The sequence below is a fragment of the Halomonas sp. 11-S5 genome, from assembly GCF_029889825.1.
Taxonomy (GTDB): domain Bacteria; phylum Pseudomonadota; class Gammaproteobacteria; order Pseudomonadales; family Halomonadaceae; genus Halomonas.
In genome coordinates this window covers 1-56,540 of the sequence record NZ_JARANW010000016.1, presented here as the reverse complement: position 1 = coordinate 56,540, position 56,540 = coordinate 1, and the positions used below count along the sequence as shown (strand labels likewise).

General features: G+C 66.0%; 53 protein-coding genes (1 of these 53 running past the window's edge). 39 read left to right on the top strand and 14 right to left on the bottom strand.

What is annotated here, in order from left to right:
• The 3 genes from mpl to OP497_RS11870 all read left to right on the top strand — a co-directional run.
• Positions 1–59, top strand: partial view of a UDP-N-acetylmuramate:L-alanyl-gamma-D-glutamyl-meso-diaminopimelate ligase gene (gene mpl, locus OP497_RS11880; protein WP_280548630.1) — the final stretch only. It extends 1,336 nt beyond the left edge of the window; 59 of the gene's 1,395 nt are visible here — the last part of the coding sequence; its start codon lies off the left edge, out of view; its stop codon occupies positions 57–59.
• Positions 49–681: a flavin prenyltransferase UbiX gene (locus OP497_RS11875; protein ID WP_280548628.1), complete on the top strand. Its 633-nt coding sequence runs from the start codon at positions 49–51 to the stop codon at positions 679–681. Before mpl ends, OP497_RS11875 begins: the two co-directional genes overlap by 11 nt.
• 93 nt (positions 682–774) lie before the next feature.
• Positions 775–1,395 (top strand): LysE family translocator, encoded by a 621-nt coding sequence (locus OP497_RS11870; protein ID WP_280548626.1) that lies wholly within the window; start codon positions 775–777, stop codon positions 1,393–1,395.
• A gap of 129 nt (positions 1,396–1,524) precedes the next feature.
• Here OP497_RS11870 and OP497_RS11865 read toward each other — a convergent pair whose 3' ends face one another.
• The 3 genes from OP497_RS11865 to OP497_RS11855 are packed head-to-tail and all read right to left on the bottom strand — an operon-like array spanning position 1,525 to position 4,757.
• Positions 1,525–2,928, bottom strand: a complete 1,404-nt coding sequence (locus OP497_RS11865) for a bifunctional DedA family/phosphatase PAP2 family protein (protein WP_280548624.1) — start codon at positions 2,926–2,928, stop codon at positions 1,525–1,527.
• 31 nt (positions 2,929–2,959) lie between these two features.
• Complete coding sequence (locus OP497_RS11860) at positions 2,960–3,895, bottom strand: diguanylate cyclase (RefSeq protein WP_280548622.1); 936 nt, start codon at positions 3,893–3,895, stop codon at positions 2,960–2,962.
• Entirely contained in the window at positions 3,888–4,757 is an 870-nt protein-coding gene (locus tag OP497_RS11855) for a hypothetical protein (RefSeq protein ID WP_280548620.1), read from the bottom strand. The genes OP497_RS11860 and OP497_RS11855 overlap by 8 nt, the downstream gene beginning before the upstream one ends.
• Before the next feature lie 97 nt (positions 4,758–4,854).
• Here OP497_RS11855 and OP497_RS11850 point away from each other — a divergent pair, with 97 nt between their 5' ends.
• The 11 genes from OP497_RS11850 to lipB all read left to right on the top strand — a co-directional run bounded on the left by OP497_RS11850 (position 4,855) and on the right by lipB (position 15,334).
• The gene (locus OP497_RS11850; RefSeq protein WP_280548618.1) at positions 4,855–6,162 is read left to right on the top strand and encodes a glutamate-5-semialdehyde dehydrogenase; all 1,308 of its coding nucleotides are present in this window, start codon (positions 4,855–4,857) and stop codon (positions 6,160–6,162) included.
• Positions 6,163–6,221: 59 nt separating this feature from the next.
• Positions 6,222–6,851 carry a nicotinate-nucleotide adenylyltransferase gene (gene nadD, locus OP497_RS11845; RefSeq protein WP_280548666.1) on the top strand — a complete coding sequence of 210 codons (630 nt, stop codon included), beginning with the start codon at positions 6,222–6,224 and terminating at the stop codon, positions 6,849–6,851.
• Positions 6,852–6,941: 90 nt separating this feature from the next.
• Positions 6,942–7,310: a ribosome silencing factor gene (rsfS, locus tag OP497_RS11840; protein ID WP_280548616.1), complete on the top strand. Its 369-nt coding sequence runs from the start codon at positions 6,942–6,944 to the stop codon at positions 7,308–7,310.
• Positions 7,307–7,774: a 23S rRNA (pseudouridine(1915)-N(3))-methyltransferase RlmH gene (rlmH, locus tag OP497_RS11835; protein ID WP_280548614.1), complete on the top strand. Its 468-nt coding sequence runs from the start codon at positions 7,307–7,309 to the stop codon at positions 7,772–7,774. Before rsfS ends, rlmH begins: the two co-directional genes overlap by 4 nt.
• 142 nt (positions 7,775–7,916) lie before the next feature.
• The gene (gene mrdA, locus OP497_RS11830) at positions 7,917–9,824 is read left to right on the top strand and encodes a penicillin-binding protein 2 (protein ID WP_280548612.1); all 1,908 of its coding nucleotides are present in this window, start codon (positions 7,917–7,919) and stop codon (positions 9,822–9,824) included.
• Positions 9,825–9,826: 2 nt separating this feature from the next.
• A complete protein-coding gene (gene rodA / locus OP497_RS11825) occupies positions 9,827–10,987 on the top strand; it encodes a rod shape-determining protein RodA (RefSeq protein WP_280548611.1) in 1,161 nt (386 codons plus the stop codon).
• Between the two features lie 62 nt (positions 10,988–11,049).
• On the top strand, positions 11,050–12,084 hold the full coding sequence (gene mltB, locus OP497_RS11820) for a lytic murein transglycosylase B (protein ID WP_280548610.1): 1,035 nt from the start codon (positions 11,050–11,052) through the stop codon (positions 12,082–12,084).
• Complete coding sequence (locus tag OP497_RS11815) at positions 12,081–13,016, top strand: septal ring lytic transglycosylase RlpA family protein (RefSeq protein ID WP_280548608.1); 936 nt, start codon at positions 12,081–12,083, stop codon at positions 13,014–13,016. Before mltB ends, OP497_RS11815 begins: the two co-directional genes overlap by 4 nt.
• Before the next feature lie 53 nt (positions 13,017–13,069).
• Positions 13,070–14,272 (top strand): D-alanyl-D-alanine carboxypeptidase family protein, encoded by a 1,203-nt coding sequence (locus tag OP497_RS11810; protein WP_280548606.1) that lies wholly within the window; start codon positions 13,070–13,072, stop codon positions 14,270–14,272.
• A 70-nt stretch (positions 14,273–14,342) separates the two neighbouring features.
• Positions 14,343–14,654: a DUF493 domain-containing protein gene (locus OP497_RS11805; protein WP_280548604.1), complete on the top strand. Its 312-nt coding sequence runs from the start codon at positions 14,343–14,345 to the stop codon at positions 14,652–14,654.
• Complete coding sequence (lipB, locus tag OP497_RS11800; RefSeq protein ID WP_280548602.1) at positions 14,654–15,334, top strand: lipoyl(octanoyl) transferase LipB; 681 nt, start codon at positions 14,654–14,656, stop codon at positions 15,332–15,334. Before OP497_RS11805 ends, lipB begins: the two co-directional genes overlap by 1 nt.
• Before the next feature lie 192 nt (positions 15,335–15,526).
• Here lipB and lipA read toward each other — a convergent pair whose 3' ends face one another.
• Positions 15,527–16,579 carry a lipoyl synthase gene (gene lipA, locus OP497_RS11795; RefSeq protein ID WP_280548600.1) on the bottom strand — a complete coding sequence of 351 codons (1,053 nt, stop codon included), beginning with the start codon at positions 16,577–16,579 and terminating at the stop codon, positions 15,527–15,529.
• A gap of 318 nt (positions 16,580–16,897) precedes the next feature.
• Here lipA and OP497_RS11790 point away from each other — a divergent pair, with 318 nt between their 5' ends.
• The 16 genes from OP497_RS11790 (at position 16,898) to OP497_RS11715 (ending at position 33,563) form a co-directional block, all read left to right on the top strand.
• Positions 16,898–19,378: a DUF3141 domain-containing protein gene (locus OP497_RS11790; RefSeq protein ID WP_280548598.1), complete on the top strand. Its 2,481-nt coding sequence runs from the start codon at positions 16,898–16,900 to the stop codon at positions 19,376–19,378.
• Positions 19,379–19,661: 283 nt separating this feature from the next.
• Positions 19,662–22,310: a type I DNA topoisomerase gene (gene topA, locus OP497_RS11785; RefSeq protein ID WP_280548596.1), complete on the top strand. Its 2,649-nt coding sequence runs from the start codon at positions 19,662–19,664 to the stop codon at positions 22,308–22,310.
• A complete protein-coding gene (locus tag OP497_RS11780) occupies positions 22,307–22,771 on the top strand; it encodes a DUF6586 family protein (RefSeq protein WP_280548594.1) in 465 nt (154 codons plus the stop codon). Before topA ends, OP497_RS11780 begins: the two co-directional genes overlap by 4 nt.
• Positions 22,765–23,265 carry an NYN domain-containing protein gene (locus tag OP497_RS11775; protein ID WP_280548592.1) on the top strand — a complete coding sequence of 167 codons (501 nt, stop codon included), beginning with the start codon at positions 22,765–22,767 and terminating at the stop codon, positions 23,263–23,265. Before OP497_RS11780 ends, OP497_RS11775 begins: the two co-directional genes overlap by 7 nt.
• Positions 23,266–23,493: 228 nt before the next feature.
• Positions 23,494–25,086, top strand: a complete 1,593-nt coding sequence (locus OP497_RS11770) for an ABC-F family ATPase (RefSeq protein WP_280548590.1) — start codon at positions 23,494–23,496, stop codon at positions 25,084–25,086.
• Positions 25,087–25,260: 174 nt separating this feature from the next.
• The gene (locus OP497_RS11765; protein ID WP_280548588.1) at positions 25,261–26,067 is read left to right on the top strand and encodes a dienelactone hydrolase family protein; all 807 of its coding nucleotides are present in this window, start codon (positions 25,261–25,263) and stop codon (positions 26,065–26,067) included.
• A 442-nt stretch (positions 26,068–26,509) separates the two neighbouring features.
• Positions 26,510–27,130 carry a glutathione S-transferase gene (locus OP497_RS11760; RefSeq protein WP_280548586.1) on the top strand — a complete coding sequence of 207 codons (621 nt, stop codon included), beginning with the start codon at positions 26,510–26,512 and terminating at the stop codon, positions 27,128–27,130.
• Positions 27,131–27,188: 58 nt separating this feature from the next.
• Positions 27,189–27,857, top strand: coding sequence for a cupin domain-containing protein (locus tag OP497_RS11755; protein ID WP_280548584.1), 669 nt, complete (start codon positions 27,189–27,191; stop codon positions 27,855–27,857).
• Between the two features lie 57 nt (positions 27,858–27,914).
• Positions 27,915–28,493 (top strand): TetR/AcrR family transcriptional regulator, encoded by a 579-nt coding sequence (locus OP497_RS11750; RefSeq protein WP_280548582.1) that lies wholly within the window; start codon positions 27,915–27,917, stop codon positions 28,491–28,493.
• A gap of 82 nt (positions 28,494–28,575) precedes the next feature.
• Positions 28,576–29,001 carry an organic hydroperoxide resistance protein gene (locus OP497_RS11745; protein ID WP_280548580.1) on the top strand — a complete coding sequence of 142 codons (426 nt, stop codon included), beginning with the start codon at positions 28,576–28,578 and terminating at the stop codon, positions 28,999–29,001.
• Positions 29,001–29,462 carry a MarR family transcriptional regulator gene (locus OP497_RS11740; protein ID WP_280548578.1) on the top strand — a complete coding sequence of 154 codons (462 nt, stop codon included), beginning with the start codon at positions 29,001–29,003 and terminating at the stop codon, positions 29,460–29,462. The genes OP497_RS11745 and OP497_RS11740 overlap by 1 nt, the downstream gene beginning before the upstream one ends.
• 52 nt (positions 29,463–29,514) lie before the next feature.
• Positions 29,515–30,603 (top strand): aldo/keto reductase, encoded by a 1,089-nt coding sequence (locus OP497_RS11735; protein ID WP_280548576.1) that lies wholly within the window; start codon positions 29,515–29,517, stop codon positions 30,601–30,603.
• A 121-nt stretch (positions 30,604–30,724) separates the two neighbouring features.
• Positions 30,725–31,630 (top strand): SDR family oxidoreductase, encoded by a 906-nt coding sequence (locus OP497_RS11730; protein ID WP_280548574.1) that lies wholly within the window; start codon positions 30,725–30,727, stop codon positions 31,628–31,630.
• A 251-nt stretch (positions 31,631–31,881) separates the two neighbouring features.
• A complete protein-coding gene (locus OP497_RS11725) occupies positions 31,882–32,346 on the top strand; it encodes a 2-hydroxyacyl-CoA dehydratase (protein ID WP_280548572.1) in 465 nt (154 codons plus the stop codon).
• 164 nt (positions 32,347–32,510) lie between these two features.
• Positions 32,511–33,122: a L,D-transpeptidase gene (locus OP497_RS11720; RefSeq protein WP_280548570.1), complete on the top strand. Its 612-nt coding sequence runs from the start codon at positions 32,511–32,513 to the stop codon at positions 33,120–33,122.
• A 177-nt stretch (positions 33,123–33,299) separates the two neighbouring features.
• Entirely contained in the window at positions 33,300–33,563 is a 264-nt protein-coding gene (locus OP497_RS11715) for an Lpp/OprI family alanine-zipper lipoprotein (RefSeq protein ID WP_280548568.1), read from the top strand.
• 116 nt (positions 33,564–33,679) lie between these two features.
• Here the strand turns inward: OP497_RS11715 and OP497_RS11710 are convergent, their stop codons facing one another.
• Positions 33,680–34,780 (bottom strand): L,D-transpeptidase family protein, encoded by a 1,101-nt coding sequence (locus OP497_RS11710; protein ID WP_280548566.1) that lies wholly within the window; start codon positions 34,778–34,780, stop codon positions 33,680–33,682.
• Positions 34,781–34,846: 66 nt separating this feature from the next.
• Positions 34,847–38,296, bottom strand: a complete 3,450-nt coding sequence (gene mfd / locus OP497_RS11705; protein ID WP_280548564.1) for a transcription-repair coupling factor — start codon at positions 38,294–38,296, stop codon at positions 34,847–34,849.
• A 203-nt stretch (positions 38,297–38,499) separates the two neighbouring features.
• On the opposite strand from mfd, the gene OP497_RS11700 reads away from it, so the two are divergent.
• The 8 genes from OP497_RS11700 (at position 38,500) to nqrM (ending at position 46,753) form a co-directional block, all read left to right on the top strand.
• Positions 38,500–39,960, top strand: coding sequence for a glyceraldehyde-3-phosphate dehydrogenase (locus tag OP497_RS11700; RefSeq protein ID WP_280548562.1), 1,461 nt, complete (start codon positions 38,500–38,502; stop codon positions 39,958–39,960).
• Between the two features lie 347 nt (positions 39,961–40,307).
• Positions 40,308–41,657: a Na(+)-translocating NADH-quinone reductase subunit A gene (locus OP497_RS11695; RefSeq protein WP_280548559.1), complete on the top strand. Its 1,350-nt coding sequence runs from the start codon at positions 40,308–40,310 to the stop codon at positions 41,655–41,657.
• Positions 41,657–42,883 (top strand): NADH:ubiquinone reductase (Na(+)-transporting) subunit B, encoded by a 1,227-nt coding sequence (locus tag OP497_RS11690; protein ID WP_280548557.1) that lies wholly within the window; start codon positions 41,657–41,659, stop codon positions 42,881–42,883. Before OP497_RS11695 ends, OP497_RS11690 begins: the two co-directional genes overlap by 1 nt.
• Complete coding sequence (locus tag OP497_RS11685; RefSeq protein ID WP_280548556.1) at positions 42,883–43,701, top strand: Na(+)-translocating NADH-quinone reductase subunit C; 819 nt, start codon at positions 42,883–42,885, stop codon at positions 43,699–43,701. Before OP497_RS11690 ends, OP497_RS11685 begins: the two co-directional genes overlap by 1 nt.
• 2 nt (positions 43,702–43,703) lie before the next feature.
• Positions 43,704–44,372 carry an NADH:ubiquinone reductase (Na(+)-transporting) subunit D gene (locus OP497_RS11680; RefSeq protein WP_280548554.1) on the top strand — a complete coding sequence of 223 codons (669 nt, stop codon included), beginning with the start codon at positions 43,704–43,706 and terminating at the stop codon, positions 44,370–44,372.
• A gap of 1 nt (position 44,373) precedes the next feature.
• Complete coding sequence (nqrE, locus tag OP497_RS11675) at positions 44,374–44,991, top strand: NADH:ubiquinone reductase (Na(+)-transporting) subunit E (protein WP_280548552.1); 618 nt, start codon at positions 44,374–44,376, stop codon at positions 44,989–44,991.
• A gap of 72 nt (positions 44,992–45,063) precedes the next feature.
• On the top strand, positions 45,064–46,296 hold the full coding sequence (gene nqrF / locus OP497_RS11670; RefSeq protein WP_280548550.1) for an NADH:ubiquinone reductase (Na(+)-transporting) subunit F: 1,233 nt from the start codon (positions 45,064–45,066) through the stop codon (positions 46,294–46,296).
• A gap of 202 nt (positions 46,297–46,498) precedes the next feature.
• A complete protein-coding gene (nqrM, locus tag OP497_RS11665) occupies positions 46,499–46,753 on the top strand; it encodes a (Na+)-NQR maturation NqrM (RefSeq protein WP_280548548.1) in 255 nt (84 codons plus the stop codon).
• A 152-nt stretch (positions 46,754–46,905) separates the two neighbouring features.
• Here nqrM and OP497_RS11660 read toward each other — a convergent pair whose 3' ends face one another.
• From OP497_RS11660 to leuS, 6 genes are all read right to left on the bottom strand, one after another.
• Positions 46,906–47,346 carry a DUF488 family protein gene (locus tag OP497_RS11660; RefSeq protein ID WP_280548545.1) on the bottom strand — a complete coding sequence of 147 codons (441 nt, stop codon included), beginning with the start codon at positions 47,344–47,346 and terminating at the stop codon, positions 46,906–46,908.
• A 2-nt stretch (positions 47,347–47,348) separates the two neighbouring features.
• Positions 47,349–48,320 carry a PA2778 family cysteine peptidase gene (locus OP497_RS11655; RefSeq protein WP_280548543.1) on the bottom strand — a complete coding sequence of 324 codons (972 nt, stop codon included), beginning with the start codon at positions 48,318–48,320 and terminating at the stop codon, positions 47,349–47,351.
• An 11-nt stretch (positions 48,321–48,331) separates the two neighbouring features.
• Positions 48,332–48,727: a PA2779 family protein gene (locus OP497_RS11650; protein ID WP_280548664.1), complete on the bottom strand. Its 396-nt coding sequence runs from the start codon at positions 48,725–48,727 to the stop codon at positions 48,332–48,334.
• A gap of 247 nt (positions 48,728–48,974) precedes the next feature.
• Positions 48,975–50,033, bottom strand: a complete 1,059-nt coding sequence (gene holA / locus OP497_RS11645; protein ID WP_280548541.1) for a DNA polymerase III subunit delta — start codon at positions 50,031–50,033, stop codon at positions 48,975–48,977.
• Positions 50,030–50,512 carry an LPS assembly lipoprotein LptE gene (gene lptE, locus OP497_RS11640; RefSeq protein ID WP_280548539.1) on the bottom strand — a complete coding sequence of 161 codons (483 nt, stop codon included), beginning with the start codon at positions 50,510–50,512 and terminating at the stop codon, positions 50,030–50,032. The genes holA and lptE overlap by 4 nt, the downstream gene beginning before the upstream one ends.
• A 27-nt stretch (positions 50,513–50,539) precedes the next feature.
• Positions 50,540–53,134 (bottom strand): leucine--tRNA ligase, encoded by a 2,595-nt coding sequence (gene leuS / locus OP497_RS11635; protein WP_280548537.1) that lies wholly within the window; start codon positions 53,132–53,134, stop codon positions 50,540–50,542.
• 237 nt (positions 53,135–53,371) lie between these two features.
• Between leuS and OP497_RS11630 the strand changes: the two genes are divergently transcribed.
• Positions 53,372–53,887 carry a zinc ribbon-containing protein gene (locus OP497_RS11630; RefSeq protein ID WP_280548535.1) on the top strand — a complete coding sequence of 172 codons (516 nt, stop codon included), beginning with the start codon at positions 53,372–53,374 and terminating at the stop codon, positions 53,885–53,887.
• A 75-nt stretch (positions 53,888–53,962) separates the two neighbouring features.
• On the opposite strand, the gene OP497_RS11625 is transcribed toward OP497_RS11630, so the two are convergent.
• Entirely contained in the window at positions 53,963–55,291 is a 1,329-nt protein-coding gene (locus OP497_RS11625) for a hypothetical protein (RefSeq protein ID WP_280548533.1), read from the bottom strand.
• 149 nt (positions 55,292–55,440) lie between these two features.
• Entirely contained in the window at positions 55,441–56,334 is an 894-nt protein-coding gene (locus OP497_RS11620) for a LysR family transcriptional regulator (RefSeq protein WP_280548531.1), read from the bottom strand.
• Positions 56,335–56,540: the final 206 nt, after the last annotated feature.

Sequence of the window (56,540 nt, the reverse complement as noted above, 5' to 3'; positions counted from 1 at the left end):
GCTTCGGCGGCATCCACGAGAAGCTGCTGGCCGCCCTGGAGGTGGCCCATGCCGACTGAGCTGCGTGACCCGGTCACGGTGGCCCTGACCGGCGCCTCGGGGGCTCAGTACGGGCTGCGGCTGATCGAGGCGCTGGTGGCAGCCGACCACCAGGTCTGGGTGATGATCTCCAAGGCCGCCCACCTGGTGATCGCCACCGAGACCGACCGCGAGCTGCCGGCGCGTCCCGCCCGGCTGACGGAGGTGCTTACCGAGCGCAGCGGGGCGGCGCCCGGCCAAGTCCGCTGCTTCGCCCGCGAGGACTGGATGGCCCCGGTCGCCTCGGGGTCCGGGGCGCCCTCGGCCATGGTGATCTGCCCCTGCAGCACCGGGACTCTCTCGGCGGTGGCCACCGGGGCTAGCAACAACCTCATCGAGCGCGCCGCCGACGTGGCGCTCAAGGAGCGGCGCAAGCTGATCCTGGTGCCCCGCGAGACCCCGTTCTCGGCGATTCACCTGGAGCACATGCTCGCCCTGACTCGCATGGGGGCGGTGATCCTGCCCGCTGCCCCGGGGTTCTATCATCGGCCGGCGTCGATAGACGACCTGGTCGACTTCATCGTGGCGCGGATCCTCAACCAGCTGGGGATCGCGCATCGCCTGATGCCCCGCTGGGGGGACCCGGCTTCGCCGGGAGCTTGAAGCCATAAGCTTGAAGCGGGAAGAAAAAACCGACCCGGGCGGCGACCAGCAGTAGGGGGCGCTGCACAGCCAATTGACATGGAGGTTTCTCGAATGGTCAGCCTGGCCCTGCTGTCGGTGTTCGTGCCGACCTTCCTGCTGGTCTCGCTCACCCCCGGCATGTGCATGACCCTGGCCATGGTGCTGGGCATGACCCAGGGCGTGAGGCGCACCCTGTGGATGATGGTCGGTGAGCTGGTGGGCGTGGGCCTGGTGGCCTTCGCCGCCGGCGCCGGAGTGGCGGCCCTGATGCTGCGTCAGCCCGAGCTGTTCGCACTGCTCAAGTGGCTGGGCGGCGCCTATCTCGGTTATCTGGGTGTAATGATGTGGCGCTCCCGGGGGCGCATGGCCATTTCCCTGGAACGGGCGGGGCCGCCCGCCGCCCGTGGCCAGCTGGCCCTGCAGGGGCTGGTCACCGCGGTGGCCAATCCCAAGGGCTGGGCCTTCTTCATGGCCCTGCTGCCGCCCTTCCTGGATGCCTCACGCCCGTTGGTCATCCAGCTGGTGGCGCTGATCGCGGTGATCCTCGCCATCGAATTCGTCTGCCTGCTGCTCTATGCCACCGGCGGACGCACCCTGCGGCGGCTGCTCGGCGAGAGCGGCAAGGTGCGGCTGCTCAATCGTGTCGCCGGGACCCTGATGGTCGGCGTGGGACTGTGGCTGGCCCTGGGTTGACCCGGCTGAGCCGGGCTTCGCCCGGAGCTGGAAGAGCGTCGCTGCGCTCCTGGAAGCTTGAAGCTGTAAGCAAAACCCCTTGACCCCAGATAGCGAGCTCATGCTGGCTTCCAGCTTCCAGCTTACGGCTTACGCCGGCGGCAGCCAGGCGATGCGGGCCGCGACCAGCACCAGCGAGGCGACACCCAGCAGGTGCCAGGGACAGGGGCCGAGGCGCGGGCGGGGATGTCGCTGCCAGGCCAGCTGCACCAGGGCGCAGACCACCAGGCCGAGCAGGGCGCCGCCGATCAGGTCGCTGAGCCAATGCACCCCGATCACCAGGCGTGACAGGGCCATCGGCAGGATCACGGCAATGGCGGCCCAGTAGGCTAGGAAGCGCCTGCCGTGGGGCAGCTCCCGGGTGGCGAAGGCCGCGGCCATGCCGAACAGCACCACGGCGGTCGAGGTGTGGGCGCTGGGGTAGGAAAGCGAGTCGGCCAGGTGGGCCGGCGTGTGCGGCCGCGCCCGCCCGATGGCCGCCTTGAGCAGGGTGTTGAGCAGCGCGATGCCGGCGAGCCCGCCGGCGATGTGCCAGAAGGCCGGCAGGTGTCGTCGCCAGAGCAGCCAGGCCGCCCAGGGCAGGGTCAGGGCGAGCACGCCCAGCAGGTCGCCGGCCTCGGCCATCACTGAGCCGAAGGCGGCCAGGCCCGGCAGCGCGAGTCTCTCCAGCAGCCCCGCGAGACGCAGGTCCATGGCCAGCGGGCCATCATGATGGATCACCACCAGGGTCCAGGCTGACAGGGCCGCCAGCGAGAGGATCAGTAGCAGCCAGGAGGCCAGGGGAGGCTCCTCCTCATGGGACGGGGAGAGCAGCCGCCAGAAGCGCCGGCCCAGGGGCGTTCGCCGCGACAGCCAGGCGAGGCCGCGGTAGACGAGCCCATCGTGGGTCACCAGGTGGCGGCACCAGGAGAATGCCACGGCGAGGAGGACCACCAGCAGGCCCAGAGCGACCAGCCAGGGCTTGAGCCCCTCGGGCAGGTCCAGCAGCTGCTGCCAGGTCCGTCCCAGCAGGTAGCCCGGCAGCACATAGGCCGGTGCCCAGAGAAGTGCCGAGCCCAGGTTGGCCCAGGTGAAGGTGCGGGGTGACATCCTCAGCATGCCGGCGATCAGCGGCACCACGGGCCTCACCGGGCCCACGAAGCGTCCCAGGAACACCGACAGCGGGCCGTGGCGCTGGAAGAAGCGGGCGCCCCGCGCCAGCCACTCGGGATGTCGTGACAGCGGCCACAGGGCGGTCACTCGCTCGCGCTGAGTGTAGCCGAGCAGGAAGCTCAGGCCGTCGCCAGCCACCGCGCCGAGGAAGGCCGCGCCGAGTACCGGGCCCACGGTCAGGCTCTGGTGTCCGGCAAGTGACGCGGCGGCGGTCATCAGCACTACGCCCGGCACCAGCAGCCCGACCAGCGCCAGGGATTCCACCAGGGCGATGGCAGCGATGATCAGCAGCAGCAGCCCCGGCGGGGGTGCCAGCTGGAAGAGGGTATCGGTAATGCTCAAGGGACGCTCCGTTGCCGTGTCGTGCGTTGGCTCAGCCATCGGCCAGCGACTGGCTGACGGCCTGCAGGCGCTGCTCGAGCCGTTGCCAGGACTCCCCCGGGCGCGGCCGACAGAGGCGCACTCGCGCCTCCATCGGGCCGGTCTCCATCAGGGTGGCCTGCTCGAAGGCCTGGCCGAGTCGTTGCTGCACCAGTAGGGCGCCGCTCTCGGAGGTGTCCGGCAGCACCAGCCAGAAATCCGCCGGGCCCTCCCGGCCCAGGATGTCATGGTCGCGGCAGCGGCTGGCGACGGCCTGGCAGAGACAGTCCAGCAGGGCCTGTCGCGCCCGCGGGCCGAACTGCTCGCCCGCCATCTCCAGCTGGGGCAGGTGAATCAGCACCACGGCCAGCGGCTGCCCGAGCAGTGAGGCGCGTTCGGCCTCGCTGGCCAGTCGCTCATGCAGCGTCTGGCGTTCTACCGCCGAGCATTCGGGGTCGCGCGGGTCGGTGGCCCTCAGCAGGGCGTGCTGGCGGACCTGCTCCCAGGGCACCAGGGCCGCCACGACCACCAGCGTCAGGTAGCCCAGCAGCATGTCCCGATCGAGCTCGCCACTACCAAGCAAGGCCAGCCAGACCGGCGTCAGCGCCACGTTGAGCAGCATGGCTGGGCCCAACGGCAGCAACAGCAGGGTGAGGACCGGCGGCAACCCCACCCAGAGCGACGGCAGTCCCGACTGTCGAGGCAGTTCGACGGCGATCAGCAGGTAACCGCAGATCAGCACCAGGTAGGCGGCCAGGCGCGAGTGATCCTCGCGCGTCACGCTCAGCAGGGTGGCCACCAGCATCAGCAGGAAGAGGGCGGCGGGGAGCGGGAGGCGCGCGTACTCGCCCATCAGGTAGAGCCACAGGGCCATGCCCAGCAGCAGCAGCGCGCCGCTGGCGTACCAGGCCGCGAACAGCCGCAGGAACCAGACTCGACGTTCAGGCATCGGCCGGTTCCTCGCTGATCTGGAGCCCAGGTGCCTGTCGGGCCAGGGCCTGTCGCTCGTCTTCCAGCGATGCCAGGCCGGGCAGGGCGATCGCCCTGCCCGGACCCCTGGCCTCGAGGTGACGCCACAGTGTCTCGCGACGCTCCTCGGCCTCGCGACGGTTGCGGCTGGTCAGGATCACGGCCAGGGTCCGCGGGTCGAGGCGGTAACAGGGCTCGTAGCTGTGGGTCAGTCGGCACAGCCGGTGGGCCAGTGACCAGCAGCGGTGTCGCGGGGTGTGCAGCAGCAGCAGCTCGGCATGCACCCCCTCGCGAAGGCTGCGGACCCGCTCGAGGGCGAGGTCCTGGGCCAGCCTGGCACCGGGCCAGAGCGGCAGGCCGGGGACCAGGCGGGCCCGGCGCAGGGAGCTCTGGCGCAGCGCGCGAAGGTCAAGGGCCCTGGACAGCCCCAGCAGCATCAGGGCCGCGAGCAGCAGGCCGGCCAAGGCCCACTGCTCGAGCCCCAGCAGTTCGCGCAGTGGCCACCAGGTGGCGAGCGCCAGCAGGGTCTCGAGCAGCAGGATCCAGCGGGGTTGGGGAAGCATCAGCAGCACCGCCCAGGCCCACAGCCAGGTGATGTGCCGCTCGGGGTCCACCCACAGCAGGGCGGCCAGCAGCAGGCCGGGCAGCAGCTGCCAAGGCACCGTGGCGGGGCGGCGATGGTTGAAGGCGAGCGACAGCGCGGTGACGGCCAGCCAGGTCGCGGCCAGCCACAGCAGCAGGGCCTCGGTCAGGGTGGTCGTGGCGATGGCCATCAGGGCCAGCAGCAATGCCGCGACCAGCAGGTTGCCGCGCAGCAGTCCGACTTTGTACTTGGTCTGCATGGTGGCTTAGTATGATTCTCTTCCCGGTTTACGGCACTGTATAACGCCGGCACTGCCCTTGTCGCGGCGTTGCCGGCCCCAGGAGACACGCAACGGCATGACAGCTCAAGCCTCCCACTCGGACCATGACCCCGCGACCCCCGATATCGGCGATGTCGACGCCTACATGCAGCGCCTGGGGCAGGGCGCCCGCGAGGCGGCCACCCGGATGCGCCGCGTCGACACCGCGGCCAAGAACGCCGCCCTGCTGGCCATGGCCGAGTATCTCGAGAAGGCCCGCGGCGAGGTGCTGGCCGCCAACGCCCGCGACCTGGCCCGGGGGCGCGAGAACGGCCTGGAGGCGGCCCTGCTCGATCGGTTGGCGCTGGACGACACGCGCCTCGATGCCATGATCGACGGGCTCGCCCAGGTCGCTGCCCTGCCGGACCCGGTAGGCGAGATCGACGGCCTGCGCTCGCGGCCCAGCGGCATTCAGGTGGGCCAGATGCGCGTGCCGCTCGGGGTGATCGGCATCATCTACGAGTCGCGCCCCAACGTCACCCTGGAGGCGGCGAGCCTGTGTCTCAAGTCCGGTAACGCGGCCATACTGCGCGGCGGGTCCGAGGCCCGCGACTCCAATGCCGCCATCGCCGCCTGCATCCGCGCCGGGCTCGCCCGGGCCGGCCTTCCCGAAGGGGCCGTGCAGGTGGTGGCGACCACCGACCGGGCCGCCGTGGGCCGTCTGATCAGTATGCCGGACTACGTCGACGTGATCATCCCACGTGGCGGCAAGTCATTGATCGAGCGCATCACCCGGGAGGCGCGGGTGCCGGTGATCAAGCACCTCGACGGCGTCTGCCACGTCTACATCGATGCCAGCGCCGACCTCGACAAGGCGCTGGCTATCGCGGTCAATGCCAAGACCCACCGCTATGGCACTTGCAACACCATGGAGACCCTGCTGGTCGATGCGCCAGTGGCCGAGACCCTCCTGCCGCGGCTCGCCGCCGCCTACGCCGAGCATGGCGTCGAGCTGCGCGGCTGCGAGCGGACCCGGGCGATACTGGGCGGCATCGCCGAGGCCAGCGAGGCAGATTGGCAGGCGGAGTACCTGGCCCCGGTGTTGGCCATCCGCGTGGTCGACGGCATCGATGCCGCGATGGCCCATATCGAGCGCTATGGATCACGGCACACCGACGCCATCGTCACCGAGCATTATGGCCTGGCGCGACGCTTCCTCGCCGAGGTGGACTCCAGCTCGGTGATGGTCAACGCCTCGACCCGCTTCGCCGACGGCTTCGAGTACGGGCTGGGCGCCGAGATCGGCATCTCCACCGATCGCCTGCATGCCCGTGGGCCCGTGGGGCTCGAGGGGCTGACCACCCGCAAGTACGTGGTGCTGGGCGACGGCCAGGTGCGCCGGTGAGCCAACCGGGCCTGCCCGTCAGGGCCGACCGCGACCCGCCATCACCGCCCCGGCTCGCCATGCTCGGTGGCACCTTCGATCCGGTGCACCTGGGGCACCTGCGCAGCGCCGTGGAGCTTCGCGAGGCGCTGGCGCTGGACCGCGTGCACCTGGTGCCCGCCGCCATGCCGCCGCTGCGCGGCGAGCCCCGAGTCTCGCCTGCCGACCGTCTCGCCCTGTTGCGTCTGGGGATCGGCGACACGCCGGGCCTGGTCGCCGACTCCCGGGAGCTCGAGCGTGACGGGCCCTCCTACAGTGCCGACACCCTCGCCTCACTGCGCCGGGAACTGGGCGCTGATGCGCGACTGGTGATGGCGCTGGGTCACGATGCCTTCCTGCGGCTGGCCGACTGGCACGAGCCAGAGCGACTCTTCGAGCTGGCCCATGTGGTGGTGATCGATCGACCGGACCACCAGGCGGCGCTGCCCAAGGCGCTGGTCGAGCTGCTGGCGGGGCGCGAGGTCGAGGAGGGCGAGGCGCTGATGGCCCGGCCCGCCGGGCGGCTGTTGCGCCTGAGGCTGCCCTCGCGCATGGCGATCTCGGCCACCGAGGTGCGTCGGCGCCTGACGGCGGGCCGTAGCGTGCGCTACCTGCTGCCGGAGGCGGTGGAAGCACATATCCTGTCGCGGGGACTCTATCGGCATGGCTGAGTGCTGCCCAGGCGGGCGTCAAGTCGGTACAATGGGAGTTAGGGTTTCCTGCTGACGAAGGTCTGACACGAAGGGCTGACACGAAGGACTATGCATATCGACGCACTCAAGACTCTGGTAATCGACGCACTGGAGGATCTCAAGGCCCAGGACATCGCCGTCCTGGATGTCTCACGACTGACCAGCGTCACCGACCTGATGGTGGTAGCCAGCGGCACTTCCAGCCGCCATGTGGCGGCGCTGGCCGACAACGTCGTCCAAGCCGCCAAGGAGCAGGGCATTCCGCCGCTGGGTGTCGAGGGCGATAACGGCGCCGACTGGGTGTTGGTCGACCTGGGTAACCTGGTGGTGCATGTGATGCTCCCCGAGACACGGCAGCTCTATGACCTGGAACGACTCTGGGCCGACCTGCCCAGCGAGTCGGAATCCCGGCTCGAGGAAGGGGTATACAGTTCATGAGGGTCCGCCTGCTGGCGGTGGGCACGCGCATGCCCGATTGGGTGTCGCGCGGTGTCGAGGAGTATCGCAAGCGCCTGCCCAGGGACTTCGCCCTGGAGGTGGAAGAGATCGCGCCGGGGCAGCGCGGCAAGCATGCCGATGTGGCGCGAGCCATGGCCCGGGAGGCCGAGCGCATCCGGGGTCGCCTCAAGGGCGGGGAACATCTCGTCGCCCTGGAGGTAGGGGGCAAGGCCTGGAGCACCGAACAACTGGCCCGCGAGGCCGACAGCTGGCGCCTCGAGGGGCGTGACGTGGCGCTGCTGGTGGGTGGTCCCGATGGCCTGGAGCCGTCGCTCTCGGCGAGTGCCGATCAGCGCTGGTCGCTGTCGCCGTTGACGCTGCCTCATCCGCTGGTGCGCATCCTCCTCGCCGAGCAGCTGTATCGTGCCTGGACCCTGCTGGTCGGCCATCCCTATCATCGCTGAAGCCTGCATTCTGCGCTGTTACCGCTGAAGGCTGTTCCGATCCATGACCGCTGAAGGCTGCTTTTCTCCATGACCGCTGAAGGCTGCTTTTCTCCATGACCGCTGAAGGCTCTTCTCCACCACTCCGAGGTCATCACTGAGCATGCGTCGGCGCCGCGATACCCTGAAGAACCCGGAACAGGAGCTGCGTGTCTTCCGCATGCGCTCGCTGCTGGCCGTGCTGCTGGTGGTGTGCTTGACCGGGCTGCTGGGCGGGCGGCTGTTCTATCTGCAGGTGGTGCAGCATGAGGTCTACAGCACGCGCTCCGAGAAGAACCGCGTCCGGGTGGAGCCGCTGCCGCCCACCCGCGGGCTTATCTACGATCGCAACGGCGTGCTGCTGGCCGAGAACCGTCCCACCTACAACCTCACCCTGGTGCGAGAACGGGTCGAAGACCTCGATGCCACCCTGTCGCTACTGGTCGACTTGCTGGGGATCCCCGAGGAAGAGGTTGAGGCCTTCCGGGTGCGTTCCCGCCAGCGCCAGCGTCCCTTCCAGCCGGCGTTGCTGATGAGCGACCTCGACGAGGACCAGATCGCCCGGCTGGCGGTCAACCGTCATCGCCTGCCCGGTGTCGAGGTGGAGGCCCAGCTGTTGCGCTACTACCCCGATGCCGAGACCATGGTGCATGCGCTGGGCTATGTGGGGCGGATCAACGCCGAAGAACTCGCGGGCCTGGATACGGGCAACTATGCCGGCACCCATTTCATCGGCAAGACGGGGGTGGAACGCTTCTACGAGGACGAACTGCATGGCCAGGCGGGGCTGCGCAAGGTGGAGACCAATGCCCGCGGCCGGGTGCTGCGCGAGCTCGGTCACACCGACCCGGTGCCGGGCAAGGACCTGACCCTGACGCTGGACAGCGAGCTGCAGAAGCTTGCCGTGGAGCTGCTCGACGGCCGTCGCGGTGCCATTGTGGCGATCGCCCCGGCTACCGGCGAGATTCTCGCCCTGGCATCGGTGCCGGGGTTCGACAGCAACCAGTTCGTCACTGGCATCGATGTCGCCTCCTATCGAGCCCTCCGGGAGAACCTCGACTTGCCGCTCTACAACCGGGCCATCCGCGGTCACTATCCGCCAGGCTCGACGATCAAGCCGTTCATGGCCATCAGCGCCCTCAAGGAAGGAACCATCACGCCGGGCAAGGTGATCTACGATCCGGGCTACTACCAGTTGCCCAATGATTCGCGGCGCTACCGCAACTGGTTGCGCTGGGGGCATGGTCGAGTCGATCTCGAACGGGCCCTCGCGGTTTCCAACAACACCTACTTCTATTCCCTGGCCCATGACCTGGGCATCGACCGCATACACGAGAACATGACGGCCTTCGGCTTCGGCGAGCGGGTCGCTCACGACATCTACGGCGAGAGCGACGCCCTGATGCCCTCCCGGGACTGGAAGCGAGGGCGTTTCAATCAGCCCTGGTACCCCGGCGAGACGCTCTCCGTGGGCATTGGCCAGGGGTACTTGCAGGTGACGCCGCTGCAGTTGGCGACTGCCACAGCGGTGCTGGCCAACCGTGGCCAGTGGGTCAAGCCACGCCTGGCCCAGCGGATCGGCGAGGAACAGGTGCCCGTCGCACTGCCGGACACCCCGCCCGATATCATGCTCAGCACCGAGGGGTGGTGGGATCGGGTGTTCTCCGGCATGGAGAAGGTGGTATCCGGACGCGAGGGCACCGCGCGGCGGATCGGCCGGGATCTCGACTATCGGATGGCCGGCAAGTCCGGCACCGCCCAGGTGTTTTCCCTGGGCCAGAACGAAAAATACAATGCCGACGAACTCAAGGAGCGGCTGCGCGACCATGCCCTGTTCACGGCCTTCGCGCCGGTGGAGGACCCCCGGATCGCCGTGGCGGTGATCGTCGAGAATGCCGGTGGGGGCAGCACCCACGCCGCCCACCTGGCCAAGGCGATGACCGATGCCTGGTTGCTCGAGGACGAGGCCCCGGATACCGAGGAGGTGCGCGAGGTGCTCGAGCGTGAGGACGGCCGGGTGACGGGGAACTGACGATGAGCTGGAGTGAGCTGACCCGTGGCCTGCGGGCCCATCCCGTGAAACCCTCCCTGAGCGGCATCGCCCGGCGGCGCAGCCTCTGGCAACGGATTCACCTGGATCCCTGGCTGATGGGCATGCTGCTGGTGCTGATGCTGGCCGGGCTGGTGGTGCTCTACAGCGCCAGTGGCCAGCGCCTGCCGATGGTGACCGCCCAGGCCATCCGCTTCGGCGTGGCCCTGGGGGTGATGGCAGGGCTTGCCCAGCTCTCACCGACGACCCTGCTGCGCTGGACGCCGCTGGTCTATCTCGCCGGTGTGCTGATGCTGGTGGCCGTGGAACTGATCGGTGACATGGGCATGGGCGCCCGGCGCTGGCTGGTGATTCCCGGGGTGATCCGCTTCCAGCCCTCGGAGCTGATGAAGCTGGCCATGCCGATGATGGTCGCCGCCTGGCTGAGCCGCCAGCCCCTTCCGCCGCGTTGGCGCGACCTGCTGGTCTGTGTGGCGATCATCGGCCTGCCGGTGGTGCTGATCGCCAAGCAGCCTGACCTGGGCACCTCGCTGCTGGTCACTTGTTCGGGGGTATTCGTGATCCTGCTGGCAGGCCTTTCCTGGCACTTCATCCTGTTCTGCGGCGTGCTGGCGGCATCCGCGCTGCCGCTGCTGTGGATGAACCTGCACAACTACCAGCGCCAGCGGGTGTTGACCTTCCTCGACCCCGAGAGCGACCCGCTGGGGGCGGGCTGGAACATTATCCAGTCGACCACCGCCATCGGCAGTGGCGGCTTCTGGGGCAAGGGCTGGCTGCAGGGCACCCAGTCGCAGCTGGAGTTCCTGCCCGAGCGTCATACCGACTTCATCGTCGCGGTGCTCGGCGAGGAGTTCGGGCTCGTGGGCATGCTGGCCTTCTTGCTGCTCTACCTGCTGATCGTGGGGCGCGGGCTATGGCTCGCCGGCGCCGCCCAGGAAACCTTCGGGCGCCTGGTGGCGGGCAGCATCATCCTGACCTTCTTCATCTATGTCTTCGTCAACGTAGGCATGGTCAGCGGCATCCTGCCGGTGGTCGGGGTGCCGCTCCCGCTGGTTAGCTACGGGGGGACCTCCAGCGTGACCTTGATGGCGGGTTTCGGTATTCTCATGGCCATTCACGCCCACCGCCGCCTGCTGCCGCGCTAGGCAACCGACACGACTCAGGGAGAGCCGAAATGACGCTGTCGTCACCACGGAGAGAACGCTGGATGGCCTGGCTCGCGGGTGGCCTGCTGGCATGGGGGGCGACGACGGGTCTGGCGGCGGACTTCGATCCGCAGCGCCATCCCGAGGCGCGACGCCTGGTGGAGGAGCTGGTCGAGAAAGGCATCGGTCGCGACTGGCTCCAGGCCGCCCTGGCAGACGCCGAATTCCGCCAGCCGGTGCTGGATGCCATGGCCGGCGCCGCCGAACGGCGCCTGACCTGGCACGAGTATCGCGCCATCTTCCTGGATGCCCCGCGCATCGCTAACGGGGTGGCCTTCATCGAGGCCCACCCGGCGGCCTTCGCGAGGGCGGAGGCCGAGTACGGCGTGCCACCGGAGGTCATCGCCGCCATCATCGGTGTGGAGAGCCGCTACGGTGAGGTCACCGGTCGCCACCGGGTCCTCGACTCCCTGGCGACCCTGGCCTTCCATCACCCCCGCCGGGGCCGCTTCTTTCGCGGTGAGCTGGCCGCCTTTCTGGAGATCGCCTTCGCTCAGCAGCGCTCACCCGGCAGCCTGACCGGCTCCTATGCGGGGGCCATGGGCTATCCGCAGTTCATTCCCACCAGCTACCAGGCCTACGCGGTGGATTTCGACGGCGATGGCCTGCGCGATCTCTGGACCAATCCGGTGGACGCCATCGGCAGCGTGGCCAACTACTTCGCCGAGCATGGCTGGCGGCCCGGCGAGCCCCTCTATCACGAGGCCGAAGGCCCCGCCACGCCTCCCGAGGACGTCGACTTCAATCGCGCCGCACGGCCCCCCGCGGTGCCGGCAGCGGAGCTTGCCGCGGCGGGCCTCGAGGTCCCGGACGCGCTGGCCGACGATCATCGACTGCTGCCGGTGGCGCTGGAGGTTGGCGATGACGCCTGGCGTTACGTACTCGGCGAGCACAATTTCTACGTGATCACCCGCTATAACCACAGTCACCTCTATGCCATGGCGGTGACCGAGCTGGCCGAGGCGATGGCCGATGCACGGGGTCGGGAGGCCCACTGGCTCGACGCCACCGACACCACCCCGGAGGAGGCTTCATGAGACGCACCTGTGCCGCCCTGAGCGTGTTGCTGCTGCTGGCCGGCTGTGCCGGGGGCGGTGGCGGGTCGCGTCCTACCTCCGGTGAGGCATCCAGCAAGGCACCGGTCGCCTCGGGAGGTGGCGAGCGCTATGCCCTGACCGGTGACGCCTATCCCGAGGATCCGCCCGATGTCGCCGAGGTGCCCGACGCGGTGCCGCGTCACGAGTCGCGCTCCCGGGGAGGCAATGCCTCGCCCTATGAGGTATGGGGCAAGCGCTATGAGGTGCTGGAGGATGCACGTGGCTACAGTCGCCAGGGCAGGGCCTCCTGGTACGGCGAGAAGTTCCACGGCTATGCGACCTCCAACGGCGAGATCTATGACATGTACAAGATGAGCGCCGCCCACCGTTCCTTGCCCCTGCCCAGCTTCGTCCGTGTCACCAGCCTGAACAACGCCCGTTCGGTGATCGTGCGGGTCAACGACCGCGGGCCCTTCCACAGCGATCGCGAGATCGACCTCTCCTATGCGGCGGCGGCGCGCCTGGGCATCCTCGAACAGGGCACCGGCCGGGTTAAGGTCGAGGCCATCGACGTGGAGCGCTGGATCGCCGAGCATGGCGGTGCCCCCCGCCCCGCGGAGCGGGCTCCTCCCCGCGGGGAGGGGCCACCCCGCCAGACGGCCGCCGCCGTGCCAGAGGCCGGGCGAGAGCAGCGGACGACAGGGGGCGGTGTCTTCCTGCAGGTGGCGGCCCTGGGCTCTGCCGACAGTGCCCGTCAGCTGAAGTCGCGCCTGGAGGGCGAGATCGATCGGCCCGTGCGCGTCGCCAGTGCCACCGGCCTTCATCGTGTCCAGGTCGGTCCCCTGGAGCATGCCGGCCAGGTCGATCCGGTCCGCGAGCAGCTGCGCCGGGCCGGCTTTGCCCAGGCCTTTGTCGTCAACGATGCCGACTGAGTCGGCGCCTCTTACCGAACCACCCTGCGATGCCCTTGATGAGAGTCCTTGCCATGAGATTCACGCTTTTCTTCCGCCGCCGCCGGTTGTTGCCGCTGCTGCTGGTCAGCCTGCTGTTGGTCGTGTCACAGGCCGCGGCCCAGGTGATCCCGACGCCGCAGACCATGATTCCCTCGCCGCCGCAGCTGGCCGCGAGTTCCTGGATCCTGATGGATGCCGGCAGCGGCCGAGTGCTGGTCGAACACAACGCCGACGAACGCCTGCCGCCGGCCAGCCTGACCAAGCTGATGACGGCCTACCTGGTGGAGCGCGAGCTCAACCAGGGCAACATCGCCCCGGATGACCTGGTGCCCGTGAGCGAGAAGGCCTGGCGCACCGGCGGCTCCAAGATGTTCATCGAGGTCGACACCCAGGTGCCGGTTTCCGAATTGCTGCAAGGGATCATCATCGTCTCGGGCAACGATGCCAGCGTGGCGATGGCCGAGCATCTGGCCGGTGGCGAGCGGCCCTTCGCCGACCTGATGAACCAGCACGCCACCCGGCTGGGCATGCATAACACCAACTTCGTCAATGCCACCGGCCTGCCCGACGACAACCACTACTCCTCGGCCCGCGACCTGGCGCTGCTCTCCCAGCACATCATCAACGACTACCCGGACCACTACGCGACCTACGCCCGCAAGCAGTTCAGCTATGGCGGCATCGAGCAGCCCAACCGCAACCGCCTGCTGTGGCGCGACAGCAGCGTCGACGGCCTGAAGACCGGCTGGACCGAGTCCGCGGGCTACTGCCTGGTGGCCTCCGCCAAGCGTGACGACATGCGCTTGATCTCGGTGGTCATGGGCACCGCATCCGATGAGGCCCGCGCCCAGGAGACCCAGAAGCTGCTCAGCTACGGCTTCCGCTACTACGAGAGCCTCAAGCTCTATGATGCCGGTGCCGTGCTCAATACGCCGCGGGTGTGGGGCGGCGACAAGAACGAGCTGCGCGTCGGCGTCGACCACGACGTGGTCATGACCGTGCCGCGCGCCCGCAGCGCGGAGCTAACCGCCAAGCTCGACATCCGGGCCGATCTCACCGCGCCCATCGCCGCCGGGGATCGGGTAGGGACCATGGAGGTGCGCCAGGGCGATGAGATGGTCGGCGAGCGCCCGCTGGTCGCCCTCGAGAGCATCGAGGAGGGCGGGTGGTTCAAGCGCCTCTTCGACCAGGTGCAGCGTTTCTTCACCAACCTGATCGGCGGCTGGTTCGACTAGGGTCGGCGTTGGTCTCCCCGCGCCGGGTTGGGTAAAATAGGGAGATATCCCCGACCCGCCGGAAGGCTTCATGAACGACAACTCCCTGCGTGATCTTCGCAAGCCCCGTCGCCAGGCGGGTGGCAAGCCGCCGAAGATCACCTTTCCCTGCGACTACCCGATCAAGGTCGTCGGTGATGCCGCCGAGGACCTCGCCGCCACGGTCTGCCAGATCGTCATCCGGCATGATCCGGCCTTCGACGCGAGCGCCATCCAGGTGGTCCCCAGCCGCCAAGGCCGCTTCCAGTCGGTGCGCCTGACGATCCGCGCCACCGGCGAGGTGCAGCTGAAAGCGCTTTTCGACGAGCTCAAGGCTACCGGCCGCGTGCACATGGTCATCTGATGGCAAGCGAGAGCGCTGTGGCGCCGATCCGCTTGCATCGCCTGGGTCGTCGGCCCTATACGCCCGTCTGGCAGGCCATGCGCGACCTCACCGACGGCCGCGATGCGCAGACTCCCGATCAGTTCTGGCTGGTCGAGCACGACCCGGTGTTCACCCAGGGGCAGGCCGGCAAGCCCGAACACCTGTTGATGCCCGGCAACATCCCGGTCGTGGCCACCGACCGCGGCGGGCAGGTGACCTACCATGGCCCCGGCCAGGTCGTGCTCTATCCGCTGCTCGACGTGCGGCGCTCACGGCTGGGCGTGCGCGACCTGGTCACTGCCCTGGAGAATGCGGTAATTGCCGTACTGGCCGAGCATGGCGTGGTGGCCCACGCCCGCCCCGATGCGCCCGGCGTCTATGTGGGCGAGGCCAAGATCGCCTCGCTGGGGCTGAGGATCCGCCGCGGCGCCAGCTTCCATGGGGTGGCCCTCAACGTGAACGGCGACCTCTCGCCGTTCATGCGGATCAACCCCTGCGGCTATGCCGGCATGGCCATGACGCGGCTGGCCGACCTGAGCGATGACTGCCCTGGCGTCGAGACGGTGGGGGAGCGCCTGGCCGAGTGCCTGGCGCGGGAGTTGGGGCGTGAGTTAAACGCGCCAAGCAGCCATGCGCCGAGCCGCCAAGCTGACCTGTGATGGGCTGCCGGTGCTGAGGTAGAAGAAGCCCTCGCTGGACCAAGCATCCAGAGGGGGCTTTGCGTTGACACCAGAGGTGGCAGAGACATCATGCTGTTCGCTCGGCGCTCGGCGCTCGGCGCTCGGCGCTCGGCGCTCGGCGCTCGGCGCTCGGCGCTCGGCGCTCGGCGCTCGGCGCTCGGCGCTCGGCGCTTAGCCCACGTTGACCGCATCGATGCGGTTCGGGTCGGCCGACTGGCCGGGTACCTCGGCGGGGGCCGCCAGGCCCAGGTTATTCTTCTCGAACACCCGGTCGGCCCGGTAGCTGGAGCGCACCAGGGGGCCGGACGGTACCTCCATGAAGCCCTTCTCCAGGCCCAGCACGCGATAGCGCTCGAACTCCTCCGGGGTGACCCAACGCTCCACCGGGAGGTGGTTGCGCGTGGGGCGCAGGTACTGGCCCAGGGTCACGATGTCGACGCCGATGGCCCGCAGGTCGTCGAAGGTCGCGAGGATCTCCTCCTTGGTCTCGCCGAGACCCAGCATCAGGCTGGTCTTGGTGATCACCCCGGGTCTGTGGCGCTTGGCGTGGGCCAGCACGTCCAGGGTCTTGCGGTAGCCGGCCCGGGGGTCGCGGACCCGCCCGGTGAGCCGTTCGACGGTCTCGACGTTCTGGGCAAAGACCTCGAGGCCCGAGTCGACCACCCGCTCGATCGCCGAAGGCTCGGCATCGAAGTCCGGGGTCAACGCCTCGACGACCACCTCGGGCGTGCGGGCCTTGATGGCACGAATGCAGTCGGCGTAGTGGGTGGCGCCACCATCGGGGAGATCATCGCGGTCCACGGAGGTCAGTACGATGTAGCGCAGGCCCATCAGTTCGACCGAGCGGGCGGTATTTTCCGGTTCTTCCGTGTCCAGCCAGCCCCGGGGATTGCCGGTATCCACCGCGCAGAAGCGGCAGGCCCGGGTGCAGACCGAGCCCATCAGCATGATGGTCGCGGTGCCGTTGCTCCAGCACTCGCCCTGGTTGGGACAGTGCGATTCGGCACAGACGGTGCTGAGACGATGGGTGGCCACGTTCTTCTTGACCGCCTCGAAGCGTTCGCCGCCGGGAATCTGGGCGCGCAGCCACTTCGGCTTGCGGCCATCGGTACCGCCGTCCTCGACCTGGCGACGCGCCTTCATGCCGTCCTTGATGGCGGCCGTGCCATGATCGTTGCGGTACTTCTCGCCGCTGGAGACGCGTGGGGAGGGGGTGTCGCTCATACATTGAGCCTCTCTGCTCGCCGGCTGTCGACGCCATGCGGGCGCTGCCACGGGGTTTCCGGGAGTGCGCCGGTCGGCGGTTCCAAGCAGCCTGGCACGTCGAATGAGTCGTGGGTCGCGAACTGATAAAATATCACAAGATTCGTTGTCCTGGACAGCCGGCCCCGGGCCGCGGCTGCCCTGAATGCAGCTTAGGACTCCGGCATCCGGTGCTCGCAGCAGTACCGTTCATGCGCTATATTGCACTGCAACAAAGGCCGATTTCATGCATCGGCGTCGGGGACACCCCGGCACCGAGCAACCCTGGAGCTCAACAAGATGAATCCCCTGATACCGACTCCTCCAGCCAGCGTGCTGCCCTTCGTGGATCCGTTCGGTTTCGGACGCGCCGCCCATGACTACTGGCGCGATACCCTGGAGCGCAGCGTGCTCTTCATGGATGTCATGCGCCAGCGTGGCAACCAGTATCTCGAGCATATCGAGCAGACCAAGCCCAATGTGCTGGGCTTTGATACCGAGGTGCTGGTGGACGGGCGTGAATTGGCCCGCCCGGTCAACTACGAGCTGATGCGCATCCTCCCCCCCGAGGGCGTGGAAACCGATCTGCAGATGCGCCCCTTCGTGGTGGTGGACCCACGTGCCGGCCACGGCCCGGGCATCGGCGGCTTCAAGCCCGATAGCGAGCTCGGCGTGGCCCTGAGGGCGGGACATCCCTGCTACTTCATTGGTTTCCTGCCCTATCCGGTGCAGGGGCAGACCGTCGAGGACGTGGTCGAGGCCGAGGTCGCCTTCTTGCGTCACGTCATCGAGCGTCATCCAGAGACCTCCGAGAAGCCCATGGTGGTCGGCAACTGCCAGGCCGGCTGGCAGATCATGATGGCCGCTGCCCTCGAGCCCGAACTCTTCGGTCCGATTCTTATCGCCGGCTCGCCGCTCTCCTACTGGGCCGGTGAGCGAGGCAAGGCGCCGATGCGCTATACCGGGGGCCTGAGTGGCGGCAGCTGGATGACCTCGCTGTTGAGTGACATGGGCGCCGGGCTCTTCGATGGTGCCTGGCTGGTGCAGAACTTCGAGCGCCTCAACCCGGCCAATACCTGGTGGAGCAAGCAGTACCGACTCTACGCCGAGGTCGACACCGAGGCGGAGCGTTACCTGGAGTTCGAGCGCTGGTGGGGTGGTCACGTCGTGCTGGGCGGCGACGAAATCCAGTACATCGTCGATAACCTCTTCGTCGGCAACCGCCTCTCCACCGCCCAGCTGGTGACCTCCGATGGGCGTCGCATCGATCTGCGCAACGTGCGCTCGCCGGTGGTGGTGTTCTGTTCGAAGGGCGACGACATCACGCCGCCGCCTCAGGCTCTGGGCTGGGTGCGTGACCTCTACGATGGCGCGGAGGACATCATCGCCAACGAGCAGACCATCGTTTATTGCGTCCACGACACCACCGGACACCTGGGCATCTTCGTGTCCGGCAGCGTCTCCCGCAAGGAGCATACCGAGTTCACCGCCAACATGGACTACATCGACGTCTTGCCGCCGGGGCTCTATGAAACCACGGTCTCCAGTGCCGCCGAGCGCGAGGATGCCGAACTGATCGAGCGCGACTACCTGCTGGAGTTCACGCCGCGGACCATCGAGGAGCTCGATCAGGAGATCCAGCACCGCCCCGAAGACGACACCCACTTCGCCACGGTGGCACGAATCTCCGAGATCAACCTGGGCCTTTACCGGCTCTTCGTGCAGCCTTGGGTCCAGGCCCTGGCAACGCCCGAGTCGGCGAAGTGGATGCGGCGCATGCATCCCAACCGTCTGGGCTACCGCCTACTGTCCGATCGCAACCCGCTGATGACCGCGGTGCCAGTGCTGGCCGAGAAGGTGCGCGCCGACCGCCACCCGGTACACGAGGACAACGTCTTTCGTGCCGTGGAGGGCATCCAGTCCGACCAGGTCACCCGCAGCCTGAACGCCTGGCGTGACTTCCGCGACAGCAGCAGCGAGCGTCTCTTCCTCGACTTCTACGGCCAGCCGATGTTGCAGGCCATGGTCGGCCTGGGGGGCGACGCCCATGTGCATCGCCGTCGCCCGGGGGCCGAACCCGAGCATCGCCGCTTCATCGAGCGTCGCCGTGACGAGGTCCATCACTCGATCACCGAGGGAGGCAGCCATGAGGCGGTCATGCGTTCGGTGATCCATGTGCTGGGCGGTGCCCCGACCACCGACGAGCGCAACTTCAAGCGGCTGCGCGCCTCGCGGGCCGAGCTTGAACCGGGCATCCAGCTGGCCGACTTCAAGCATATGGTGCGTGAGCAGTTCTTCACCCTCCAGCAGGACCATGAGGCAGCACTGGAGGCTATCCCGACCCTGCTCAAGGGGCAGACGGCCAGCCAGATCGATGCCCACCTGGCGCATATCGAGCATGTCCTGGCGGCCAGCGGTGAACTGAGCGAACATGCGGCGGAGCGCTTCGAGCGCATCGAGGAGCTGTTTCGCCAGGCCATCCAGCATGCCCCCCAGGCCGAGCAGGACGCTCGTCGGGAGGCTCAGGCCAGGGTGGCCAGCCCGGCGGCCCCGGCGCAAGAGCCGGCCAGTGAGGCCGTCTCCGAGGCCCCGGTGGAAAACATCTCCGGCGAGGCGCCCACCGAGGGCAGCGAGGCCTCGTCTGCCACCGAGACTGACGCCAGCAGCACCTCGCCGGCTGATCAGGGCACGGCCTCGAGCACCGGGTCGGCGGTCAAGCGCAAGTCTGCCAGCCGCGCCACGCCGCGGCGGCGGACGCCGCGCAAGCCCGGCAAGAGCTGATCTCACACAGTGTGGCATCTGCGCCCCCGCCCTTGTCCGGCGGGGGCGCTGTCGTTGAGGAGGACGCCTCTTCCGGCTTGGCGTGATGTTGCCCGGGCGGCTAGGTTCAAGAGGCCGCCACTCCAAGGCGATCGTGGCTGCCTTGTCGGGGCCTGCGGGCGTCGACTGGCGTGAAAGCCAGCGCTGGGGTAGGGTAAGCGCATTTTTCACCCGCCACAGAAGGGCGGGCCGAAACCGTCTGGCGCAGGCCGTCGAGCTGGCGCCATCAGCACAGTGGAGCACTATGGGCAAGTCACTGGTCATCGTCGAGTCGCCGGCCAAGGCCAAGACGATCAACAAGTATCTCGGCAACGACTTCATCGTGAAGTCGAGCGTGGGGCACATCCGTGACCTGCCGACCAGCGGCTCCGGCAAGGCAGCCTCGGATCCCAAGGAGCGTGCCCGTCAGGCCGCGGCGACCCGCAAGATGTCCCCGGAGGAGAAGGCCGAGCACCGCAAGCACAAGGCCCATGACCAGTTGATCCGGCGCATGGGCATCGACCCTGAGCATGGCTGGGAGGCGCATTACGAGATCCTCCCGGGCAAAGAGAAGGTGGTAGCCGAGCTCAAGAAGCTCGCCGAGAAGGCCGATGCCGTCTATCTTGCTACCGACCTTGACCGCGAGGGGGAGGCCATCGCCTGGCACCTGCGCGAGACCATCGGTGGCGACGAGACCCGCTACCGGCGGGTGGTGTTCAACGAGATCACCAAGAACGCCATTCAGGAGGCCTTTCAGGATCCCGGCAGCCTGAACATCCCCCGCGTCGAGGCGCAGCAGGCGCGTCGCTTCCTCGATCGGGTGGTGGGCTTCATGCTCTCGCCGCTGCTGTGGGCCAAGATCGCCCGTGGCCTCTCCGCCGGCCGGGTGCAGTCGGTGGCCACTCGCCTGATCGTCGAACGCGAGCGCGAGATCCACGCCTTCATCCCCGAGGAGTTCTGGGACGTCCATGCCGACCTGGTCCCGCAAGGCGAGGGGGCCGGCGATGACCCGACAACGGTGCGCTTCGAGCTGGTACGCCAGGACGGCAAGGCGTTCCGGCCCACCTCCGAGGCCGAGACGCTGGAGCGCATTGCGGCGCTCAAGCAGGCGAGCCTGGCGATCACCGCGCGGGAAGACAAGCCCACGCGATCCAAGCCCAATGCCCCCCTCATCACCTCGACGCTTCAGCAGGCGGCCAGTGGTCGGCTGGGCTTCTCGGTAAAGAAGACCATGACCCTGGCCCAGCGCCTCTACGAAGCCGGCTACATCACCTACATGCGGACCGATTCCACCAACCTCTCGAAGGATGCGGTGGAGAATGTGCGCGAGTTCATCGGCACGGAATTCGGCCCGCGCTACCTGCCCGAGGCGCCCAATCGCTACTCCAGCAAGGCGGGGGCCCAGGAAGCTCACGAGGCGATCCGCCCCTCCGACGTCGCTCGCCGGGCCACCGACCTGGCCGGCATGGAGCGTGACGCCGAGCGCCTCTATGAGCTGATCTGGCGACAGTTCGTGGCCTGTCAGATGACGCCTGCCGAGTACCTCTCCAGCACCCTGACCGTGGAGGTCGACGGCTTCGAGCTGCGTGCCAAGGGGCGGGTACTGAAGTTCGACGGCTACACCCGGGTGATGAAGCCGATGGGGCGCAAGGAGGAGGACCAGTCGTTGCCGGACCTCGCCGAGGGCACGTCCATGACCCTGGAGCGGCTCGATCCGCAGCAGCACTTCACCAAGCCGGCGGCCCGCTACACCGAAGCGAGCCTGGTCAAGGAACTGGAGAAGCGCGGCATCGGCCGCCCCTCCACCTATGCCTCGATCATCTCCACCATCCAGGACCGCGGCTACGTCAAGCTGGAGAACCGGCGCTTCTATGCCGAGAAGCTCGGCGATATCGTCACCGAGCGGCTCAAGGAGTCGTTCCCCGACCTGATGGACTACTCCTTCACCGCCCGCATGGAGGATAGCCTCGATGATGTGGCCGAGGGCGAGCGCAACTGGCAGGCACTGCTCGATGCCTTCTACGCCGAGTTCAAGAAGGAACTCGCCGTCGCCGAGAGCGAGGAGGGCATGCGGCCCAACCAGCCGGTGCCCACCGACATCGATTGCCCGACCTGCGGGCGCAAGATGCAGATCCGCACCGCCTCCACCGGGGTCTTCCTGGGTTGCTCCGGCTACAACCTGCCGCCCAAGGAGCGCTGCAAGACCACCATCGACCTGCTGCCCGGCGACGAGGCGGTGGCCGCGGATGCCGGCGAGGACGCCGAAACCGATGCGCTGCGGGCCAAGCACCGCTGCCCCAAGTGCGGCACCGCCATGGACAGCTACCTGATCGACGAGACCCGCAAGCTGCACATCTGCGGCAACAGCCCGGATTGTGATGGCCACGAGATCGAGAAGGGCAAGTTCCGCATCAAGGGCTATGACGGTCCGACCATCGAGTGCGACAAGTGCGGCAGCGAGATGCAGCTCAAGACCGGGCGTTTCGGCAAGTACTTCGGCTGCACCAACAGCGAGTGCAAGAACACCCGCAAGCTGTTGCGCAGCGGCGAGGCGGCGCCGCCCAAGATGGACCCGATTCCCATGCCGGAGCTCGAGTGCCAGAAGGTCGATGACCATTATGTGCTGCGCGACGGCGCCAGCGGCCTGTTCCTGGCGGCGAGCAAGTTTCCCAAGAATCGCGAGACCCGCCCGCCGCTGGTCAAGGAGCTCAAGGCGCATGCCGAAGCGCTGCCCGACAAGTACCGCTACCTACTCGATGCCCCCAGCGAGGATCCGGACGGTCGCCCGGCGCAGATCCGCTTCTCGCGCAAGGCGCGTGAGCAGTTCGTGATGACCGACGAGGGCGGCAAGGCCACCGGCTGGCGAGCGAGCTTCGATGGCAGCAAATGGCAGGTGGAGGACAAGCGTAAGTGACCCCGAGATCCCGCACCAACCAGCTGCTCTACCAGGCGGAGCTGCTGCTCGCGCTGCCGGCCGGCGACGACGAGCACGGCGAGGCGCGGCGCATGGCCGCGGAGGAGGGCAGCCTGGCGCTGGCCGAGCTGGCGCTGCAGTCTCTGCTGCGCGAGGTCACCGAGCATGCCCACCTGGAGCGTCATGACTGGCGCGAACTGCTGGGCCCCGAGGGCGCCGGCATTGCCGAGCTGCACCGGCTGCGCGAGCTGGTCGCGCGTCCCGACAGCTGGCTGGCCTGGCTGATCGGCAAGCTCGAGGCCCTGCACTCAAGCGACGGTGTGGCCCGTCGCGCTACGGGCGCTGCCCGGGGGTTGATCGCCGTGGGCAGCGGTGCGGCACTAGGGGAGGAGCTGCGCGCCTGCCTCGCCGAGGCCAAGACCGAGATCGCCGCCCTGCGCGAGACCAGCGAGGAATGGTAGCGAACGCGCGTCAGGCGGCCAGGGAGCGCGTCGCCATCTTCGTCGACGTCCAGAATGTCTACTACACCACCCGCGAGGCCTTTGGCCGGCACTTCGACTACAACGCCTTCTGGGCGCGCTTCGCGGCCGGTCGGGAGGTGGTGGTGGCCAACGCCTACGCGGTGGAGCGCGGCGACCCCCGTCAGCAGCAGTTCCAGGCCATCCTGCGCGGCATCGGCTTCACCGTGAAGCTCAAGCCTTATATCCAGCGCCGTGATGGCTCGGCCAAGGGCGACTGGGACGTGGGCATCGCTCTGGACGCCATGGAGGCCGCGCCGCGGGTCGATCGGGTGGTGTTGGTCTCCGGCGACGGCGACTTCGACCTGCTGGTGGAGCGGATGCGCGAGCGCCATGGGGTGGAGGTGGAGGTGGTCGGCGTGGCGCGGCTCACCGCCGATTCGCTGATCCGCGCGGCCAGCCGCTTCGTGCCCATCGAGGGGGAGTTGTTGCTTTAGGCAAAGCCTATCTCAGTGAGTGGTTCTACTCGGAGCTGATCCGGCGGCAGGCCTTCGAGGAGGCGCTGTGAATACATCCTTGTACGCTACCGACGCCATCCCTGGCGTAGGACCTCCTCTCCGGCCTGACCCCCGGCGCTCCTCGCTTCTGTCAGCCATGATGGGTGTGAGTGTTGGCGATAACCGGTACAATCCCGCCCCCGTTTCATGCACTGACTGGACCCCTCATTGATCTCCACCGCCAACATCACCATGCAGTTCGGCGCCAAGCCGCTGTTCGAGAATGTCTCCGTCAAGTTCGGCAATGGCAACCGTTACGGCCTGATCGGGGCCAACGGCTGCGGCAAGTCCACCTTCATGAAGATCCTCGGCGGTGACCTGGAGCCCTCCTCGGGACAGGTGATGGTCGAGTCCGGTGCCCGGCTCGGCAAGCTGCGCCAGGACCAGTTCGCCTTCGAGGACGAGCGCGTCATCGACACCGTGATCATGGGCAATGCCGAGCTGTGGCAGGTGGCCGCCGAGCGCGAGCGTATCTACGCGCTGCCCGAGATGAGCGAGGCGGACGGCATGGCCGTGGCCGACCTCGAGGTGCGCTTCGCCGAGCTCGACGGCTATACCGCCGAGTCCCGGGCCGGCGAGCTGCTGCTGGGGCTCGGCATCCCGTTGCGCCAGCACGCAGGCCCCATGAGTGAGATCGCGCCGGGCTGGAAGCTGCGCGTGCTGCTCGCCCAGGCGCTGTTCGCCGACCCCGATGTGCTGCTGCTCGACGAGCCCACCAACCATCTGGACATCAACACCATCCGCTGGCTGGAGGACATGCTCACCGCGCGCAATAGCACCATGATCATCATTTCCCACGACCGCCACTTCCTCAACAGCGTCTGCACCCACATGGCGGACCTGGACTACGGCGAGATCACGCTGTTTCCCGGCAACTACGATGACTACATGACGGCCGCCACCGCCGTCCGCGAACGCCAGCACGCCGACAACGCCAAGAAGAAGACGCAGATCGCCGAGCTGCAGGCCTTCGTCAGCCGTTTCTCGGCCAATGCCTCGAAGGCCAAACAGGCGACCTCCCGGGCGCGGCAGATCGACAGGATCAAGCTCGAGGAGATCAAGCCCTCCAGCCGGGTCAGCCCCTTCATCCGCTTCGAGCAGGCCAGGAAGATCCATCGTAACGCGGTCAACGTCGAGTCCGTCACCAAGGGGTTCGCCGAGGAGGCACCGCTCATCGAGCGCCTCTCGATGACCGTGGAAGCCGGCGAACGCATCGCCATCATCGGTCCCAACGGGATCGGCAAGACGACCTTGTTGCGCACCCTGGCCGGCGAGCTGCATCCCGATGCCGGCGCGGTGCGCTGGACCGACAGTGCCCAACTCGGCATCTTCGCCCAGGACCACGCGGACGACTTCGCCAACGACGCCACCCTGTTCGAGTGGATGTCCCAGTGGACCCAGGGCGGGGAGCAGGAGGTGCGCGGCGCCCTGGGCAGGATGCTGTTCTCCAGCGACGACATCGGCAAGTCGGTGAAGGTGATCTCCGGCGGCGAGCAGGGCCGCATGCTGTTCGGCAAGCTGGCCCTGACCCGGCCCAACGTGCTGCTGATGGACGAGCCCACCAACCACCTGGACATGGAGTCCATCGAGGCGCTCAATCTGGCCCTGGCGAACTACCCCGGCACCCTGATCTTCGTCAGCCATGACCGCGAGTTCGTCTCCTCCCTGGCGACCCGCATCCTGGACATGAGCGAGCAGGGGACTACCGACTTCAGCGGCAGTTACGATGACTACCTGCGCAGCCAGGGGTTATTCGGGTGACAGCACGCAGAGCTCCCAGGGCCATGGTCCTGCGCTTTCTGACAGCAAAGGCGAGAACAGCGTATCGGGCGAGTGATTGATTTCGCGCCGGCTCATCCGGTAAAACGTCCTGTGAACCTTGGCAGATGCATCTTCGTACTCAAAGACATAATCCGACCAAATAGGAGTAAACAGATGATGAGCAGCCTGAAAACAGCATTGGTAGCGGCAACGCTTTCACTCACTGTTGCAAGTACGCAGGTGATGGCAGAAATGCAAACCAGCACCATCGAGTATCAAGTCGGCGACGAGACCTTCACCGGCTATATGGCCTGGGATGATGAGTTCGAGCAGAAACGTCCGGGCGTTCTGGTGGTTCATGAATGGTGGGGGCACAATGAATTCGCCCGGAATCAGGCAGAACGTCTTGCTTCCGCCGGCTATACAGCGTTTGCGCTGGACATGTATGGCTCAGGCAAGCAGGCGGAACACCCTGATACTGCCCAGAAGTTCATGCAGGAAGCAACCAGGGACATGGACCAGGTCAAGGCACGCTTCATGAAGGCGATGGACATCCTGAAGAGCCACGAGAGCGTGGATGCTTCCCGTATTGCGGCACAAGGCTATTGCTTTGGCGGCGGCGTAGTTCTGAACATGGCACGCATGGGCGTGGATCTGGATGGCGTCGTCAGCTTCCATGGGGTTCTCGGCAGCCCCCTCACGGCTGAACCCGGATCCGTGAAAGCCAGAATCCAGGTGTACACAGGCGGTGCCGACAAGCTGGTCCCCTCCGATCAGGTCGCAGGCCTGGTAAAAGAGATGCAGGATGCTGAAGTCGACTTAACCCTGGTGAGCTTTCCCGGAGTGCTGCACTCATTCACCAACCCGAGCGCTGACAAGGTCGCCGAGCAGTTCGGCATGCCGGTTGGTTATGACGAAGAGGCCGCCAGCCGTTCCTGGGATGGCACCATGCGTTTCTACAAGGCGATTTTCGCCCAGTAATACAGGCGGGAGCAAAAACCAGGGCGATTGCACGAACAAAGTCTCTCATCGGGTAAAGCGCTTTCGGCCCGATGAGAGCCTTATCCATGCAAAAAGCGGTAATGTTGTATGAGCACAGCTTGCTGCGCGATACATCAGCGATACACTGGGCGCCTGGCGGCGCCAATCGCACAGTAAATAAATAGAGTAAATAAATAAGGTAATCCCCCGGCTTTGCCGGGGGATACTTACTTCTGACCGCTGAGTCGGTTTTTTTGATATACGGCGCCTTTCCCCCCATTGGGTCGGCCCGAGGCGTCCGCAGGCCTTATGTCGGAACCAGCCGACCAACGTTTTCCAGCATCTCAACCGACACACTCGATTCATGGCTGCCTCTTGCAAATCAACCTACCAGTAGGTAGGGTGGGTCTTGCACTCACTCAACATTGCTAGAGGTCAACCAATGAAGGTCCACGATACCGAAGGCTTCCCGAACCCGCTGCGCGTTCGCATTGCCCTGGCAGAAAAAGGCGCAACGAATCAGGTGGAATTTGTTCCGGTGGATGTGATGGGGGCCGAACACCGTTCCGAGGAGTTCCGGGCAAAGAACCCGGATGCCACCGTGCCCATGCTGGAGCTTGACGACGGTACCTGCATCGCCCAGTGCAACGCCATCACCGAATATATCGACGGGGTCTTTGATGGCCCCTCCCTCACGGGTACAACCCCAAAGGAGCGCGCCTGCATTGCGATGATGAATCTGCGGGTAGAAAACGGTCTGATGAACGCCGTGGGTGCCTATTTCCACCACGCAACCCCGGGGCTCGGCCCGGATCTGGAGACCTGGCAATGCGCTGAATGGGGTAACAAACAGAAAGAAATTGCCAGCGCCACCATGGCCTACCTGGACAGTGTTCTGGCAGACAATGAGTTTGTTGCGGGCGACAGCTTCTCGGTGGCGGATATCACCACCTATGCCGGCCTGGTGTTTGCGGATTTTGCCAAGGTTGATATTCCCGGGTCCCTGAGCAACCTCCGGGCCTGGCGCGCAAAAGTCGCAGCCCGTCCGTCCATTGCCGGATGAGCCGGGACATTCAGGTTCAACACATGAATTGAACACATGAATAAAGGGAGGCAATCTCATGGAGATCAATGCTAATTTCTCCAAACCGGTTGTCGTGCATTCCGATCAGCTTGAATGGCAGCCGTCACCCATGAAAGGGGTGGAGCGGCGCATGCTGGACCGGATCGGGGATGAAGTTGCCCGCGCCACCACCATCGTGCGGTATGCACCGGGCAGCCATTTCTCGGCGCACACCCATACCGGGGGCGAGGAATTCATCGTACTGGAGGGCGTATTCCAGGATGAGCACGGTGACTTCCCTGCCGGCACCTATGTGCGCAACCCCCCGACCACGTCACATATCCCGCGCTCTGAGGAGGGGTGCACGATTTTTGTAAAACTCTGGCAGTTCGACCTGGCCGACCGTACCCAGTTCAGCAAGAACATGGAAGCCGGGCTGGGTGCCCCGGTGGACGGCGTTGCCACCGCAAAGCTGCACGAGGACGACCGTGAGATTGTCACCTACAGCAAGCTCGATGCGAAGGCGACACTGACCTCGGAGGCACCCGGCGGAATCGAGCTGCTGGTGATCGACGGCACGGTCACGGTGGACGGCGAGGTGCTGGGCCGGCATGACTGGCTGCGCCTGCCCGAAGGGCAAACGTTGTCCGCGCGGGCCGGGGACGATGGCGCGAAGCTCTGGATGAAGACCGGGCACCTGCGATTTGCCGGGGCACCGGCAGTATGAGCCCGGCAATAGCGCGAGTGAACCACATGGATAGGTGACATAGACAGGTGAATGACCATGAACCGTGATACCAGAACCGCCCTGATGGATCTTGCCGAGCACAGCGTCCGGTCACGGGGCTTTGACGGGTTCAGCTATGCGGATCTGGCTGAGGCCATCGGCATTCGGAAGGCCTCGATTCACTATCACTTCCCCACCAAAGCGAACCTCTCCGAGGCCTTGATTGAGCGCTATCAGACCAATCTGCAGCATGGCCTGGCCGGGATAGAATCAACCCATTCCAGCGCCGGCGCACGCTTCAAGGCACTGATTGCCCTGTATCGCTCGGCGCTGCATGATGGCCAGACCGTGTGCCTGTGTGTTGCCTTTTCAATCTGCCGCGAAAGCCTGTCCGATGCGGTTATCGCCAAAGTCGGTGCCGTTCGCGTCATGGTACTGCAATGGCTTACGGCTATGTTCGAACTGGGGCAAAGGGATGGATCAATCGTGGCCATCCAGGATCCGACCGATGAGGCGCACGCCACCCTGGCCACGCTGGAAGGTGCCCATCTGGCAGCGCGCACCGAAGAAGATCCCGCCGTGTTTGACGGCGCCACGCGGCTCCTGAGCGCCCGCTGCCATGCGCGCGCATTCTAGTATAAGCCCGACGACACTGCTCCTTGCCTGAACTATATGGTTAGCGATAGGATGGCTTGCCATACACTCCAGGAGGTGAAGCATGAGCACGTTCTACTCAACCACGGTTAACGCCATCGGCGGTCGCAGCGGCACGGTGAAAAGCACTGATGGGCTTCTCGACCTCAAGCTCGCGATGCCCGGCAGTCTGGGCGGCCAGGGCGATGCCACCAATCCTGAACAGCTTTTTGCGGCCGGTTATGCCGCCTGCTTCGGCAATGCAGTCATCCATGTCACCCGCAACCAGGAGCGCAAACTCCAGGATCGTGATGTCGAGGTGGCCGCCACCGTCGGCCTGGAGCCGAATGGCAGCGGCGGTTTTGCGCTGACCGTCGCGCTCGATGTCACGCTGGCCGGCGTTGACCAGGCGGCAGCCGAGGCGATCGTTGCCCAGGCGCATGAGGTCTGCCCCTATTCAAATGCAACCCGCGGCAATATCGATGTCGCGCTGAGTGTCAAGACGCGATGATGGGTAGCGAGCACCAAGACGATGCCAGCGAGTGGCTTCGCCTCGACCGTCAGGTCTGCTTTCCCCTCTACGCGGCGACCAACCTGATGCAGCGCCTGTATCGTCCGCTGCTGGCACCGCTGGGGCTGACCTATTCGCAATATCTGGTATTGCTGGTGCTGTGGGAGCGCGGCAGTGCCAGCGTCGGCGAATTGCGTGATTGCCTCTATCTTGATGCCGGCACCATCACTCCCCTGCTCAAGCGCATGGAGCGAGATGGCCTGGTGACCCGCAGGCGAGACCGTGAGGACGAGCGTCGTGTGCTCATCGCACTCACTCCGCACGCCACCGCCTTACGGGAGCAGGCCCAGCGGATTCCCGAAACGCTTGCGGCCCGGATCGGTTTTGACGCCGCGGAGGGAGCACAGCTTCACGATGTCACCACCTCGTTGGTAGAAAGACTGCGAGGGCTGGTCAAATAGCGAGGTCCGCAGCTCGCTTTCAATACCAATTCATTTCACAAAGAGGTGCAACATGGCAACTGACAACCTACCGCGGTTCCATGAAGACAACCGTCTACGCTACAAGGCACTGGGTGACTCAGGCCTGTTCGTCTCCGAGCTCTGCCTGGGGACCATGACCTTCGGCGGCGGCGATGAGGGGATCTGGGGCCTGATCGGCAATCTGCAGCAGGAGCAGGCCGACGAGCTGATGAAGATGGCCCTGGAGGCGGGCATCAACTTCATCGACACCGCCAATGTCTATGGTTTCGGTGCCAGTGAGCGCATCGTCGGCCAGTCCCTGAAGAATCTCGGCGTTCGCCGCGAGGACGTGGTGCTGGCCACCAAGGTACTTGGCCCCATGGGGGATGGTCCCAATGCCCGGGGCGCCTCCCGTGGCCATATCATGAGTGAATGCAAGGCGAGCCTGGCGCGCCTGCAGACGGACTATATCGACCTGTACCAGATCCACGGCTTCGACCCGGCCACGCCGATCGAGGAAACCCTGGAGGCACTGAACACCCTGGTGCAACACGGCCATGTGCGTTATGTGGGCCTGTCCAACTGGGCCGCCTGGCAGATCATGAAGGCCATCGGCATCACCCGGGCCCGTCACCTGTGCCCGATCACCTCCCTGCAGGCCTATTACACCCTGGTGGGTCGCGACCTGGAACGGGATATCGTGCCGATGCTGGCATCCGAGAAGGTCGGGCTGATGGTGTGGAGCCCGCTGGCAGGGGGCTACCTGTCGGGCAAATACGAAGGGCCGGACGTTTCCGAGGAAAACCGCCGGGCCAGGTTTGATTTCCCGCCCGTCAACCGTGAGCGGGGCAGCGAGGTTATCAGGGTCATGCGGGAGATTGCCGATGGCAAGCAGGTCGACGGCGAGCCGGTCAGCGTGGCCCAGATCGCCCTGGCCTGGCTGCTACACCAGAAACCTGTGACCAGCATTATTGTGGGTGCCAAACGGCCCGACCAGCTCAAGGCCAATATCCGCGCGGCCGGAGTACGCCTGTCGGATGACGAGCTGGCCGCCCTGGATGAGGTCAGCCGCCTGCCGGAGGAGTATCCGGGCTGGATGCTGGAGCGGCAAGGGGAGTATCGGGCGCACGCGAAAGAGTGAGCACTGGCACCGCGCCGGCATAAGGACTTGTCCTCTGATTGTCGAAAACGAGATCTTCTATAAACGGGCAGATCAAGGGCCTGACGGCCATCGATCCGCCCAACCACCGAAGGAGGTAGACATGTCATCCCTTGACACCCAGTTCCTTTCCCTGACGGAACATCACGGCCGATATGAGGCGATCAATCCGGCTGCAGCGCTGAAAGATAGCGCGTCGGGCAAGGTGATCTTCATTACCGGCGGATCACGGGGAATCGGCCAGGCTACGGCTGTCGCCTTCGCCGAGGCGGGCGCAAGGGCGGTCTATGTGACCGCGCGCTCAGAGCCGGCACTCGAGGAGACACGGGAGCTGATCCGACAGGCAAACCCGAATACCCAGTGCGCCTATTCGACGTGCGATGTCACCCGCCCGGAGCAGGTCGAAGCTGCCGTTGCCGATTGCGTGAAAACATTCGGCGGCATCGACGTGGCCGATGCCAACGCCGGCCACCTTGCGCATTGGGCGAAGATCGGCGAGTCCGACCCCGAGAGCTGGTGGCACACCTGGGAAGTCAACGTGAGGGGGGCCTATCACGTCATACGTTTCTGTATGCCGCATCTTATCGAGTCTGCGAAAAAGTGGGCCGCCGAAGGATCAAGTGGCGGTCATCTGATCCTGCTGTCGTCGGTTGGCGCGCAGCTGCTGTCCCCGACGGGATCTGATTACCAGACATCCAAGCACGCGATCAACCGTCTGTGTGAATTCGTCACCGTGGATCATGGTCAGGACGGCATCAAATGCTTCGCCATCCATCCCGGCGGAGTGGCCACCGAGCTCGGACAGAACATGCCAGGGGAGATGCACGCCTATCTCACCGATAGCCCCGAGCTGGCGGCCGGTTTTATCGTCTGGCTGGCCTCCGGCAAGGCGGACTGGGGCACGGGGCGCCATTTCAGCGCCAATTGGGATGTGGAAGAACTCACCTCGCTCAGGAACGAGATTCTCAGGCACGATCTGTTGGTGAACCGCCTGCGCGCCAAGCTGTGATAAAGTTATTTCTTGACGTTAGTGCTCTGAGCTTGGCCGGCTTGGCGCCAAGCTGTGCGTTGCACCAGTCAATGACCCACAACGCCGGAAGAGCCCACAATGCCGGGCAACGCCAGAAGGTGGCACGTGGGGCGGCGGCTACGATCTCATACAGCATTGATATGCATCAAGCGTGATGGACATGGCTTGGTTACGATAAAATTAATGGACTATCTGCCCGTATCGGGGCATCAATGATAGGAGGAGCCGCAATGCGCTTTCATCAGGTCAAGGAGCTGGTCGCCTGGGCGGCCGATTACCATCGTGGGCTCGCCGAACAGTATGACCAGCTGGCCGCCACTGACGTCAACGACCGGGTGCGCATGGCATTGGAGTACCTGGCCGAGCACGAACGCAAGATGCAGACCGAGCTGGCCAACTACCTCGAGGAAGATAGCGAGCATCGCAACGTCCTCGAGACCTGGTTCGACGACCCTGCCGACTTTCCCCATGCGCCCACCCTCGATCGTCTTACCCAGTGTGTGTCCTGCGACAGCGTGCAGGATGTGCTCTCTACCGCGCTGACCATGCACAGGACGCTTCAGGATCTCTACGCGCATCGTGTCGAGCGGGCATCCGCGGAGGCCGAGCGCGAGTTCTTCGCCTCGCTCTCTACCGGCCATGAGGCCGAAGTGCGACGACTTGCCCGTGACATGCAACGACTCGAGGACTACTGAGGAGAACGCGATGTCGGACAGAGCCTGTCACTCACGCTGCTGCGCCATGCCGATGACGCCGTTTTGCGACACCGCCATTCCCTCCTGACAGGCCTTGGCCAATCCGGTATAACGTCTATCAGTACGAAGCCTTTCATTTCCTGCATGCCCCAGAGACGTCACCGATGAAGCACCTGTCCCGTCGCCGCTTCGGCCTGCTGGCGCTCAGTTCGCCCTTGCTGCTGTTGGCCCCGTACGCGTCTGCCAGCCTGATGGACAGCCTGCTGTCTCGCGCCATCGTTCCTCGCCACGACGGCGAGCTGTGGGTGCTGGTCGATGACCGTGAGGCGGCGCTGAGCGTCTACCGTGGCAATCGGCTACTCGAGCGCTACGAGCCGATCTCGCTGGGCCGCGGGGGGGCCAAGCCGCAGCGCCAGCGGGGCGACCGTGCCACGCCGCTCGGCGAGTTCCGGGTCAACCGCTTCAATCGCCGCAGCAAGTTCCATATCTTCATCGGGCTCGATTACCCCACGCCGACTCATGCCCGCATGGCGCTGGAGGCCGGGGTGTACAGCCAGCAAGACTACGATGACTACTTCTCCTACTACCGTCGGAACGGTTACCCTCCCCAGGATACGGTGCTCGGCGGCTTCATCGGCATCCATGGTGTCGGTGAGGGGGATCCCGACATCCACCGGCGGTTCCACTGGACGGATGGCTGCGTGGCAGTGACCGACACGCAGGTCGAGAATTTGTCGTCGTTGATCGACATTGGCACACGCGTCGTGATCCGCTAGGCTTTACATTCGCAAGGGACGTTCTAAGCTATGGACAAGCGCCGTTATATATTATAAAACAGCGTTTGACTCCTGTGCTTCGCAGCAGAAGTCGCTGCAAGAAGGCCTGCTTCCGCAGGAAGCCTGACTCTCAGGCAACACCAACGCAGTACCCAAGGAAGACTCAAGGAGAACACCATGACTCTGAAGACCACCCTGAAGCTGACCGCCGCTGCCGCCTCCCTGGCCATCCTGGCCGGTTGTGCATCCAACAGCGCCCTGGAAGAAGTCCGCATGACCGCCGAGTCCGCCCAGGCCGACGCTGCCGAAGCACGCAGCATCGCCACCCAGGCGCAGAACACCGCCAACCAGGCACAGCGCGACGCTCAGGCGGCTCTGCAGATGTCCGAGCAGAACCGCGAAGAGATGAACCGCATGTTCGAGCGTTCCATGCGCAAGTGATCGTTCTCCGCCGCCCGGTAGGGCGGTAGCAGAACCTTCAAGACAGGGGCCTCGCCGTTACCGGCGAGGCCCCTGTCGTTGGTGGACGTTTGCTGCGCGATGAGGTCAGGAGAGGCTCAGCCTTCCTTGGCCTGGCGCTCCTTGGGGGCAGTGTCGGCGGCGATTAGCTCCAGGCGGTCCCAGAGCGTTTCGGGCGTGGGATCCGGGGCTGAGACCTCCAGCGCCACGGGCATGCCCCGCGGCACCTCCACGACCTCGCGAAGACGGGCGTAGTCCACCGGGTAGTCGAGTCCACTGATCGCCGTGTCCACCTCGGCGAGCGCGTCGGTAATGCGCTGGATGGTGGTGCCGTCTTCTTCGTCCAAGTAGGGATAGGACTGGATGTGTAGGGTGCCATCCGACCAGCCGAGCTTGAGCGTCTCGTTGATCAGTTTGACCTGGGTGCCGATGGGCAGGCGTGGGAAGAGGGCCTCGATGTCCTCCGGCAGCATGCGGATGCAGCCGTGGGTGACGCGCATGCCGACGCCCTCGGGCTTGTTGGTGCCGTGGATCAGGTAGCCGGGGATGCCCAGACGCATCTTGCGCGTGCCCAGCGGGTTATCCGGTCCGGGCGGTACCACGCTCGGCAGGCTGCGCCCCTCCTCGGCACGCTCCTTGAGGATCGACTTCGGTGGATACCAGGCCGGATCCTTGACCTTCTCGGTGATGCGGGTGGTGCCCAAGGGAGTCTTCCAGTCCATGCGCCCGACGGCGATGGGGTAGGTCTCGACGCGTGGCGTATCTCCCTGCTCGGCCGGGGGATAATAGTAGAGGCGCATCTCCGCCACGTTGACCACCAGGCCCTCGCGGGGCCCTTCGGGAAGAATGAAGCGACCGGGAATCACGATCTCGGTGCCCTCGAAGGGCGCCCAGATGCTGACGTCCGGGTTGGCGCGCACCATCTCCTCGTAGCCGATGCCGTGCTCGTGGCCGATATCGATCAGGGTATCGCCGCTCTCGGCGACGACGGTATAGACCTCACCGACCAGGTCCCCTTCGTCGGGAAGGGGATAGTAGCCGCGGGGCCACTCCTCGGTACTGGCCTGGAGGGGCGTGGCCAGAGCGGCGCAGAGACCCAGCGCCGTGGCGAATCGGGCGGCGTGCCCGAGCGGGAAAGAGTGCTTCATCGACGTCATGTTCTCGTGGTTGCCGTTGGTCAGGGGCTGCGATGGGCCCATCCTGGGCGTCTTGATCCTATAGTATCGCCCGGGCGGGAGGCTTTCCGCCAGTTGCTCAGGCCTTGGTTACGCCGCCTCGGCCTTGCGATTGAGCGTGTCGAGGAGCTGTTCCACCGCCTGGAAGCGGGCCTCTTCCTTCTCCATGGGTGCCTCGAAGCGCAGGGTATCGGCGCCGTCCAGACGGTAGCGGTCCGGGGCGCGCTGGATCAGCTCCACCAGCACCAGCGGGTCGACGACGGTCTGGCTGGCGAAGATCACTCGGCCCTTCTCGGGGCCGGCTTCCAGACGGGTGATGCCCAGGCGTTCGGCACGCTGGCGCAGGCGGGTCTGGTGCAGCAGGGTCTTGACCGGCGCCGGCAGCAGGCCGAAGCGGTCGATCATCTCCACCTGCAGCTCCTTGAGCTCGGCCTCGTCGGCGGCGCTGGCGATGCGCTTGTACATCACCAGGCGCTGCTGGACATCCGGGAGGTAGTCATCGGGAATCAATGCCGGCAGGTTGAGGCTGACCTCCACGCCCTGCTCCAGCGGCGCCTCGATATTGGGCGTGCGGCCCTCGCGGATCGCCGTCACCGCCCGGTCGAGCATCTGCATGTACAGGCCGTAGCCGATGGCCTCCATCTGTCCGCTCTGCTCCTCGCCGAGCAGCTCCCCGGCGCCGCGGATCTCCATGTCGTGGCTGGCCAGGGTGAAGCCGGCGCCGAGATCCTCGGCCCCGGCGATGGCCTCCAGCCGCTTGACGGCATCCTTGCTCATCAGCCGGGGCGGCGGGGCCAGCAGGTAGGCGTAGGCCTGGTGGTGGCTGCGCCCCACGCGTCCGCGCAGCTGGTGAAGCTGGGCCAGGCCGAACTTGTCGGCGCGCTCGATGACGATGGTGTTGGCGCTGGGCACGTCGATGCCGGTTTCGATGATGGTCGAGCAGACCAGCACGTTGAAGCGCTTGTGGTAGAAGTCTGACATCACCCGCTCCAGGGAGCGCTCGGGCAGCTGGCCATGGGCGACGCCGACCCGGGCGTCGGGCACCAGCTCGCGCACCTTCTCGGCGGCAGTCTCGATGGTCTTGACCTCGTTGTGCAGGAAATAGACCTGGCCGCCGCGCAGGATCTCGCGCAGGAGCGCCTCCTTGATCACCGCCTCGTCGCGCTGCTGGACGAAGGTCTTCACCGACAGGCGCCGGGCCGGCGGGGTGGCGATGATCGACAGGTCGCGGATCCCGCTCATCGCCATGTTCAGCGTGCGCGGGATCGGGGTGGCGGTCATGGTCAGGATGTCGACCTCGGCCCGCAGGCTCTTGAGGCGCTCCTTCTGGGCCACGCCGAAACGGTGCTCCTCGTCGATGATCAGCAGCCCCATGTGGGGAAGCTTCGTGCTCTTCGACAGCAGCTTGTGGGTGCCGATGACGATATCCGCCTGGCCCGCCTCGATGCGCTTCAGGGACGCGGCCTGACCCTTGCCGGCGGTGAAGCGCGAGATCAACTCGATGTTCACCGCGGTGTCGGCGAAGCGGTCGCGGAAGTTCTCGTAGTGCTGGCGGGCGAGCAGGGTGGTGGGCACCAGCACCACCACCTGGCGACCGGAGTGCACGGCCAGGAAGGCCGCACGCATGGCGACTTCGGTCTTGCCGAAGCCCACATCGCCGCACACGACTCGATCCATGGGGCGTGGGGCGATCATGTCGCCGATGACGGCCTGGATGGCGGCGCGCTGGTCGGGGGTCTCCTCGAACGGGAAGCTGGCCGCAAAGCGCGCGTACTCCGCATCGGGCGGTGTACAGGCAAAGCCCTCCCGGGCCTCGCGGCGGGCGTAGATATCGAGCAGCTCGGCGGCGGTGTCACGGATTTTCTCGGCGGCCCGCCGCCGGGCCTTCTCCCACTGGTCCGAGCCCAGCCGGTGTAATGGTGCCAGCTCGTCGTCGGCGCCGGCGTAGCGCGAGATCAGCTGCAGGCTGTCCACCGGCACATACAGGCGCGCGCCGTCGGCATACTCCAGGGTTACGAACTCGGCGGCCTGGCCGCCGGCCTCAATCGTCTCGAGCCCCTTGTAGCGGCCCACGCCATGGGCCTGGTGGACGACCGGGGCGCCGGGACGCAGCTCAGCGAGGTGGCGGATCGCTAGCTCGCTGTCATCGGTGGCCCGTTCACGGCGGCGGCTCTGGCGCACCACCTCGCCGAACAGCTCGGTCTCGCTGATCACCGCCAGATCTGGGTCGGTCAGCCACAGGCCGGCATCGATCTCGCCCTCGGTGATCGCCAGGCGGGCGTCGCCGGCCAGGAAGGCGGGAAAGTCATCCACGTGGCGCAGCGCGAGCCTGAGCGGCTCCAGGGTCTCCTCCAGGGCCTCGCGCCGGCCTCGCGACTCGGCGACGAACAGCACCCGCGTGGCCGGGTGGTCGGCGAGGAAGGTCTCCAGGGCAGCCAATGGCTGCTTCGCGCGGGCATTCACCGTCACCGTCGGCGGTGTCCGGGTGGCAGGCGCCACGGCATGCCGATGCTCCGCATCGCCGGTCAGCGCCACCCGGGGGTGGCGCTTGATGGCACCGAACGCCTCGGCAACGGGCACGAAGGCGCGGTGGGGGGGGAGCAGCGGACGCCTGGAGTCGACCCCGAGGTTCTCGAAGCGACTCTCGATGGCCGCCCAGTGATGCTCCGCCGCCTCGAACACCCCGGGCAGCATGGCCACCCGCGTGCCCTCGGCCAGGTGTTCGAAGAGCGTGGCGGTCTGTTCGAAGAACAGCGGCAGGTACTGTTCCAGGCCGGGGGAGGGAATGCCCTTGAGGGCATCCACGTAGAGCGGGCACTGGCGCGGGTCGACGTCGAACAGGGTCTCGAAGCCCTCGCGAAAGCAGGCGATGGCGCTGCGCGACAGCGAGTACTCGTGGGCGGGCAGCAGCTCCACGCGCTCGACCCGGTCTCGGCTGCGCTGGGTGTCGGGGTCGAAGTGGCGCAGGGTATCGATCTCGTCGTCGAACAGATCGATGCGCAGCGGTGCCTCGGCACCCATGGGGAAGAGGTCGATCAGCGCGCCGCGCAGGGCGTATTCGCCGGGTTCGTAGACCGTCTCCACGGCCCGGTAGCCGGCCCGCGACAGAGCGTCGCGAAACCCCTCACGGTCCAGGGTCTGGCCGGTTTCCAGCGTCATGACGCGTCCGGCGATGTACTCGACCGGCGGCAGGCGTTGCATGAGGGTGTTCATGGCCGCCAGCACGATGCCGTGTTCGCCGTCCTGCAACCGGCGCAGGGTGCGCAGCCGCGCCGAGACGATGTCCTGATGCGGCGAGAAGCTGTCGTAGGGCAGCGTCTCCCAGTCGGGAAAGGGCAGCACCGGCAGCTGGCCATAGAAGCCCAGGTCACTCTCCAGGCGCTGGGCCGAGGCGGTATCGGGGGTGATCACCAGCAGCGGGGCGTCCTCGGCCAGGTGGGCGAGGGCCAGGGCGGTGGCGCTGCCCGGCGGCGTCTGCCAGTAGAGGATGTCGCGCAGCCCCTGGGGGCGAGGCGGGTCGAGCGGCGAGAAGTTCGGCATGCTAACAGTTACCCAACCGTGGTCGTGAGCGGCGTGCGGAGGTGAAGGCATGATACCAGCCTCGCGGCCGGCCTGTAGTCAGCGGGGGATTTCTGTAAAACGCCTACAGCGGCTGCGACCATCCTGCGATTGCCCCGGCAGGTGCCGCCCCGGATAATGCTCCGGTATCTTTACCCCCACTATTCACCAAGGAGAGGTTACCCGTGAGTCAGCAATCCCTCGATACCGTCTTTCAGGAATGGCACGACAACCAGGCGATCGCCGAGCAGATGATCCCGATGATCGGCAGCCTCTACCGCCATAACAACGTGGTGGTGACCATGTTCGGGCGGTCGCTGTTCAACCGCAGCGTGATCCGCATCCTCAAGGATCACCGCTACGTGCGCAAGATCGAGGGGACCGAGCTCTCCGTGCAGGACACCTTCCCGCTGATCAAGGCGATGACCGAGCTCAACCTGGGGCCGGCGCATGTCGACGTGGGCAAGCTGGGCGTGGCCTTCAAGGCGCGTGGCGGCGACCCGACGGCCTTCCTGCGCGAGGAACTGGCCGAGATCGTCGAGGGCCACGCCGCCGCCGGCCACAACGGGCAGCCCAAGGACGTGGTGCTCTATGGCTTCGGTCGCATCGGGCGGATCCTGGCGCGCGTGCTGGTCGAGAAGGCCGGCGGCGGCAACCTGCTGCGCCTGCGTGCCATCGTGGTGCGTGGCCGTGGTGACATCGCCAAGGACCTGGAGAAGCGCGCCAGCCTGCTGCGTCGCGATTCGGTGCATGGTCCTTTCAACGGCACCATCAGCGTGGACGCCGAAGCGCGCACCATCACCGCCAACGGCAATGTCATCCGGGTGATCTACGCCGACTCGCCCACCGAGATCGACTATACCGCCTACGGCATCGATAACGCCGTGGTGGTCGACAACACCGGCATCTGGCGCGACGAGGCGGGCCTTGGCCAGCATATCCAGTGCCCGGGCGTGGCCAAGGCGATCCTCACCGCCCCGGGCAAGGGCGACATCGCCAACATCGTCTACGGCATCAACCACCAGGACATCGGCGAGCAGGATCGCATCCTCTCCGCGGCCTCGTGCACCACCAATGCCATCGTGCCGGTGCTCAAGGTGCTTAACGACGAGTTCGGCGTCGAACACGGCCACGTGGAGACCGTGCACGCCTACACCAATGACCAGAACCTGATCGACAACTACCACAAGGGCGACCGTCGCGGTCGCAGCGCCCCGCTCAACATGGTGCTGACTGAGACCGGCGCCGCCAAGGCGGTGGCCAAGGCGCTTCCGGAGTTTGATGGCAAGCTGACCGGCAACGCCATCCGTGTGCCGACACCCAACGTCTCCATGGCGATCCTCAACCTGCGCCTGGAGAAGGAGACCGACGCCGAGGCGCTCAACGACTTCCTGCGCCGGATGTCTCTCGATTCGCCCTACCAGAAGCAGATCGACTTCGTCGACTCGCCCGAAGTGGTCTCCACCGACTTCGTCGGCAACCGCCACGCCGGCATCGTCGACGCCAAGGCGACCATCGCCAACGGCAAGAACGCCGTGGTCTATGTCTGGTACGACAACGAGTTCGGCTACAGCTGCCAGGTGATCCGCATCCTGCAGCACGTCTCCAATGTGCACTTCCTCAAGCTGCCACGCGTCAAGGGGTAAGGCCCTTCGGGCAGCGCAAAGCGCCCTTCGGGTAGCACCGAGCAGCCAAGCGCCGAGCCGCCAAGCTGACCCGTGACAGGCGGGTGTCGCTGAAGAGATAGATCAGGAACCCTCACGGAGCGACTCCGATGGGGGTTCTTGCTTTTGCTGATGTAGCCGGCACAACCTCGCTTGGCCGCTTGGCCGCTTGGCCGCTTGGCCGCTTGGCCGCTTGGCCGCTTTGCGACCATAGGGCAGGTAGTCATCCCTCACGCTTCTCTTTACAATACGATGGATTTTTCGGGGAGGGGCGAGCGTGCATTCGAACCCCTTTCTTCATCTATCCGATCCATCAACTGGGCGAGACTATGATCGACGTCAAGAAAGGCCTGGATCTCCCCATCGCGGGGACGCCGGAGGCGCGCATCGAGGATGCGCGACCGGCGCGCCATGTGGCCGTCCTGGGCACCGACTATGTCGGCATGAAGCCGACCATGGAGGTCCGTGAGGGGGACAGGGTCAAGCTGGGCCAGCTGCTCTTTACCGACAAGAAGATCGACGGGGTGCGTTTCACGGCGCCGGCGGCCGGCGAGATCATCGCCATCCACCGTGGCGAGAAGCGCAAGCTGCTCTCGGTGGTCATCAAGGTCGACGAGACCGAGGAGGCGGTCGAGTTCACGGCTCACGGTCGCGACAAGCTCGCCGGCCTCGAGCGCCAGGCCGTCGTCGACCAGCTGGTCGAGTCGGGGCTGTGGACAGCGCTGCGCACCCGGCCCTACTCGCGCACCCCGGCCGTCGACAGCTCGCCGACCGATATCTTCGTCACGGCCATCGATACGCACCCGCTGGCTGCGGACCCTGCCGACATCGTCAACGAGCAGGCCGAGGCCTTCGAAGACGGGCTCAAGGTGCTGGCCCAGCTCACCGAAGGCAAGGTCTACCTCTGCACGGCGCCGGATGCCCGCATCCCGGGGGCTGACGTCAAGGGCGTGCAGCACGAGACCTTCGCCGGTCCGCATCCCGCCGGCCTGGTGGGCACCCATATTCACCATCTCTCGCCCGTGGCCCTGCACAAGCGCGTCTGGCATATCGGCTATCAAGACGTCATCGCCTTCGGCAAGCTGTTTACCGAAGGCAAGCTGGACGTCAATCGCGTGATCGCGGTAGGCGGCCCGCGTGCCGAGAACCCGCGCCTGCTGCGTACCCGCATCGGGGCCAGCAGTGAGGAGCTGCTCACCGATGAGGTGATCGATCCCGATGGCACCCGCGTGATCTCCGGCTCGGTGTTCGCCGGTGCCACCTGCGAGGGCAGCCTGCGCTACCTGGGACGCTTCCATAACCAGGTCAGCCTGCTCGAGGAGGGCAACAAGCGCGTCTTCATGGGCTGGATGTCGCCCGGCAAGAATCGCCACTCGGTGATGGGGATCTACCTGTCGAAGATCACCGGCCTGAGCAGCTATGCGCCGACGACCTCGACCAACGGTTCCGAGCGTGCCATGGTGCCGGTGGGGGCCTACGAGGAGGTGATGCCGCTGGACATCCTGCCCACCCAGCTGCTGCGCTCACTGATCGTCGGCGACATTGAGACGGCGATGCAGCTCGGCTGCCTGGAGCTGGATGAAGAGGACCTGGCGCTGTGCACCTATGTGTGCCCCGGCAAGTACGAGTACGGTCCCATCCTGCGTGACAACCTCACCCTGATCGAGAAAGAGGCCTGATGATGGGTATCCGACAGACACTCGACAATCTCGAACCCCACTTCCACAAGGGCGGGAAGTACGAGAAGTTCTACCCCCTCTTTGAAGCGGTGGACACCATCTTCTACGCGCCGCCGGATGTGGCCAAGACCACGGCCCACGTACGAGACGGTATCGACCTCAAGCGCATCATGATCACCGTCTGGCTGTGCACCTTCCCGGCGATGCTCTTCGGCATGTGGAACGCCGGCTGGCTGGCTAACGCTGCCATCGCCGACGGCTTCACCTCCATGGACGGCTGGCGTGAGGCGATCCTGATGACCCTCGCCGGCGGTCATGATCCGGGCAGCCTGTGGGCCAACCTGGTGCTCGGTGCCACCTACTTCCTGCCGATCTACCTGGTGACCTTCGTGGTCGGCGGCTTCTGGGAGGTGCTGTTCGCCATCAAGCGAGGCCATGAGGTCAACGAGGGCTTCTTCGTCACCTCCATTCTCTATGCACTGATCCTGCCCGCCACCATTCCGCTGTGGCAGGTGGCACTCGGCATCACCTTCGGCGTGGTGATCGGCAAGGAGATCTTCGGTGGTACCGGCAAGAACTTCCTCAACCCGGCACTGACCGGCCGTGCCTTCCTTTACTTCGCCTACCCGGCACAGATCTCCGGTGACTCGGTCTGGGTGGCAGCCGATGGCTTCACCGGCGCGACCGCACTTTCCATCGCCTTCCAGGACGGCATGTCGGCGCTCTCCAGTCAGTTCAGCTGGTGGGACGCCTTCATCGGCTTCATCCCGGGCTCCTTGGGTGAAGTCTCGACCCTGGCGATCCTGATCGGTGCGGCGGTGCTGCTGTGGACCAAGATTGCCTCCTGGCGGATCATGCTCGGCGTCTTCCTGGGCATGGTGGCGACCAGCGCGCTCTTCAACCTGGTCGGCTCCGACAGCAACCCGATGTTCGCCATGCCCTGGTATTGGCACCTGGTGGTGGGCGGCTTCGCCTTCGGCATGGTGTTCATGGCGACCGATCCAGTCTCCGCCTCCATGACCAACCCGGGCCGCCTGATCTTCGGCGCGCTGATCGGCGTCATGACGGTGCTGATCCGTGTTGTCAACCCGGCGTTCCCCGAAGGCATCATGCTGGCGATCCTGTTCGCCAACCTGTTCGCCCCGCTGATCGATCACTTCTTTGTACAGGCCAACATCAAGCGCCGCCTGCGGCGCACCGGTGTGCCGGCCGAGGAGACTGCCTGATGGCACAGAGCAACAACTCCATCAAGAAGATTCTGACGGTGGCGTTCGCACTTAGTCTCGTGTGTGCCGTCATCGTCTCTACCGCCGCGGTGGCCCTGCGTTCGAAGCAGCAGTTCAACCAGGAGCTCGACCGCAAGACCAATATTCTCGAGGTGGCCCAGCTCTATGAGCCCGGCATGGATGTGAACGAAACCTTTGCGTCCACCATCACGCCGCGAGTAGTCAACCTGGAGACCGGCGAGTATTCAGAGCAGCACGATCCTTCGACCTATGAGGGCTTCCAGGCGCGCCGCGACCCGGCTTCCTCGCGCACCCTCTCCGGCGAGAAGGATCCGGCTGGCCTGACGCGTGTCGAGACCTACTCTACTGTCTATCTGGTGGGTGACCCGGACGATCCCGAGCAGATCATCCTGCCGATCCGTGGCCAGGGGCTGTGGGGGCTGATGCGCGGCTTCCTGTCCGTGGAAGGCGACGGGAACACCATCGTCGGCATCACCTACTATGAGCACAGCGAGACGCCCGGTCTGGGCGGCGAGGTCAACAACCCGCGCTGGCAGGCCCAGTGGGAAGGCAAGGAGATCTTCGACGAGCAAGGTGAGCTCGCACCCGCGATTCGCCTGGTCAAGGGCGGGGCCGAGGAGAAGACCGAAGTTGATGCCCTCTCCGGAGCTACCCTGACCAGTCGCGGCGTGACCAATATGCTGCAGTTCTGGTTGAGCCCGGAAGGTTTCGGTGATTATCTGGCCAGGTTCCGTGAGGGGACCAGCCAGGATGACGCCCAGGCCGCCGACGTCGAACTCGAAAGTGAAGGAGCCTAACCATGTCTGCTGCGAGCCCAAAGAGCGTCCTGACGACGCCGATCTTCAAGAACAACCCCATCGCCCTGCAGATACTGGGTATCTGTTCGGCCTTGGCGGTAACCACTAGCATGAGCGTCTCGCTGGTCATGACGCTGGCGGTGATCTTCGTGACGGCCTTCTCGAACCTGTTCGTATCGCTGATCCGTCACCACATCCCGTCCGCCATCCGCATCATCGTGCAGATGACCATCATCGCCTCGCTGGTCATTGTGGTGGACCAGATCCTCAAGGCCTACGCCTACGAGATGTCCAAGCAGCTCTCGGTGTTCGTCGGCCTGATCATCACCAACTGCATCGTGATGGGGCGTGCCGAAGGCTTCGCCATGACCAACACACCGGGATTGTCCTTCCTGGACGGCATCGGCAACGGCATCGGCTACGGCTTCATCCTGATGACGGTGGGCTTCTTCCGCGAACTGTTTGGTTCTGGCAGCGTGTTCGGCTTCACCGTGCTGCAGCCCGTCCAGGACGGTGGCTGGTATGTACCCAACGGGCTGCTGCTGCTGCCGCCGTCGGCGTTCTTCATCATTGGTCTGATCATCTGGGTGCTGCGCTCGGTCAACCCGGAGCAGGTCGAGGAGAACGAGTTCAAGATGAAGGAAAACACCCAGCCGAAGGAGGCCGTGTAACATGGAACACTATATCAGCCTGTTCGTTGCCTCGGTCTTCGTCGAGAACATGGCCCTGGCGTTCTTCCTGGGCATGTGCACCTTCATGGCGGTCTCCAAGAAGGTCTCCTCCGCCTTCGGCCTGGGCATCGCGGTCATCGTGGTGCTGGGCGTTACCGTGCCGGTCAATAACCTGGTCTATACCTTCCTGCTGCAGGAAGGTGCCCTGACCTGGACCGGGATCAGCGGTGCCGAGAACATCGACCTGTCGTTCCTCGGCTACCTGAGCTACATCGGCGTCATCGCTGCCCTGGTGCAGATCATGGAGATGTTCCTCGACAAGTACGTACCCACGCTCTACAACGCGCTGGGCGTGTTCCTGCCGCTGATCACCGTGAACTGCGCCATCCTCGGTGGCGTGCTGTTCATGGTCGAGCGCAACTACAGCTTTGGCGAGTCCGTGGTCTATGGCGTCGGCGCCGGTACCGGCTGGGCGCTGGCCATCACCGCGCTGGCCGGCATTCGCGAGAAGCTCAAGTACAGCGACGTTCCCGCCTCCCTGCAGGGGCTGGGCATCACCTTCATCACCGTGGGCCTGATGTCGCTGGGCTTCATGTCCTTCTCTGGCATCCAGCTCTGAGGCAGGTCGTGCTCTCCCGGCGGCCGGACGTGTCGCCGGGGTCCAGGCAACGTCAAGCAATAGGAAACCGACATGGTTGATACAACACTCATCTTGCTCGGTGTGGTCATGTTCACCGTGGTCGTCATCGGCCTGGTTCTGGTGATCCTGGCCGCCCGCAGCAGGCTCGTCAGCACCGGGGATGTGACCATCGAGGTCAACGGCGACCCCGAGCACTCCTTGACCACCCAGGCCGGTGGCAAGCTGCTCAACACCCTGGCGGCCAACGGCATCTTCCTCTCGTCCGCCTGCGGCGGCGGTGGCTCCTGTGCCCAGTGCAAGTGCCGTGTGGAGGAGGGGGGTGGTGCCATTCTGCCCACCGAGGAATCCCACTTCACCCTGCGCGAGAAGAAGGACGGCTGGCGCCTCTCCTGTCAGGTGCCGGTGAAGCAGGACATGAAGATCGAGGTCCCGGAAGAGGTCTTCGGCGTCAAGCAGTGGGAATGCGAGGTCATCAAGAACCCCAACGTCGCCACCTTCATCAAGGAGCTCAACCTGAAGCTGCCCGAGGGCGAGGAAGTGGCCTTCCGTGCCGGTGGCTATGTGCAGCTGGTGGCACCGCCCTACGACATCTCCTTCAAGGACTTTGACATCGAGGAGGAGTATCGCGGCGACTGGGAGAAGTTCGGGCTGTTCGATATCTCCCACAAGAACAACGAGGAAATCATCCGCGCCTACTCCATGGCGAACTATCCGGACGAGAAGGGCATCCTCAAGTTCAATATCCGTATCGCCACGCCGCCGCCCAACACCAACTATCCGCCGGGGCTGATGTCCACCTACGCCTTCAGCCTGAAGCCGGGTGACAAGGTCACGGTGATGGGGCCCTTCGGTGAGTTCTTTGCCAAGGATACCGATGCCGAGATGGTCTTCATCGGTGGCGGTGCCGGCATGGCGCCGATGCGCAGCCACATCTTCGACCAGCTCAAGCGTCTCAAGACCGACCGCAAGATCTCGTTCTGGTACGGTGCGCGCTCCTGGCGCGAGACCTTCTACAACGAGGAGTACGACCAGCTGGCCGAGGAGTTCCCCAACTTCGAATGGCACCTGGCGCTCTCCGACCCGCAGCCCGAGGACAACTGGGAGGGGCCGACCGGCTTCATCCATAACGTCCTCTACGAGAACTACCTCAAGGACCACCCGGCCCCCGAGGACTGCGAGTACTACATGTGCGGGCCGCCCATGATGAACGCCTCCGTGATCAAGCTGTTGATCGACCTGGGCGTGGAACCCGAGAACATTCTGCTGGATGATTTCGGCGGCTGATCGGGTTCGCCAAGCGGCACCTTCGGGCCGGCCTGTCGGCCGGCCCCTTGGGTTCTGCTGCCCGACATGACGATCGATACGCAGTCGTCATCTCAGGCATCAGACACTCTACCAAGCTTTCTACACCGTGGACCTCGAGCGATGTATCGTTGTCACATACGGTAGGACGGCCAAGCTTTTCCCTTATACGAGGAGCGTTGCAATGACCCTTTACTTGGTGGTATTCGCCTTCATGCTGCTGATCATGGCCGCCATGGCCGTCGGTGTGATCATGGGTCGCAAGCCCATCGCCGGCAGCTGCGGTGGCCTCAACCAGCTCGGCCTCAAGGAGGGGTGCGAGGTCTGCGGCGGCAAGGACGAGGTTTGCGAGGAGGAGAATCGCAAGAAGTCCGGCGCGCGTCGCCGCAGCGACGAGAGCCGCGGGGCCGACCTGGGGTATGACGCCACCCGACGCTGATCGGCCTGACAGGCCAGCATCACACGAAAAAGATCAAGGGCGACGAGCCCTCGATCTTTTTTTCGTCTGCGGCTCGAGGCGTAGCGAACCGCTCGGGATGCCAGGAACAGGACGTCCTAGCAGTCTGTCGGATTAAAAAACCCGACAGCCTGCTAGGCCTCTGGAGGAGGCGTGTCCTTGAACTGTGGCGCATAGCAGGGCGGAGAGCTTGGTTCATGATCCGCGGCATCTTCCTCGGATAACGCTTGAAGGATGGCGTTGCGTAGCAGGAGCAGGTGAGAGCCCTCCAGGTCGCGGGCCGCCGAGAGCAACGTCAGCCGACCTTGTCGGGCGTGTCGCATCAGCGGAATCAGGTTCTCCGGCGCCTCGCGGAGTTCTCCTCGGTAGCGGGCGGAAAACACGTCCGGGCTGATCTCCCCCAGATGGTACTGGCGTCGCAGCGCGGGTGAGGGGGAGGCATCACGGTACCAGTCGGTCAGCGCGAGGCCCTCGCGCCGCTTGCCGCGGGGCCAGAGGCGGTCGACCAGCACCCGGGCGCCATCCTCGGCGTCAACCGGCTGGTAGATCCGCTTGAGCACGATGTCGTAGGTCATCGCTACTCGCCTCCCATCTTCAGGTCATCCAGGGCTTCTCTGGCCTGCTTCTGCCAGGGGCCGGGTATGGATGCTGCTCGCTGCAGGGCCTCGCGAGCCTTCTCACCTTCCCTCAGTTCGCTCTGCAGAAGCCCCAGATTGAGCCAGGCAACGGCAAGCTCTGAATCCGCCTTCACGGCATCTTCGAAGGCAGACATGGCGCCTTGGGTGTCGCCGGTAGCGTAACGGGCATTGCCCAGCGCGAAGTGGCCCATAGCCGCTCCCGGTTGGCGGTCGACGAGCGCCTCCCAAGCAGGTAGCGCGGTCTTGATTCCCTGCACACGCTCGAAGTCGGCAATGGCATCCAGGGCGGTCTTGGCGTCAGTGCTGGCAGGAAACTCGCCCGGCGGCAGTGCAACGAAGGCCCAGCGATCGCTGCGGGCCCAGGTGGCATCGAAGCGTTTGAAGGACTCGACGCGTTCCGGCTCCATGCCGCTGTGCAGGATCAGCGTCTCCTCGTCCAGGTCGAAGCCGATGGCCACGGCGTAGTGCCAGACCGGCCAGGCGGGCAGTGAGAGGTTCTGCATCACTACCACCGAATGGCCGGCGTCGATCTCGGTGAGCAGGGTGTCGAGGTTGCCGTCGATTCTGAACGGGATGCGGCCGTGGCGGCGCACGGTGGCGAGCATCTCGGGCTGGACGCTGCCTTCTCGTCCAGGCAGGAAGACCTGGGGGATCAGGGTGTCGACCTCGACGGGCACGCCGGCGGCGTTAAGCGCCATGGCAAGCGAGGCGGGGCCACACTGGTAGTCGCGCTGGCCGTGGAAGGGGATGTCATCGAGCAGCGCCCGGCGGGGCAGGTCGCGTTTGGTGGAGTCGGCGAGCTGCGGCGTAGTGGCGCAGCCGGCCAGCAGCAGCACCAGCAGTGCCAAGGCAAGAACGCCCGCGGTGCGGGCGTTCCCGGTCGGCAGCTGCCTGTTACGGCAGTGCATCATGGAGGTCGCGCTCAGCGGGTGAAGGGGAAGACGTTGGTCAGGCCGAGGATATCGGTGACCAACAGGATCACGAAGACGGCGAACAGGGCACCGACCACGCTGGCACCGGCCGGCAGCTGCTCGAGCTGATCGGCCATCTGGGCGGCTTCCGCATCGGAGAGGGCGGCCACACGGGCTTCCACCTCGGCAGGGTCGACGCCCTGGGCGACGAGCTGCTCCTGGACGTCGTCACGGGCAAGGATCTCGTGGATCCGCTCCCGGTCCCCCTGGGTGCGTTCGACGTTCAGGGCATCCTGGGTGGTGACCAGGCCGCTTCCCGGACTGGTCGGCGCGGCGGCCACCGGCAGGCTGCCCAGCACCAGGGCGGCAATCAGCAGCGGGCTGAGGTAACGGCAGATCTTCTTCATCATCTCGGTGTTCCTTCTTCTTGGGTTGGGCTTCCGGCTCCAGGCTCCGGCGTACCTGCTTCCTTGCAGGCCGACGAAACAACGATGTCCGTCCAGTATAGGACGGAATGATGTGAAATTTCATGCCCTTGTGGGAGTCGAGTTGGTTTTGTGATGGAGGGCTGGCTTTGTGGGAGCGATGCTTGCATCGCAATGCAAGCATCGCTCCCACGAAAAGTGGCGCCCTCAATAGCGCTTCGCCGACGCTTTAGCCTATGCGATAGGAGGATGGCAGTTCGGCGAGCAGGCCACGACCGCCGGCCAGGGTCAGGGCCAGGTCATGGAGGCCATCCCAGAGCGGCACGCTGCTGCCTCCCTTTATCGCCAGGTCCAGGCGCTGGGCAAAGAGCAGCAGCTTGTGCAGCCGCTTCAGCGGCAGCCGGGCGATGGCCTGCTGGTAGGCGGGGCGACGCTTCTCGAAGATCGGCGGCTTCTGGGCCTTGCAGGCATGCTCCAGGCTCTGGCCCTGGTCGAGGTGCTGGTGGAGGGAGAGCAGGATGCGCAGCTCCCGGGACAGGGCCCAGAGCACGATGGGCGCCTCGACCCCCTCGCCGCGCAGGCCGGCCATGATCCGCGTGACCCGGGCGCGTTCGCCCTTGAGGCAGGCGTCCAGCAGCGTGAAGACGTCATAGCGGGCGCTATCCTCAACGCCGCCCGCCACTTCGCGGGGGCCGACCCGTGCGCCTGCGGGCAGCATCAGGGCCAGTTTCTGCAGTTCCTGGTCGGCGGCGAGCAGGTTGCCCTCGGTGCGCTCGCCGAGCAGCCGGGCGGCATCGAGGTCCAGGGAGAGGCCGTGGCGCCCGGCGCGGTCACGCAGCCAGAATCCCAGCCGCGAGGCGTCCACCGGCCAGACCGGCACGAAGAGCCCGAGCTTGTCCAGGGCCTTGAACCAGGCGCTCTTCTGCTCGCGATAGTCCAGCTTGCCGGTGGAGAGCAACAGGACATCGTCGCTGCCCTTGAGGGATTCGGCGTAGTCGCGAAGTGCCTTGGCGCCTTCCTGGCCGGGCTTGCCACTGCTCAGGCGTACCTCGATGAGTCGTCGTGCGGCGAACAGCGAGAGGCTGGCGGCGGCCTCGGTCAGGCGCCCCCAGGCGAAGTTGGCCTCCACGTGCAGGACCTCGCGTTCATCGACCCCCGCCTGGCGAGCGGCGGCGCGAACGGCGTCGCAGGCCTCCATGTGCTGCAGCGGCTCCTCGCCGGCGACGATCACCACCGGAGGCAGCTTCCTGGCCAGCGCGTCTTGAAGCTTGTCGGGAAAGACCTTCATAGCGCCCGCAGGCGGTCCATCAGCTGGCGTACGGCCGCCTCTCGCAGCCGCTCGCGCGTGGCCTCGCGCAGGTCGTCCTGGGCCAGCAGCTCGTCATCGTTGACCGTCAGGCGCTCGCTGACCTCCAGGCGCTGCTGGTCGAGCAGGTAGGCACTGTCGGCGCGGCGCTGCACCGAGAAGGGCACCTCGAGCGTCATCTCCAGGTCGCGGGGTCCGCTGTCGAGGACGCTCAGTCGTCGTTCACGGAAACTTTCCGGGCCCAGGTTGAGCACGCGCTCCGCCTGCCCATCGATCCGGGTGCCGGCACTCTCCAGGCGGCGGGCGACCAGCCGGGCCAGCTCGCTCTCCGTACCCGACAGGGCCAGGGCATCGATGGCCACTACCGGCTGGTCGAGGCCGCGCAGGCGAAAGCCGCAGCCGGCCAGCACCAGGGAGGCGCCGGCGGCGAGGCCGAGTTGCAGTAGGGTTCGGCGCTGCATGGGGCTCTCCGTGTCAGGGTGCGGCGTTCAGCCCACCACGATGTTGACCAGCTTGCCGGGCACCACGATCACCTTGCGGATCGTCTTGCCGTCGGTGTGGCGCTGCACGTTCTCCGCCGCCAGCGCCTGGGCCTCGATGGCATCTTTAGCCGCGGAGGCCTCGACTTCGATGCGGGCACGCAACTTGCCGTTGACCTGCACCACCAGCTCGATGCTGTCGCGCTCCAGGGCCGACTCGTCGACCTGTGGCCAGCGGGCATCGATCGCCGGCTCGTCATGGCCCAGTTCCTGCCAGAGGGTGTGGCAGGCGTGGGGCGTGATCGGCGCGAGCAGCAGCACGCAGGCTTCTACTGCCTCGCGGGCCACGGCCAGCCCCTGGGGCGAGGTGTCCTCGAACTTCGAGAGGGCGTTGGTCAGCTCCATCACTGCGGCGATGGCGGTGTTGAAGGTGGTGCGTCGGCCGATGTCGTCGCCGGCCTTCTTGATGGTCTCGTGGGTCTTGCGGCGCAGCTCGCGTTGCGCGTCGTCCAGCGCGCCGAGGTCGAGCGTGCCGGGCTCGCCGGCTGCGAGGTGCTCGCTGACCAGGCGCCACAGGCGCTTGAGGAAGCGGCTGGCCCCCTCGACGCCGGCGTCGGACCACTCCAGGGACTGCTCCGGCGGGGCGGCGAACATCATGAACAGGCGCACGGTGTCGGCGCCGAAGCGGTCGATCATCGATTGCGGGTCGACGCCGTTGTTCTTGGACTTGGACATCTTCTCGATGCCGCCCATTTCCACCGGCTGGCCGTCGCTTGCCAGCACGGCGCTGATCGGGCGTCCCTTCTCGTCGCGCTTGACCTCGACATCGGCGGGGTTGAACCATTCCTTGCCACCGTTATGGGTGGGGCGGGAGTAAGTCTCGGCGATCACCATGCCCTGGGTGAGCAGGCGCTGGAAGGGCTCGTCGCTCTTCACCAGCCCCAGGTCGCGCATCAGCTTGGTGAAGAAGCGAGCGTAGAGCAGGTGAAGGATGGCGTGCTCGATACCGCCGATGTAGAGGTCCACCGGCAGCCAGTAGTCGACCCGCTCATCGAGCATCGCCTCCATGTTGTCGGCGCAGCAGAAGCGCGCGAAGTACCAGGAGGACTCCATGAAGGTGTCGAAGGTGTCGGTCTCGCGCGTCCAGCCGTCGCCGAGGTCATAGAATTCCGGCATGCGCTTGAGCGGCGAGCCGGTGGCGTCGACGGTGACCTCCATGGGCAGGGCTACCGGCAGCTCCTCGTCGGTGAGCGGCACGGTCTGGCCCTCGGGGCCGTACTTGACCGGGATCGGCGCACCCCAGTAGCGCTGGCGAGCCACGCCCCAGTCGCGCAGGCGGAAGTTGGTCTTTACCACGCCGCGGCCGAGTGCTTCGAGGCGCTTGGCGATGGCGTCAAACGCCGCTTCGAAGGCCAGGCCGTCGAACTCGCCGGAGTGGATCAGCACGCCATAGTCATCATGGGCGCCCTGGGAGAGGTCCGGCGCCTGGCCGTTCTCGTCGGCGATCACCGCCTCGATGGGCAGCCCGTACCTGGTGGCGAACTCCCAGTCGCGCTGGTCGTGGCCGGGCACCGCCATGACGGCGCCGGTGCCGAACTCCATCAGCACGAAGTTGGCCACGTAGACCGGGACCTCGCGGCCAGTGAGGGGATGCACCGCCACATGGCCGGTCGGCATGCCCTTCTTCTCGCGGGTGGCCAGCTCGGCTTCCGAGGTGCCGCCGCGGGCACACTCGGCACAGAAGTCGGCCAGCGCCGCGTTGCGCTCGGCGGCCTGCTTGGCCAGCGGATGGTCGGCGGCCACGGCCATGTAGGTGACGCCCATCAGGGTGTCGGGACGCGTGGTATAGACCGCGAGCGGACCCTGGACGGCCTCGAGGCCGGAGCCCTCGGCGGGCTTGATGTCAAAGGTGAGTTCGATGCCACGCGACTTGCCGATCCAGTTGCGCTGCATGGTCTTGACCTGCTCGGGCCAGTCGATGCGCTCCAGGTCGGCCAGCAGTTCCTCGGCGTAGTCGGTGATCTTGAGGAACCACAGCGGGATCTCCTTGCGCTCCACCTGGGCGCCGGAGCGCCAGCCGCGGCCTTCGATCACCTGTTCGTTGGCCAGCACCGTCTGGTCGACCGGGTCCCAGTTGACGGTGGACATCTTCTTGTAGACCAGGCCCTTCTCCACCAGCTGGGTGAAGAACCACTGCTCCCAGCGGTAGTAGTCGACATCGCAGGTCGCGAACTCGCGGCTCCAGTCGTAGGCGAAGCCCAGCGCCTTGAGCTGGCGGCGCATGTAGTCGATGTTGTCGTAGGTCCACTTCGCCGGCGGTACCCGATTCTGGATCGCGGCGTTCTCCGCCGGCATGCCGAAGGCGTCCCAGCCCATGGGCTGCATGACGTTCTTGCCCTGCATGCGCTGGTAGCGGGAGACCACATCGCCGATGGTGTAGTTGCGCACATGCCCCATGTGCAGCTTGCCGCTGGGGTAGGGGAACATCGACAGGCAGTAGAACTTCTCGCGGCTGGCGTCTTCCACCGCCTTGAAGCACTGGTTCTCGTCCCAGAACTGCTGGGCGTCGCGTTCGGTCTCGTGGGGCTTGTACTGTGCGTCCATCGCTCTCTTCGGGTACCTTGAAAGTCGAGCGCAGCGGCGTGGCGCTGCGCATGTCAGCGGCCCTTGTCCGGCGTCAAGATCCGGCGCCGTGGCGGCGCGAAACCATTGAATTTCCGGCGGGATGTCGTCTAAATGGCATATCTGGCTGACCGCTAGGATACCCCAGCACGGCGGCCGGCGGCTACGGGGCAGCGCCGCCCGGCCGGCACGCCCCAATCGCGATACGAGGAGATCAGCATGAGCGAGCACAAGGACCCGCACCAGGAACACCGCCTTCGCGAGGGCTACGAGCGCATGCTCGACCGGCTGCGCGAAGGGGCCGAGGAGCTGACCTGGGAGAACCTGCAGCAGGAGCTCGATGATGCGGTGGAGTTCGAGGCAGAGCTGGAGGAGTTCACCAAGGACGAGCTGTCGCTGCTGCGTGCCTGGGTCGAGCGCGACCTCAAGGAGATGCGTCGCTACCTGGGCGCCGGCGGCGAGGGCGTGGCCGCCTGGCTGGGCATCGATCTCTCCATGTTGTCACGCAAGGTGGTGGATTCGCTGTTTTCCATTGCCGATCGCAGCGTGATCGAGCGGGAACAGCTCGAGGATGACCTGGAGGCGTCACGCGCCGACTACGTCGCCGGCGAGATGGCCGCCCCCGGGCGCATGGCCTGCGTGCACTGCGATGCCATCGTCGAGCTGGAAGGGGTGACCCGCATCGAGCCCTGTCACCAGTGTGGCCATCGCTATTTCGTGCGTGCGCCGAAGTAATCTGCCGGATCGCCGCCGCTGCGCGGCGGATCGCGACGCAAGCGATCGCTCCCACAGGGCGGCCTCTCCTATGCCTTAAAGGCTTGCTTCCATCACTAGAATGGCACCCACCACCAGCAGCGTCATGATGGCGGCATAGCCGAGGTTGTGGCGCATCATCGTCGTCCCGCTGACGCCATAGCGACCCTGCAGCGAGAGGTTGATACCCGAGAGGGGGCCGACGCTGGTACCCACCGCCCAGGAGGCCAGGGCCACGAAGGCGAACAGGGTCTGGCGTCCGGCGTCCAGGTCGAGCATCGAGGCGAGTACCGACACGCAGATGATGGGGTGCAGGCCGGCCACGGCACTGGCGACGATGGCCAGGAAGCTGGCGATGGCCTCCAGCGGGCCGAACTGGCCGAAGAGCGTCCAGGTGCTGTCCGTGGCGGCGTCGATGAACGTCGAGAGCCCCTGGGTCAGCAGCCCCGCGCAGAGGAACAGCGAGATCTCGCCGCGCATGGCCGGCAGTCGGGTGAGGGTGTGCTGATGGACCCGGTGCAGTGTCCAGCGCGGCCCGTGGGGCAGGTTGGAGAGCAGCGCCACGCCCGGTAGCAGGAAAGTGATGATGCTGACGATGGAGAGCCTGGGCGTGATGATGTAGTGGAAGAGCATCACCAGGGCCGCCATGCTCACCGGCATCAGCAGGCTGCGCGGCGACAGCGAGAAGCCGGCGGTGTCGGCCAGTTCGAAGCGGTGTGAGAGCTCGCCGACGGTGAGCATCCCCGCGGCCATGGCCAGTGGCAGCCCGAAGGCGAGAATCGTGGCGTAGTGCATCGCTGGCGCCAGGGTCATCACCACCCCCATGGAGGCGAAGAAGGGCGACCAGAGCGCGGCACTGGAGAGGCCCCGGTTGAGACCCAGCAGCTGGGGCGTGGAGAGCGGGCCACGACGCTCCAGACGATCACCGACCATGAACACCGTGGAGAGGTTGAGGATCGAGCCGAGCAGGTGGACGCCCAGCCAGGTGCCCAGCATGCCGCGGGCGCCGGTCAGGGCCTTGCCCGTTGGGCGTGACCGGCCACGCAGATTGCCGATCAGGCCGATGAAGCTGACCCCGACCAGCATGGCGACCACGTAGGTATTGCCGTCGAGGATTCCCGGCCAGTCGATCCTGGCCTCGTGCCAGATGCGGGCCAGCACCAGCAGCCCCAGGCCGATGGCAGCCAGTAACCCCGCCTGGCGTCGCGTGCGCCGAGGAATATCGACCCACAGCAGGGCCGTTGCCAGCCACAGGCAGTAGCTCACCGCATGCGCCAGCGGCAGCATGCCGGTGAACTGCGCGATCTGCAGGGTCAGGCCGGCCAAGACCAGCCCGCCGGCCAGGGCGTGGCGGGGGACGATGGTCGCCGCGGGAGTGTCGGACACGGAACGGGGATCCTCTTGCAAATAGTGAGCAGTCTAAACAATTCGCCTCGCTGCTGTCCCCGTGTTCTCTGTGGGAGCGAACGGTTCGACGTCTCGACTTGCTTCGCGATCCGTCGCGCAGCGACGGTGGGCTGCGATGGCCTGATGCGTCAGTCCCATTCCTTGGCCCCCGGTTCGCGGACGGCGTCGAGCTGGGCCAGCATGGCCCGGGCGGGGTTGGAACGGGTACGGCTACGATGCACCAGGTAGCCCAGCGGGCGATGGATGGGCGGGTGGTCGACGTCCAGCTCGTGCAGCTCGCCGGCCACCATGCGCTCCGGCAGCAGGCTCCAGCCCAGGCCGATGGCGGTCATCATCTTCAGTGTTTCCAGGTAGTTGGTGGAGAGCGCCACCGGAAGTTCGAGCCCGGCCGAGGCGAAACGCGACTCGATCAGCCCGCGGGTGAAGGTCAGCGGGCCCGGCAGCACCGCATCGAAGGTGCAGAGCTCGTGCAGTCCCAGCCGGCCTCGCCCGGCCAGGGGGTGGTCCGGTCCGCAGACGAAGCACAGCCGGTCGACCCACACCGGCACCACCTCGAGCTGCGGATCCGGGTGCGGGGCGAGGGTCACCACGGCGAGCTCCAGCTCGCCGTCCAGTACCCCCTGATAGGCCAGCTCGGAATCCAGGAAGTGGAGGTCGAGTCGCACGTCGGGGTGCTCGCGGGTATAGGCCTTGAGCAGCGGCGGCAGCCGGTGCAGGCCGATATGGTGGCTGGTGGCCAGGGTGAGGCTGCCGGCCACGCTACCCTCGAGGTTGCCCAGCGCGCGGCGGCTGTCGTCGACCATCACCAGGATCTGTCGCGCCCGGGGCAGCAGTACCCGGCCGGCCTCGGTGAGGCTCACGCGCCGGCCGATGCGGTCGAACAGCCGGGCGTCGATCTGCCCCTCCAGCACCGCGATGCGCTTGCTGACCGCCGGCTGAGTGAGATGCAGCTGCTCGGCGGCGCGGGAGAAGCTGCCGCTGTCGGCCACGGCGAGAAAGGCCTGCAGGCTCTGCGTATCCATGGGCACCCCCGTGGCGATGATTTCAGATTCCTTAAAGGAATCCAATCCATAAATAACATGAATTGATTTTATGGGCTAGGGGCGGGAAACTGGGTGCCAAGCGGCCAAGCGGCCAAGCGGCCAAGCGGCCAAGCGGCCAAGCGGCCAAGCGGCCAAGCGGCCAAGCGGCCAAGCGGCCAAGCGGCCAAGCGGCCAAGCGGCCAAGC

Bases quoted from the DNA above. Each gene is read 5' to 3' on its own strand.
- rsfS (WP_280548616.1), top strand. From the start codon at position 6,942: ATGCATATCGACGCACTCAAGACTCTGGTAATCGACGCACTGGAGGAT.
- OP497_RS11870 (WP_280548626.1), top strand. From the start codon at position 775: ATGGTCAGCCTGGCCCTGCTGTCGGTGTTCGTGCCGACCTTCCTGCTG.
- OP497_RS11765 (WP_280548588.1), top strand. From the start codon at position 25,261: ATGATGAGCAGCCTGAAAACAGCATTGGTAGCGGCAACGCTTTCACTC.
- OP497_RS11620 (WP_280548531.1), bottom strand. From the start codon at position 56,334: ATGGATACGCAGAGCCTGCAGGCCTTTCTCGCCGTGGCCGACAGCGGC.
- OP497_RS11680 (WP_280548554.1), top strand. From the start codon at position 43,704: ATGTCTGCTGCGAGCCCAAAGAGCGTCCTGACGACGCCGATCTTCAAG.
- topA (WP_280548596.1), top strand. From the start codon at position 19,662: ATGGGCAAGTCACTGGTCATCGTCGAGTCGCCGGCCAAGGCCAAGACG.
- OP497_RS11630 (WP_280548535.1), top strand. From the start codon at position 53,372: ATGAGCGAGCACAAGGACCCGCACCAGGAACACCGCCTTCGCGAGGGC.
- OP497_RS11710 (WP_280548566.1), bottom strand. From the start codon at position 34,780: ATGGGCCCATCGCAGCCCCTGACCAACGGCAACCACGAGAACATGACG.
- OP497_RS11720 (WP_280548570.1), top strand. From the start codon at position 32,511: ATGAAGCACCTGTCCCGTCGCCGCTTCGGCCTGCTGGCGCTCAGTTCG.
- OP497_RS11750 (WP_280548582.1), top strand. From the start codon at position 27,915: ATGAACCGTGATACCAGAACCGCCCTGATGGATCTTGCCGAGCACAGC.
- OP497_RS11660 (WP_280548545.1), bottom strand. From the start codon at position 47,346: ATGACCTACGACATCGTGCTCAAGCGGATCTACCAGCCGGTTGACGCC.
- OP497_RS11730 (WP_280548574.1), top strand. From the start codon at position 30,725: ATGTCATCCCTTGACACCCAGTTCCTTTCCCTGACGGAACATCACGGC.
- OP497_RS11755 (WP_280548584.1), top strand. From the start codon at position 27,189: ATGGAGATCAATGCTAATTTCTCCAAACCGGTTGTCGTGCATTCCGAT.
- OP497_RS11725 (WP_280548572.1), top strand. From the start codon at position 31,882: ATGCGCTTTCATCAGGTCAAGGAGCTGGTCGCCTGGGCGGCCGATTAC.
- nqrM (WP_280548548.1), top strand. From the start codon at position 46,499: ATGACCCTTTACTTGGTGGTATTCGCCTTCATGCTGCTGATCATGGCC.
- OP497_RS11695 (WP_280548559.1), top strand. From the start codon at position 40,308: ATGATCGACGTCAAGAAAGGCCTGGATCTCCCCATCGCGGGGACGCCG.
- mltB (WP_280548610.1), top strand. From the start codon at position 11,050: ATGGCCTGGCTCGCGGGTGGCCTGCTGGCATGGGGGGCGACGACGGGT.
- OP497_RS11860 (WP_280548622.1), bottom strand. From the start codon at position 3,895: ATGCCTGAACGTCGAGTCTGGTTCCTGCGGCTGTTCGCGGCCTGGTAC.
- OP497_RS11655 (WP_280548543.1), bottom strand. From the start codon at position 48,320: ATGATGCACTGCCGTAACAGGCAGCTGCCGACCGGGAACGCCCGCACC.
- mfd (WP_280548564.1), bottom strand. From the start codon at position 38,296: ATGCCGAACTTCTCGCCGCTCGACCCGCCTCGCCCCCAGGGGCTGCGC.
- OP497_RS11805 (WP_280548604.1), top strand. From the start codon at position 14,343: ATGAACGACAACTCCCTGCGTGATCTTCGCAAGCCCCGTCGCCAGGCG.
- nqrE (WP_280548552.1), top strand. From the start codon at position 44,374: ATGGAACACTATATCAGCCTGTTCGTTGCCTCGGTCTTCGTCGAGAAC.
- leuS (WP_280548537.1), bottom strand. From the start codon at position 53,134: ATGGACGCACAGTACAAGCCCCACGAGACCGAACGCGACGCCCAGCAG.
- OP497_RS11740 (WP_280548578.1), top strand. From the start codon at position 29,001: ATGGGTAGCGAGCACCAAGACGATGCCAGCGAGTGGCTTCGCCTCGAC.
- OP497_RS11685 (WP_280548556.1), top strand. From the start codon at position 42,883: ATGGCACAGAGCAACAACTCCATCAAGAAGATTCTGACGGTGGCGTTC.
- OP497_RS11690 (WP_280548557.1), top strand. From the start codon at position 41,657: ATGATGGGTATCCGACAGACACTCGACAATCTCGAACCCCACTTCCAC.
- OP497_RS11745 (WP_280548580.1), top strand. From the start codon at position 28,576: ATGAGCACGTTCTACTCAACCACGGTTAACGCCATCGGCGGTCGCAGC.
- lipB (WP_280548602.1), top strand. From the start codon at position 14,654: ATGGCAAGCGAGAGCGCTGTGGCGCCGATCCGCTTGCATCGCCTGGGT.
- rlmH (WP_280548614.1), top strand. From the start codon at position 7,307: ATGAGGGTCCGCCTGCTGGCGGTGGGCACGCGCATGCCCGATTGGGTG.
- OP497_RS11735 (WP_280548576.1), top strand. From the start codon at position 29,515: ATGGCAACTGACAACCTACCGCGGTTCCATGAAGACAACCGTCTACGC.
- OP497_RS11810 (WP_280548606.1), top strand. From the start codon at position 13,070: ATGAGATTCACGCTTTTCTTCCGCCGCCGCCGGTTGTTGCCGCTGCTG.
- OP497_RS11855 (WP_280548620.1), bottom strand. From the start codon at position 4,757: ATGCAGACCAAGTACAAAGTCGGACTGCTGCGCGGCAACCTGCTGGTC.
- nadD (WP_280548666.1), top strand. From the start codon at position 6,222: ATGCTCGGTGGCACCTTCGATCCGGTGCACCTGGGGCACCTGCGCAGC.
- OP497_RS11715 (WP_280548568.1), top strand. From the start codon at position 33,300: ATGACTCTGAAGACCACCCTGAAGCTGACCGCCGCTGCCGCCTCCCTG.
- OP497_RS11790 (WP_280548598.1), top strand. From the start codon at position 16,898: ATGAATCCCCTGATACCGACTCCTCCAGCCAGCGTGCTGCCCTTCGTG.
- mrdA (WP_280548612.1), top strand. From the start codon at position 7,917: ATGCGTCGGCGCCGCGATACCCTGAAGAACCCGGAACAGGAGCTGCGT.
- OP497_RS11815 (WP_280548608.1), top strand. From the start codon at position 12,081: ATGAGACGCACCTGTGCCGCCCTGAGCGTGTTGCTGCTGCTGGCCGGC.
- lptE (WP_280548539.1), bottom strand. From the start codon at position 50,512: ATGCAGCGCCGAACCCTACTGCAACTCGGCCTCGCCGCCGGCGCCTCC.
- holA (WP_280548541.1), bottom strand. From the start codon at position 50,033: ATGAAGGTCTTTCCCGACAAGCTTCAAGACGCGCTGGCCAGGAAGCTG.
- OP497_RS11775 (WP_280548592.1), top strand. From the start codon at position 22,765: ATGGTAGCGAACGCGCGTCAGGCGGCCAGGGAGCGCGTCGCCATCTTC.
- OP497_RS11850 (WP_280548618.1), top strand. From the start codon at position 4,855: ATGACAGCTCAAGCCTCCCACTCGGACCATGACCCCGCGACCCCCGAT.
- OP497_RS11875 (WP_280548628.1), top strand. From the start codon at position 49: ATGCCGACTGAGCTGCGTGACCCGGTCACGGTGGCCCTGACCGGCGCC.
- OP497_RS11650 (WP_280548664.1), bottom strand. From the start codon at position 48,727: ATGAAGAAGATCTGCCGTTACCTCAGCCCGCTGCTGATTGCCGCCCTG.
- OP497_RS11760 (WP_280548586.1), top strand. From the start codon at position 26,510: ATGAAGGTCCACGATACCGAAGGCTTCCCGAACCCGCTGCGCGTTCGC.
- nqrF (WP_280548550.1), top strand. From the start codon at position 45,064: ATGGTTGATACAACACTCATCTTGCTCGGTGTGGTCATGTTCACCGTG.
- rodA (WP_280548611.1), top strand. From the start codon at position 9,827: ATGAGCTGGAGTGAGCTGACCCGTGGCCTGCGGGCCCATCCCGTGAAA.
- lipA (WP_280548600.1), bottom strand. From the start codon at position 16,579: ATGAGCGACACCCCCTCCCCACGCGTCTCCAGCGGCGAGAAGTACCGC.